Source organism: uncultured Clostridium sp. (assembly GCF_900547735.1).
Taxonomy (GTDB): domain Bacteria; phylum Bacillota; class Clostridia; order Lachnospirales; family Lachnospiraceae; genus Otoolea.
The window spans coordinates 1-43,198 of record NZ_URHZ01000045.1; the positions used below are offsets into that span (position 1 = coordinate 1).

General features: G+C 49.2%; 33 protein-coding genes. 20 read left to right on the top strand and 13 right to left on the bottom strand.

From position 1 onward, the window contains the following. Window positions 1-500 precede the first annotated feature (500 nt). Window positions 501-965: a VOC family protein gene (locus QZT18_RS14420; protein ID WP_294148695.1), complete on the top strand. Its 465-nt coding sequence runs from the start codon at window positions 501-503 to the stop codon at window positions 963-965. 168 nt (window positions 966-1,133) lie between these two features. Here QZT18_RS14420 and aroD read toward each other — a convergent pair whose 3' ends face one another. Further along, the gene (gene aroD, locus QZT18_RS14425) at window positions 1,134-1,886 is read right to left on the bottom strand and encodes a type I 3-dehydroquinate dehydratase (RefSeq protein ID WP_294148696.1); all 753 of its coding nucleotides are present in this window, start codon (window positions 1,884-1,886) and stop codon (window positions 1,134-1,136) included. A 270-nt stretch (window positions 1,887-2,156) separates the two neighbouring features. On the opposite strand from aroD, the gene QZT18_RS14430 reads away from it, so the two are divergent. The 3 genes from QZT18_RS14430 (at window position 2,157) to QZT18_RS14440 (ending at window position 5,910) form a co-directional block, all read left to right on the top strand. After that, window positions 2,157-3,338 carry a Gfo/Idh/MocA family protein gene (locus tag QZT18_RS14430; RefSeq protein ID WP_125141341.1) on the top strand — a complete coding sequence of 394 codons (1,182 nt, stop codon included), beginning with the start codon at window positions 2,157-2,159 and terminating at the stop codon, window positions 3,336-3,338. A gap of 310 nt (window positions 3,339-3,648) precedes the next feature. Beyond that, window positions 3,649-4,596 (top strand): LysR family transcriptional regulator, encoded by a 948-nt coding sequence (locus tag QZT18_RS14435; protein WP_294148697.1) that lies wholly within the window; start codon window positions 3,649-3,651, stop codon window positions 4,594-4,596. Between the two features lie 132 nt (window positions 4,597-4,728). Then, the gene (locus tag QZT18_RS14440) at window positions 4,729-5,910 is read left to right on the top strand and encodes a MalY/PatB family protein (protein ID WP_294148698.1); all 1,182 of its coding nucleotides are present in this window, start codon (window positions 4,729-4,731) and stop codon (window positions 5,908-5,910) included. A 93-nt stretch (window positions 5,911-6,003) separates the two neighbouring features. Here QZT18_RS14440 and QZT18_RS14445 read toward each other — a convergent pair whose 3' ends face one another. Genes QZT18_RS14445 through QZT18_RS14455 form a run of 3 tightly spaced genes read right to left on the bottom strand, consistent with a single transcriptional unit; the run spans window position 6,004 to window position 9,317 of the window. After that, a complete protein-coding gene (locus tag QZT18_RS14445) occupies window positions 6,004-7,188 on the bottom strand; it encodes a M20 family metallopeptidase (protein WP_294148699.1) in 1,185 nt (394 codons plus the stop codon). Window positions 7,189-7,206: 18 nt separating this feature from the next. After that, on the bottom strand, window positions 7,207-8,568 hold the full coding sequence (locus QZT18_RS14450; RefSeq protein ID WP_294148700.1) for a sodium:glutamate symporter: 1,362 nt from the start codon (window positions 8,566-8,568) through the stop codon (window positions 7,207-7,209). Next, window positions 8,547-9,317 (bottom strand): creatininase family protein, encoded by a 771-nt coding sequence (locus QZT18_RS14455; RefSeq protein ID WP_294148701.1) that lies wholly within the window; start codon window positions 9,315-9,317, stop codon window positions 8,547-8,549. Before QZT18_RS14455 ends, QZT18_RS14450 begins: the two co-directional genes overlap by 22 nt. Window positions 9,318-9,440: 123 nt before the next feature. Between QZT18_RS14455 and QZT18_RS14460 the strand changes: the two genes are divergently transcribed. Beyond that, window positions 9,441-10,334: a LysR family transcriptional regulator gene (locus QZT18_RS14460; RefSeq protein WP_294148702.1), complete on the top strand. Its 894-nt coding sequence runs from the start codon at window positions 9,441-9,443 to the stop codon at window positions 10,332-10,334. A gap of 153 nt (window positions 10,335-10,487) precedes the next feature. Here QZT18_RS14460 and QZT18_RS14465 read toward each other — a convergent pair whose 3' ends face one another. Further along, window positions 10,488-11,375, bottom strand: coding sequence for a LysR family transcriptional regulator (locus tag QZT18_RS14465; RefSeq protein ID WP_294148703.1), 888 nt, complete (start codon window positions 11,373-11,375; stop codon window positions 10,488-10,490). Between the two features lie 232 nt (window positions 11,376-11,607). On the opposite strand from QZT18_RS14465, the gene QZT18_RS14470 reads away from it, so the two are divergent. From QZT18_RS14470 to QZT18_RS14480, 3 genes are all read left to right on the top strand, one after another. Next, window positions 11,608-12,849, top strand: coding sequence for an NAD/NADP-dependent octopine/nopaline dehydrogenase family protein (locus QZT18_RS14470; RefSeq protein ID WP_294148704.1), 1,242 nt, complete (start codon window positions 11,608-11,610; stop codon window positions 12,847-12,849). A 166-nt stretch (window positions 12,850-13,015) separates the two neighbouring features. Further along, complete coding sequence (locus tag QZT18_RS14475) at window positions 13,016-14,350, top strand: MmgE/PrpD family protein (RefSeq protein ID WP_294148705.1); 1,335 nt, start codon at window positions 13,016-13,018, stop codon at window positions 14,348-14,350. Between the two features lie 136 nt (window positions 14,351-14,486). Continuing rightward, complete coding sequence (locus QZT18_RS14480) at window positions 14,487-15,875, top strand: sodium/glutamate symporter (RefSeq protein ID WP_294148706.1); 1,389 nt, start codon at window positions 14,487-14,489, stop codon at window positions 15,873-15,875. Window positions 15,876-15,961: 86 nt separating this feature from the next. On the opposite strand, the gene QZT18_RS14485 is transcribed toward QZT18_RS14480, so the two are convergent. Then, a complete protein-coding gene (locus QZT18_RS14485) occupies window positions 15,962-16,861 on the bottom strand; it encodes a LysR family transcriptional regulator (protein ID WP_294148707.1) in 900 nt (299 codons plus the stop codon). 134 nt (window positions 16,862-16,995) lie between these two features. On the opposite strand from QZT18_RS14485, the gene QZT18_RS14490 reads away from it, so the two are divergent. Both QZT18_RS14490 and gltS read left to right on the top strand, forming a co-directional pair. Further along, window positions 16,996-18,240: an NAD/NADP octopine/nopaline dehydrogenase family protein gene (locus QZT18_RS14490; protein ID WP_366925890.1), complete on the top strand. Its 1,245-nt coding sequence runs from the start codon at window positions 16,996-16,998 to the stop codon at window positions 18,238-18,240. 46 nt (window positions 18,241-18,286) lie between these two features. After that, a complete protein-coding gene (gene gltS / locus QZT18_RS14495; protein ID WP_294148708.1) occupies window positions 18,287-19,489 on the top strand; it encodes a sodium/glutamate symporter in 1,203 nt (400 codons plus the stop codon). Window positions 19,490-19,584: 95 nt separating this feature from the next. Here gltS and QZT18_RS14500 read toward each other — a convergent pair whose 3' ends face one another. From QZT18_RS14500 to QZT18_RS14515, 4 genes are read right to left on the bottom strand one after another with little or no spacing between them, the layout of a single operon-like run. Further along, on the bottom strand, window positions 19,585-20,919 hold the full coding sequence (locus tag QZT18_RS14500; RefSeq protein ID WP_294148709.1) for an MATE family efflux transporter: 1,335 nt from the start codon (window positions 20,917-20,919) through the stop codon (window positions 19,585-19,587). 23 nt (window positions 20,920-20,942) lie between these two features. Next, the gene (locus tag QZT18_RS14505; RefSeq protein WP_294148710.1) at window positions 20,943-22,343 is read right to left on the bottom strand and encodes an MFS transporter; all 1,401 of its coding nucleotides are present in this window, start codon (window positions 22,341-22,343) and stop codon (window positions 20,943-20,945) included. 17 nt (window positions 22,344-22,360) lie between these two features. Next, entirely contained in the window at window positions 22,361-24,013 is a 1,653-nt protein-coding gene (locus QZT18_RS14510) for an amidohydrolase (protein WP_294148711.1), read from the bottom strand. Between the two features lie 56 nt (window positions 24,014-24,069). Next, complete coding sequence (locus QZT18_RS14515; RefSeq protein ID WP_294148712.1) at window positions 24,070-24,741, bottom strand: flavin reductase family protein; 672 nt, start codon at window positions 24,739-24,741, stop codon at window positions 24,070-24,072. A 293-nt stretch (window positions 24,742-25,034) separates the two neighbouring features. Between QZT18_RS14515 and QZT18_RS14520 the strand changes: the two genes are divergently transcribed. The 7 genes from QZT18_RS14520 to QZT18_RS14550 all read left to right on the top strand — a co-directional run bounded on the left by QZT18_RS14520 (window position 25,035) and on the right by QZT18_RS14550 (window position 34,494). Then, a complete protein-coding gene (locus QZT18_RS14520) occupies window positions 25,035-26,564 on the top strand; it encodes a helix-turn-helix transcriptional regulator (protein ID WP_294148713.1) in 1,530 nt (509 codons plus the stop codon). 127 nt (window positions 26,565-26,691) lie between these two features. After that, window positions 26,692-27,210, top strand: a complete 519-nt coding sequence (locus tag QZT18_RS14525; protein WP_125141302.1) for a QueT transporter family protein — start codon at window positions 26,692-26,694, stop codon at window positions 27,208-27,210. Window positions 27,211-27,464: 254 nt separating this feature from the next. Further along, window positions 27,465-28,844 carry a UDP-N-acetylmuramate--L-alanine ligase gene (gene murC, locus QZT18_RS14530; RefSeq protein ID WP_294148714.1) on the top strand — a complete coding sequence of 460 codons (1,380 nt, stop codon included), beginning with the start codon at window positions 27,465-27,467 and terminating at the stop codon, window positions 28,842-28,844. A 303-nt stretch (window positions 28,845-29,147) separates the two neighbouring features. After that, window positions 29,148-30,275, top strand: a complete 1,128-nt coding sequence (locus QZT18_RS14535) for a DnaD domain protein (protein ID WP_294148715.1) — start codon at window positions 29,148-29,150, stop codon at window positions 30,273-30,275. Window positions 30,276-30,288: 13 nt separating this feature from the next. Beyond that, on the top strand, window positions 30,289-31,290 hold the full coding sequence (locus QZT18_RS14540; protein ID WP_294148716.1) for an ATP-binding protein: 1,002 nt from the start codon (window positions 30,289-30,291) through the stop codon (window positions 31,288-31,290). 758 nt (window positions 31,291-32,048) lie between these two features. Beyond that, a complete protein-coding gene (locus QZT18_RS14545; RefSeq protein ID WP_294148717.1) occupies window positions 32,049-33,230 on the top strand; it encodes a ribose-phosphate pyrophosphokinase in 1,182 nt (393 codons plus the stop codon). Between the two features lie 184 nt (window positions 33,231-33,414). Continuing rightward, window positions 33,415-34,494: an alcohol dehydrogenase gene (locus QZT18_RS14550; RefSeq protein WP_294148718.1), complete on the top strand. Its 1,080-nt coding sequence runs from the start codon at window positions 33,415-33,417 to the stop codon at window positions 34,492-34,494. 49 nt (window positions 34,495-34,543) lie between these two features. On the opposite strand, the gene QZT18_RS14555 is transcribed toward QZT18_RS14550, so the two are convergent. Next, complete coding sequence (locus QZT18_RS14555) at window positions 34,544-35,512, bottom strand: LysR family transcriptional regulator (RefSeq protein WP_294148719.1); 969 nt, start codon at window positions 35,510-35,512, stop codon at window positions 34,544-34,546. Window positions 35,513-35,764: 252 nt separating this feature from the next. On the opposite strand from QZT18_RS14555, the gene ilvD reads away from it, so the two are divergent. Continuing rightward, the gene (gene ilvD, locus QZT18_RS14560) at window positions 35,765-37,423 is read left to right on the top strand and encodes a dihydroxy-acid dehydratase (RefSeq protein WP_294148720.1); all 1,659 of its coding nucleotides are present in this window, start codon (window positions 35,765-35,767) and stop codon (window positions 37,421-37,423) included. An 88-nt stretch (window positions 37,424-37,511) separates the two neighbouring features. Beyond that, window positions 37,512-38,873, top strand: a complete 1,362-nt coding sequence (locus tag QZT18_RS14565; RefSeq protein WP_294148721.1) for a GntP family permease — start codon at window positions 37,512-37,514, stop codon at window positions 38,871-38,873. A 378-nt stretch (window positions 38,874-39,251) separates the two neighbouring features. Here the strand turns inward: QZT18_RS14565 and QZT18_RS14570 are convergent, their stop codons facing one another. Next, the gene (locus QZT18_RS14570) at window positions 39,252-40,334 is read right to left on the bottom strand and encodes an NAD(P)-dependent oxidoreductase (RefSeq protein WP_294148722.1); all 1,083 of its coding nucleotides are present in this window, start codon (window positions 40,332-40,334) and stop codon (window positions 39,252-39,254) included. A gap of 56 nt (window positions 40,335-40,390) precedes the next feature. Further along, on the bottom strand, window positions 40,391-41,794 hold the full coding sequence (locus QZT18_RS14575) for a sodium/glutamate symporter (protein WP_294148723.1): 1,404 nt from the start codon (window positions 41,792-41,794) through the stop codon (window positions 40,391-40,393). Between the two features lie 470 nt (window positions 41,795-42,264). Here QZT18_RS14575 and QZT18_RS14580 point away from each other — a divergent pair, with 470 nt between their 5' ends. Further along, the gene (locus tag QZT18_RS14580; protein WP_294148724.1) at window positions 42,265-43,143 is read left to right on the top strand and encodes an AraC family transcriptional regulator; all 879 of its coding nucleotides are present in this window, start codon (window positions 42,265-42,267) and stop codon (window positions 43,141-43,143) included. Window positions 43,144-43,198: the final 55 nt, after the last annotated feature.

A 43,198-nucleotide genomic window follows, 5' to 3' on the forward strand; every position in this document is an offset into this window, starting at 1 on the left:
GGGTAGCACGTCCTCTTCCGGAAGATATGCCGTCCAACGAAGAACTGTTCGGTGACTTCTTCAAACCGGGTATGGACGAAGAATAAGAGCCTGGAAAGCAGGAGTCTGCAGTAAAATAAGATTGATAGTGAAAAGTGATAGTAAAGCATTAAGACTCAGATCGTGAATGAATAAAAACGCCTTCCCACCTGGAAAGGGCAGGGCGTACGGGACTGAAGCACCCCCTCACGTGTTTCAGGCCGTTAACAACAAAGACAGGTTGCAGAGCAGCGGACAGCTCTGCAGCCTGTTTTCGTTGTTAACGGCACTCCGGCGGGAAGATACCGTGCCCGTTACTGTTCACACCGCATTGCGCTGTGAACAGTAACTGTGCTCCGCCGCAATGACCGCCATAATTGACAGATACCGGAAACTGCAATATACTTTAACAAAAACAGAACAATCCGCGCCGCACCGCCGGGACGCCCTGCAAAAGAGCGGATTCTGAAAGGAAAATTCACATGAAACATACCTGTATCGTCATATCGGTGGCGGATGTCAACGCCGCGAGGAAGTTTTACGAAGATTTATTCGGACTGGAGGTTTATCAGGATTACGGCATCAATATTTCGTTTACCTGCGGTTTAGCCCTTCAGCAGGATTTTGACTGGCTTGTGAATCTGCCGAAAGAGAAAGTGATGAAGAATTCCAATAATATGGAAATCTGCTTTGAAGAAACGGACTTTGACGGCTTTATGGAGAAACTCAAAGCGTATCCCGACATTGAATATCTGGGAGATGTGATTGAGCACGGCTGGGGCCAGCGCGTCGTCAGATTCTATGATTTGGACAGCCATATAATTGAAGTGGGCGAGGATATGAAAATGGTAATTAACCGTTTTCTGGATTCCGGCATGACGATGGAGGAGGTGTCGGTGAGAATGGACGCTTCGGTTGAAGACTTGACAAAGCTTCTTAAAGCATAAATAAAAAACAGAGCGCTTTGCCTTACCGGATGCCGGTAACGGAGCGCTCTGTTTTTTTCTATTGGTAATTAATTAATCGAAATGATTCATATAAAATTTCCGGTTTTTCCTTATACATACTTTATTCCCGACTTTGGCTGCTGACCGGGAACCCGTTCTGAATCCCGCCTACATATGGTGGATAAAGGTGGAGAGAAGGTCGGCCGGAAGCTGTCCCGGAGCCGATGATTTACCTGCGGTTCCGAAGGTGATGCAGGAGCCGAAGACGCTGCCGCATACACGGCTTACCGCGCCCTGTCCGCCCATGGACATGGTGACAACCGGAGTCTCTTTGTGCTCCTCGTGCATGGTCAGGGTGGCGTCGAGCAGAGTCAGGACATCCCTTGCGCTCTGCGGCGTAACTGCAAATTTAACAATGTCTGCGCCAAGCTGCTGCATCTGGCAGAGATGGTGTACAATCCTGTCTTTGGAAGGCGTGGAAGAGAAGTCATGAAGGGAGCCTACAATCTTTGCCCCGGATTCATGGGCGGCATCCCGGATGACGGCCATCGTATCGTCGCCTCTGGACAGTTCCACGTCGATCAGATCCACAAGGCCGCTGCGGCTCGCGGAAGTGAGAACGCTTATGTAGTCCTCGGTGGAAATCTCCAGCTTGCCTCCTTCCACACTCGTTCTAATGGTAAAGAGGATTGGAGCGTCGCCTAACTGTTCGCGGAGATATGTCATGGCCTTAAATCGGAATTCATAATCTTCAATATCTTTATAAAAATCGGCACGCCATTCAACAAGGTCAAAGGGAGCGCTTTTCATTTTTTCAACGGATTCTTTCAGTTCTTCAAAGTTTGTATCCGTAAGCGGGATACAGATTTTCGGGATTCCTTCTCCGAATACGACATTTCTGATTTTTACGGTTTCTGACATGGCAATTTTCTCCTAAATAAATTAAAACAAAGGGTTCTGTTAAATGTTGGTTACAGTATAAATGCAGAACCGATTTAAGTCAAGAGTTTTTTGCGTTAAACTATTAAAAATTAATGCGTTAAAGTGGAAACTGATCTATGAATAAAACAGATAGGTTGGTGAAAACGTTCAATTGGATATTTTACTCATTATTCGGTATGATATTTCTATAAGAAAAAGCCTGATGGGGCGACGAATTTAAGGCAATTATGCCAAAAAGGAGAGGTAAAGATGACAAAGAATGTAAAGCCGGTTGTAATCGGAACAATAGGGGCAGGTTACGCTGCGTACCTGCACGGCAACGGATATGAGAAAGTAAGCGGCGTCCCGGTACGTCTGAAAACCATCTGCGACGTGAAACTGGAACTGGCTGAAAAGGTGAAAGAGCGCTACGGCTACGAGCAGGCAGTCACCAGCTACGAGGAGATGTTAAAGGATCCCGAGATCGATGTGATCGATATCGTGACGCCTCCATTCCTTCACTGCTCCATGGCTATCCAGGCTTTAAAGGCCGGAAAGCACGTCATCTGTGAAAAACCTCTGACCGGATATTTTGGACAGCGCGGTGAAGAGAACGTGGGCAAGAGCACACCAAAGTCCAAGATGTTTGAGGAAGTTATGAACACGATGGACGAGCTTAAGAAGGTCGTGGACGAATGCGGTAAAAAGTTTCTCTATGCGGAGAACTTCGTATATGCAACTCCGGTACAGAAAGCGGCAGAGATTCTGCGCGCCAAGAAGAGCAAAGTGCTTTTCATGAAGGGTGAGGAGAGCCTGAAAGGTTCCAGTTCCCCACTTGCCGGCAAATGGAACGGAACAGGCGGCGGCACATTAATCCGTACGGGCTGCCATCCGCTGTCCGGTATGCTGTGGTTAAAACAGCAGGAGGCCGAGGCGCGCGGCGAGAAGATTACCGTTAAGAGCGTAACGGCGGACTGCGGCGTTGCTACCGCATGCCTGACGGAAGACGAACACCGCCACATTTCCGCACGTCCCGAGGACGTTGAGGATTTCGGCACCGTAACCGTAACATTTTCCGACGGAACAAAGTGCATGACAATCGCCAGCGATACCGTGCTCGGCGGCACCAAGAATTACATAGAAGTATACAGCAATGACAATGCCCTAATGTGCAACATCACTCCTACCGACATCCTGAACACCTATTTCCTGGATGAGGACGGTCTGGAGGATGTAACCATCTCCGAGATGCTCCCGGCAAAACTCGGATGGAACAAGGCCTTTGTATCCGACGAGATTATCCGCGGCTACATGGGAGAGCTGCAGGATTTCGTGGAGACCATTGCCTATGACAGGGCTCCATCCTCCGATTTTGCACTGGCTTATGAGACGATGAAAGTTGTTTATGCCGCTTATCAGTCCGCTGAAGAAGGACGCAGGATTGATTTCTAATATTTGTTTACGTTGAGATGAGGTCCAGCCCTCATCAAAAGAGAGAAGCTTCGCTCCGGTTCATACCCGGTGTGTGGGCTTCTCTTTTTTTGATAACACCTCCGGGCGCTGCGGCCGGAAATGTGAAAATCGTGTCATGAAACGGAAGGGATAAATAGTGATTGAGTTACAGGGCCGGATTGTCTATAATAATCAACAGGAAGGTTTTTATTATTTTGACGGTATTTTGCGCGGCCGGCTTTATTGCGGCTGTTCAGATTGGAATAATGCCTGCAAAAACGGAAATCGAATAGAATTGGGGGAATGATAATTGAATTTTGTAGATTTACAGTGTTTTCTGGCTGCGGCAGAGGAAATGAGTTTTACGAGGGCAGCCGTCCGGCTCTATATGAGCCAGCAGGCGCTGAGCAGCCATATTGCGAAGCTGGAGACATATTATGAGACAAAGCTGTTTGACAGGCAGCCTCCGCTGACTCTAACGGAAACCGGAAAGGCACTTCTCCCTTATGCAGAAAAAATTTTAAACCAAGGGGAGGAGGCCGGCAAGGTAATACAGGATATCAGAGATTTTAGGCAGAGTGGCCTGATAATCGGAATTCCGAATTATACAGAAGATTTAATCCTGCCGGCGCTGCTTCCCGCATATTATAAAAAATTCCCGGGTGTTCATGTTCAAGTTGTAGAACAGAAAATGAGTACACTGAAAGACATGCTGTACAAGGGAAAGATAGACCTGCTTTTCGATCATGGAATTCAGGATGAAGAACTGGTAAAGCGGAAACAGTTGTTTCGTGACAGTTGGATGATTGTTGTGCCTAAAACAATTTTCACGGAATATTTTTCTGCTGAAGAACAGAGGGAGTTATTAAAAAGCGATACACAGCCGTTGAGTAAGTTTAAAAAATGTCCATTTATCAGGATGTCCGGCGGAACTACAGGAGGAGATTTGGAAGAGAGGTACTTCCAGGAGAGAGAATTAGAACTTCCTGTAGTGATGGAACTCAGTAATATCCAGGCTAAGGTTTCTTTAAGCATGGCGGGGTTGGGCGTGACGATGTGTCCGGAGGTGTATCTTCAGGAACCAAGGATGGATAGAAAGAGCAGAAAACAGTTGGTTTGTTTTTATCTGGATTATCCGGAAGCCAATAATTATCTGGCGGTCAGTTATTTAAAAAATAAATATTTATCCAGGGCATCCAGGGAGCTGATTGCAATGGCAACGGAATTGTTTTCCGAAAGAAAGGGCGAAGTACTGTAAGTAAACGGTAATTCGCTCTTTTTTACAGCCGTTTCTTGTGAGTAGACAAGAGAAAGCTGTTGGAAAAGGAAGAAAACAACCGTTATAATCAGGTTAAAGAATTAAAAATCAGGAAGAAGAACAGGAGAGATTATGAAGTATAATTTTGATGAAATCATAGACCGCAGCGGCACACAGTCGGTAAAGTTTGACTTTCGCCCTGCAGGAGCGTCCATGGATACGGTTCCAATGTGGATTGCCGATATGGACTTTCCGTGCGCAGAACCGGTTATCAGGGCTCTTCACGGCCGGGTAGACCGGAAAATATTCGGGTACAGCAGCAATGATGTGCCGGAATACAAAGAAGCAGTGGCTGGATGGTACAATAAGCGTTTTGGATGGACGGTTGACGGGAAGAATATTTTTTACAGTCCAGGTGTTATGCCGGCATTCAGCGCACTTGTCAATGTTCTGACGGAAGAGGGAAACGGAATTGTCATTCAGAATCCGGTGTACAATCCCTTTGCAAGCACCGTTGAGTTAAATAACAGAATTGTGGTAGATGTTCCGTTAAAGAATACGAACTGTGATTATGAGATGGACTATGAGAATCTGGATAAAACGCTTGCAAATCCAAATAACCGTATTCTGGTAGTCTGCAGCCCTCATAACCCGGTAGGGCGCGTATGGACGGTGGAAGAACTGAGGAGGGTAACAGAAATCGCAAAGAAGTATGGAACTTGGATTGTCTGCGATGAAATCCACAGTGATATTGTGAGAAAAGGGGTTGTCCATACTCCGCTTGCAAAGGCCTGCCCGGATTATTCAGAGCATATTATCGTATGTACCGCACCGAGTAAAACGTTCAACCTTGCAGGAATTCATGCATCCAATATTGTAATATACAATGAAGAACTTCAGAAGAAATTCAGCAGTTATCTTTATTTACGTGTCGGTCTCTGGAAACCCAATGCGTTTGTTGTGTCGTCCACAATCTCTGCCTATACAGAGGGAGAGGAATGGCTGTCTCAGGTGCTGGAATATATTGATGGAAACATTGATTATGCATGTGAATATATTCAGAAGCACCTTCCAAGGGCCAAAGTAAGACGTCCGGAAGGAACTTACCTTCTCTGGGTAGACCTGCGCGGTTACATTGCAGATGGAAAAGCTCTGGAGGATGTGATGCAGAATAAGGCAAAACTTGCTCTTGATGAAGGCTATGTATTCGGAAAAGCCGGAGAAGGATTTGAGCGGCTGAATCTGGCGTGTCCGCGTTCCGTAGTACAGGAATGTTTAAAAAGAATGCGGTTTGTATTAGAAGGAGAGGCATAATAAAATGGCGGCGGTTCCACGGATATAAAATCTATGGAGCCGCCGCCTTTGCACTCGGGACAAACAAAGGCCGGACAGCAATATACTTCTGATTTATAAGCGCTGGAGATAATTGAAAGCAATTCTGCTTAAAACTCGCCCACCGACCGTAATTGCACGTTCATCAAAGATTGTAGAGCCGTTGTGCAGTGGAAACCGGGTCTGCGGCAGTTCGTTGGCTGTTCCCAGCCGGAACATAGCACCTGGAATCAGATCCAGATATCGGGCAAAATCTTCGGATCCCATGGATGGCGTTTCCAGATAAGTGACGTTACCGGCGCCTAACTCATCAATACCTGCCTGTTCAATCATGGAGAATACGTGATCGTCGCAGATAACGGGCTGTCCGCCTCTCTGGTAATCAACCGTACAGGAGGCACCCATAGATGCGGCGATATGAGTGGCGGTATCGGTAATTCGTTTTTCGATCATATCACGGATTTCCGGAAGGAAAGTCCGTACCGTGCCTTCCATAGATGCTTCATCAGGAATGACATTGGGCGCAGGGCCGCCGTTGAATTTACCGATAGTAATAACTGCAGATTCCAGCGGGGGTACATTTCTCGATACGATTGACTGAAGCTGGGTCAGAATATAGGCGGCAGTGAGAACGGGATCTACACTTTTATGGGGATGGGCTCCATGTCCGCCTTTTCCGTTGACCGTGATGCGTATACGGTCGGCGGAGGCCATAAGCGGGCCTTTACGGATTCCGATGTTTCCACCCGGAACCTCCGGCCAGGTATGAATGCCGACAATCATCTGAGAGGGATATTTTTCAAAGAGACCCGATTCGATAATCTCCTTTGAACCTCTGCCGATTTCTTCGGCAGGCTGGAAGATGAAAATGACTCTTCCATCCAGCCTGCCACGGATCTCACTTAAAATTCTTGCGCAGAACAGCAGCGCGGTTGTGTGAATATCGTGACCGCAGCTATGACAGACTCCCTCGACCTCGGAAGAAAAAGGAAGTCCTGTATTTTCTGCCACCGGCAGTGCGTCAATATCAGCGCGGAACATGATACTTTTTTCTGCTTTTTCCGGATTCAGAATGAAAACAGCGCCGGATGCAAGCGATATATCAGCTTCTGTTAGTCCATATTCAAGACATTTTTTCCGAATGAGTGCGGTGGTGTTTTTCTCCTCCATAGATAATTCGGGATGTTTATGGATATACCTGCGAAGTTCTAGCATTTCCTCCCGATGCAGGGAGGAAAGCTGCTCAATTTGATTTTCCATAGTTTTGTCTGCTCCTTTTTATGCTGTTTCTTTTTTGGGGGCGGTACGTCCGAAGAGAATGAAACCGGCCACAATAAGGACAATAAAAATAACGGATGTTATGCCAAGTACCAGGAATGGCGCCGACATGACAGCGATAACTCCGATGGTGTTGTAGGGCTGCTGCCAGAAGGAGCCGATGGTGCTGGAGCCGGAAACACCCTCAGTTGCCAGTGTGTCGCCTTCCGGATCCATGATATTGATCAGGATAAGCCCTGTAGTCAGGGAACCTGTACACTGACCGAAGATACCGGCGGCAAATTCAAACCAGTTTTCTTTATACCATTTCTTTGCAAGAAAAATGGTAAGGAATGCAGTAAGAGCGCATACAACAACCGTAGAAAGGAGGATCGGAATAAGGAAATCTGCAAAAACACTGAGGCGTAATCTGACAATAGACTGTACGACAATAAAATCTCTGCAAAGGCCGGAGATCATACGTATGGTTCCACGGTCAATATTTTCGTTGTATTTTGTTTTGGAAAGTCCAATGCCGATTACAGCGCCTACGACAAGGCAGGTTGTGTGAAGCGGAATTTTAGACCAGAATGGGAATACCGCAATCATAAATTCATGGAATAGATCGGAGATTCCAATCACAAGACCAATAGCCATAACCTGGAAAGCCAGCGGACTCATAACGCCGGGATTTGTGACAGCTTTGGCGATTGGCCGTCTCTCCTCCGGGGCCAGAAGACCTGTAATTTCACTTGCCGCACGTTCGCCTTCATTATGGGCTTTTCGGATGGAATATCCTCTTTTGATTCCCCAGTTGACAAACCACATTCCGCAGATGAGTGCAATATACATACCAATAGTGGCATACACCAGGGCGATCGCTGTAGCGTCTGCCCAGCCTTCAGTTTCAAATACGCCTCCCATGATTGCAGCGGAGGATGGTCCGCCGTAGAAACCGGCAACCGGAAGCAGACCGGAGGCGATTGGAAGATCTGTCATAAATGTGGCGAGTCCCAGGGCAATCAGGATTCCGACGATAACCTGCATCATAAAAACAGATCCGGTCAGGCAGGTGGTACACAGAATGTCACGTCCAAAGCTTCCGGCATTTGTTGATCCGAGGAAGGTGCTGGCGAAAATGATAACCAGAAGAAAATTGGACCACTGTCCGAAACCGGTAGAAAACGTCAGACATATGGGAGAAAATTTCCCGAGAACCTGCGGCCCAATAAGAAGACCGATGACACCTGCAATTAGTCCAATATTGATGTAATACTTATGTGCAAACTTTAAATGCGGACGTATCAGGAAGGCCAGCATACAGAGAAAGCTGACTTTGCTGATATCCAGTAAGAAATCGGTTAGCGTAAATACTTCTGACATGGTAACTCCTCCTGATTAAAGCATTGTTTTTTATAATATTCTACGATTCGGTTTACGCAGCGTGTGAAGATTTCTTCCCCCTTTGCAGCGGTAGCGGTTGTGGAATCTCCAATAGTTCCATTTGGTGTCCGGTCTGTGAATTTACCGTACTGTAAGATATCGCGGTCTTCGCTCATACCTGTCGGTTCTACACGGGATAATTCATTCATGTCTACTAATTCCGGATATAAATACATAAATACGGATGTTCCGCATTCGCTGGCATGGCCGTGGCACATCGGGCCGGAGTAATCAAAAATACCTTCGCAGTGCGCCTGTGTAAATCTCCACCAGTCTATCTGAAATGCTTTTAATCCCTCAAGATGAGCGATATTCTTCTTGATGACATAACTGGCGGTATCGGCATTGCCGGCATGGCCTGTGAGAAAGATGAAGTTTTTCATACCGTCGGAAATTAATTTTTTTACAAGCCAGTCCATGTAATCTTCCAGGATTTTGCGCGGCATTGCAAAAGTGCAGGAGAAGGCGCTTAGAGCGGCTGACTCTCCACACTCAACGGTAGGAGCGATAACAGCGCCAATTTGATCGGCGACGCGTTCGGCGCAGGCCTGCACGGCTAAAAGGTCACTGCCCATGGGAAGCTGCGGTCCGTAAATTTCACAGGCGCCGGTTGTAATGATTACCGTAGGATTTTTTTCAATCCTGGCACAATATTGTTTTCCGGTTAGTTTTTTGATATAATTTGTCATATATATATATCCCTTTCGAAGATTTATTGTTGAGGTAATGATAACATAGCCAAATCAGAATGGGAAATGCAACAAAAACATGGCGTAATGCATAAAACGAATGCTATCATTGAGGGATTATTTATGGATATTAATTCACTGCAATGTTTTTTAAGCCTTGCACAGTATTTGAATTTTACAAAAACCGCTGAAAAAGAGCATCTGACCCAGTCATCACTCAGCCGCAAAATTTCTGTTCTTGAAAATGAACTGGGAATTCGGCTGTTTGAACGGGACAGCCATCAGGTTACACTGACAGAGGCGGGGAAAGAGTTTTATTATGATACGTCAAAATATATGGAATCCTACTATGCCGCAGTAACCCGGGCTCAAAATATCCAGAATGGATTTAAACGTTCGTTAAATATTGGAATCGGTTTGTATGAACAGGATCTTTTGTCCGGATTTCTTCCGGGCTTTATGAAGAGACACCCGGAGATTGCACTGGGGTGTTACCAGTATTCCTATCTGGAATTAATGGAACGTTTTGAAGAGGGGCTTGTAGATGTCATTCTTACTGAGGATAAGTATTTCAATAAATTTAACCTTTCTAAAGCCGATGTCCGCCTGATTAACGATGCTCCCTGGATGTTGGCGGTAAGTGAACGCGACCCGATATCCGATATTCCGGTGCTTGGCCGTGAAGAGCTGGAAGGAAAAACGATTGTTACGATGTCTGAGGAACCGGCACAGGAGCTTTTAGAAGGTTACAGACTATTGGGTAATTTTAAAAATATCATTTATGTAAATTCATTTGCATCCAAGATGCTGATGGTGAATTCGGGACTGGGGATCAGCATAATTCCATCCTTTGTTAATACCGGAGCGTTTGCCGGAATCCGAAAAAAGATGGTCAAAGAATCCTATTGCCCTAAGACGTTTTATCTGGTGCTACGCAGACAGCCGGAAAAGAACGATGCCTATGTTTTTGCTGAGGAGTATATGGCTGCTGCGGTCTCGATTTCAGATAAAAAGTAGGCACTGAAGAAGACCGCGGGATTGATTTCCAGTAACTGTTTGTTTGCGCTTTGATGAGGTCCGGCCCACGTTAGAAAAAAGAGAAGCTTCGCTCCGGTTCATACCCGGTATGGAGGCTTCTCTTTTTTTGAGCTGCAATAGAAAATCCGTGCATCATCCGTCGGCCTGGGAGGCGATCAGGGAGATCAGTCCCTGAAGCTGAGGTGAAATCCATTTATTCTTGTAGTAAAAGAGCTGGCTTAAAAACCGTACGGGCGGAACGTCGGCCTGAATGACCGCGAGCTTTCCCGAATCAACGAAAGAGCGGACCGCATATTCGGGGAGATAGGAAATCCCAAGGCCCTGTTTTACCAGGGTTATGATAAAACCGGTGTTGTCGATGGCCATATAGGGCTGCACCAGCAGATTTTGCGATGCCGCCAGTTCCTCCAGGGCGTGCCTGTAAAGGCCGATCTTTTCGGTCAGTATCAGGGGCTGTTCCAGAACCGCGCTCAAAGGAACATTCTGCCGTCCGGCCAGCGGATGCCCGGCGGTGCAGACGAACACCAGGTTTTCCAGATTGGCATAGGCCCTGATACAGTCGCGCTCCACGATTTTGCGATCCAGCACAAAGATAATATCCAGTTCATTTCTCTTCAGCATGGCAAAAAGCTCCTGGGACGGCGCCGTCTTGAAATCCAGGGTAACGTTGGGGAATTCACCGGAATATTTGGGCAGCAGGGGAAGAAGTACGGCGGAAAAGAGGGATTCCAGGGTTCCGATGCGCAGGTTTCCCCTGATGTTATGCGGCTCTACACCCAGTAACTTTGATTTTTCCGACAGGCTGTCCATCTCATTTGCATAGGCCAGAAACTGCTGTCCCAGGGAGGTCAGGGAAACGCGTTTCCCGATGCGGTCAAAGAGAGGAAACCCTAGTTCCTCCTCAAGCTGCCGGATCTGAGTGGTTACTGTGGAGGGTGCATACCCCAGTTCCTCTGCGGTCCGAGCAAAATTCCCCAGGGCGGCAGCCCGGATAAAAGTCGAGATATTTCTTAATTCCATATTGGATCCCCCCCTATAATTCGAAAATATCGAACGATATATTCTAAACCGTTCGTTTTACAAAATGATATACCCGTACTATAATCAGAATCATCAAAGATGTTTACAAATTCAGCGCTGAGACGGTAACCATCGGCTGCTCCAATTATATCATATTCACTGCGGATTATAACAGGAGCAGACAGTTTATTCAATTGTAGTTTTAACAACACGGTGAAAGAAGGATTGGATTATGGGAAGAATGGAATATTTAAAAGATATGCCAATCGCCGTTCTCGGCGGGGGTGCGGTAGGTAAAACATGTGCGGCCGATATGAAGCTGGCCGGACGCGAGGTAAGACTTTACGACATGATGCCGTTTGCGGAGAATACTCTGGCAAACCTGGATAAGACGGGAATTCTCCTGGACGGCGTGCAGAGAAACCTGTACTGCTTCGAGCGTTCCGGAAGAGCTTTTCTGGACATGGTAAGCAGTGACATGGGAGAAGTGGTAAAAGGCGCGGGACTCATAGTTGTTGCGGCTCCGGCATTTGCACATGAACCGTTTTTCCGCGAGCTGATTCCTCATCTGGAGGACGGGCAGGTGATACATATCTTTACGGATAACTATGCCTCATTAATCCTCCGCAGAATGATGCGTGAGATGGGCTGTACGAAGAAGGTTATTATCGGAGGCTGGTCTTCGGCGCCTTACGGCACGCGTATTGAATCCATTGGAAAATTCGTATTTCCCCATGTCGGCGTAAAATACCGTGCAATCACACTGCGCGGGGCAGCTCTCCCGATGTCGGACATCGATGATTTTATGGAGTCATCCAAATACCTTCCATGTATCGATGCCGTTACGCAGGGCAACGGCCCGGAGGCCGGAAATACGGTGCTTGATATCGGATTCTCCAATATCAACCCGGTTATCCACGTACCGGCAACGGTTCTCGGCGTATCGACGATGGAGAACTGGGGCGTGATATTCGGCGGGTATGATAAGACCAAATATTCCATGTACTGCCATGGCCTCTGCCCGTCCATCTGTGAAGTCCAGTACCAGTTCTTTGAGGAAGAGAAAGCGCTGGCAAAGGAAATCGGCGTAGGAACGCCTACTTACGCATATGACTCCTTCTTCTCACGCCGCAGCGTGCTGACCCAGGAATATATGGGACTTGACAAAGACGGCAAGGATAATGTGGTATTCCCGCTTGATCAGCCGTCCGATGAGGGCAACACAGGCCCTAACAACATCAATCACCGCTATCTGACGGAGGATGTGCCGGTGGGCTGTAAGATTTACCATGATTTAGGCGTTCAGTACGGAGTTCCTACCCCGGTCATCGATTCCATGATTGTTCTGGCAGGCGCAATGCACAAGAAGAGTTTCTTTGCAACAAGCAAATATAATCTGGCTTACCTGGGCATTGACAATATGCCGAAGGAAGAGCTGCTGGCATATCTCAACCAGGGCGTTTACAGCCGCTAGGACGGCATTGCAGTACAGAGTCGGAATTTTATGCAATGACGTACCGGGAAGAGATACGGAAAAACGGCCGCTGTCCATGGCCCTTGGCCCTGCGGTTACAGGGGTGTTACACGCAGGAGGTTATCAGGAATAAGCCGTGGACGGCAGCATATTGAGAGGAATTTTTATGGAGTTTACTGTTGATTATCGAGTCGAGGATTATATATTAAACACAAAATGGGATTCATTTCCCGATAATATCAGGGAGCGGGCCGTCGTGTGCGGAATCGATCTGATGACGGCTCTCATTATAGGGAGCCGGGGCGGGCAGTTTGCCGCCGGAACCCGTCTGGCAAAGAAGATAGGGGCATTGGGAGAGACCGCAGCGGTTGGGACAGCGGAAAAGTATAACCTTCTGGGTGCAACGATTGCCATGTCACACGCGTCGAATTCCTTTGATATTGACGACGGACATAATATGATAAAAGGCCATCCGGGAACCTCTTTTGTGGCCGGAATCCTCGCAGCCGGACTGGAAAAGGACATTTCTTACAGAGAGTATCTCACGGTGCTTGTGACGGCCTATGAGACGTCAATCCGCTGGGCGAAGGCCATGCAGAACCACTACGGTTATCTGCACAGCACAGGCGCTTACGGCGCCTACGGGACTGCGGCCGGAGCGGGAAGAATCCTGGGACTGGACAGAGCGCAGCTTAACAATGCCCTGTCCATTGCGGATTTCCACGCGCCGATGACGCCGGTGATGCGTTCGGTCGAATATCCTTCCATGAATAAAGACGGTGTCCCTTTCGGTTCACTTGTCGGAATGACGGCCGTGCTTGAAACACTTGCCGGGAGCAGCGGCGTGGGAAATATCCTGGAAATGCCGGAATACCGCGGCCTGACGGAGACCCTGGGTTCAGACTATGAAATCATGAATCTGTATTTTAAACCATACACGTGCTGCCGCTGGGCCCACCAGCCGATTGCGGCCTGCGTGGATTTGATGGAAGAACATGGTTTTGATGGTGAGGACGTAGAGCTGGTGGAGGTGCATACGTTTGACTCGGCAGCGAGACTGAGCAAGAAGATTCCGGAGTCTGCGGATGAGGCCCAGTATAATATCGCATGGCCGGTGGCATCCGCGCTTGTATTCGGCGACGTCGGTTTCAAACAGGTGCACGAAAGCGCGCTGGGCAATCCGAAAGTTCTGGATATGATGAAACGCCTGAAGTTCAGCGTAGATGAGGAAATAGACAGACAGTTTCCGGCAAAACGCCTTGCCTGGGTGAGTATGAAACTGAAGGATGGACGCGAATACCGTTCCAGGGTGTATGAGGCTCCCGGAGAGCATACGGATCATGTGGATCTGAAATGGATCACGGATAAATTTATACGGATTACAAAACCGATGCTGAAACCGGAAGATCAGACGGAAATCATCAGCCGGCTGTCCAACGATTTGGATGTGCCGCTGCGCAGCCAGGTTGCAGGGATCAATCAAATGCTTGGAGTGCAGTAGAAGGTAAATAACAGAAATACGCTGTGCGGCAGGAGAAAAACTGCCGCACGGCCATAAAAGATTCCCCTCGTGTCAATATTGAAACGGTTCACAGAAAAGGTGAGCCGATATCATTCATAATGTGAGGAGAAGCGCTATGAGTTTAAGTCCCTATGATGTATTGATGGATTTTGCCATTATGTCGATTTTATTGTTTGTCGCCCAGTTTTTAAGGGCGAAAGTCACTATTTTCCAGAAGCTTCTGCTTCCGTCATCCCTTGTGGCCGGATTCTTCGGCCTGTTTCTCGGACCCCAGTTTTTAAATGTTCTGCCGTTTTCTTCCGCCATCAGTTCTTATGCCTATCTCCTGGTTGTATTTTTGTTTGCGTCTCTCTTTATCGGAAATGAGGGAGGCGGCTCCTTTAAACAGACCATGGATGAGGTGGGGGATACGTTTCTGCTGAATTCAGGCGTGTACTTTGGACAGTATGCCGCTGCGCTGCTGCTTGGAGGAGGGCTTCTGATGGTGTTGTTCCCTCAGGTTCCCGAGGCATTTGCGATTCTGATGCCGGGAGGATTTATGGGAGGCCACGGAACGGCGGCGGCATTCGGCGGTTCGTTTAAGGAACTGCTAAACTGGGACGAGGCACTCCCAATCGGACAGACGTTTGCCACCATCGGACTGCTGATCGGGGTAATCGGCGGAGTTATTGCAATTAACATCGGCACCAGAATAAAGGCCACCCGCTTTATCAAGACCATGGCGGAGCTTCCGGAAGGCATGAGAACCGGTATGATGCCGCCGAAGGAGCAGGAGTCCATGGGCCGCAATACGGTCAGCCCGATGACGTTAGATCCTCTGACCTGGCACCTGATGCTGGTTCTGATTGCCACCTGCGCCGGTTATTATCTCACGAACTGGCTTCAGGGCCTGTTCCCGTCACTCAGCGTCCCGATGTTTTCGGTCTCCATGATCTGCGGAGTAATCCTCCAAATGATTCTGAAGGCATTAAAACTTACAAAATATGTAGATAAGAACGTGGTAACCCGTATCGGAAGCTCGGCTACCGATTATCTGGTCGCATTCGGCATTGCCTCAATTAAGATTTCCGTTGTGGTCAAATACCTTTACCCGATCCTGCTTATGACGGTGGTGGGAATTGCTTCCGTGGTATTCTACCTTGTGGTAATATCACGCAAACTGTTTCATAATTACTGGTTTGAGAGAGGGATTTTTATATTCGGATGGTCCACGGGCGTTGTTGCCATCGGCGTTACGCTGCTCCGAATTGTGGATCCGGAGTTCAAGAGCAAAACACTGGAAGATTACGGCATGGCCTATGTATTTATGTCCTTTATTGAAATCGGCCTGATTGCCGTCCTGCCGACGATTATTGTCAAAGGCTATGGAATGCTGGCAGGAGGAGCCTGCTTTATCGTATTTCTGATTCTGATGGGTATCTGTGTGAAAAAGTACGGAATCTTTAAAGGAAAAGCAGGAGACTTAAGGCCCGGAGAAGCGGAAACGCTTGGGATAAAGGCGTAAGGCCGGGAAGACTGCGAATCCGGAAAAGGCTGTAAAACGAACCGTGCACGCTTAGAAAAAGGCGCATGCACGGTTCGTTTTGCCTGTTATACCTCCAGGCGTTCGGGGCGGAACTCCCTGATCAGGGTAATCCACTCCTCCATAAAGGGAGGGAGCCATTTATCCCTGCAGTAAAGCACCTGGCTGTAATAGGTCTGTGGCGGGACATCCGCGTTCACTTTCGCCAGACGGTTCTGCTGGAGCATTTCCATCACCGAATACTCGGGCAGGAAGGCGGCTCCGATTCCCGTGCCGATCAGTTCCCCGATTGCGGCTGTGCTGTCCACAATCAACGTGTGTTTCAGCATCAGACCGTGGGAAAAGGCCAGACGGCTCAGTTTTCCGTAGCAGGTGCCCGACAGTTCGGTCACGACAAAGGGATAGGTCAGCAGTTCTTCCAGAGTGACGCCGGTTTTTTTGGCTAGTTCGTGATCGGGGGCCGTGACAAAAACCAGGTTTTCCTTCCGTTTATAACCGCAGTGCAGATCGGGATCCGTATTAAGCTCCCCGGAAATGTAAATCATATCCAGCTGTCCCTGTTTAAGCAGAGTCCGGAGATCGGACAACTGCCCTATTTTTAATTGAATCTCGATATTCTTATAGCGTTCTTGAAAGCGCGGAAAAATATGAAGCGTAGCGGCGGAAAGCAGGGATTCCAGGATTCCGATTCGCAGGCTGCCGCTCATTTCTTCCGGCTTTTTTCCCAGATTATTGACCTGCATTATCGTCTGCAGGATATTATTGGCATAGGCATAAAAGTTTTCACCGTAGGCAGTCAGGGATATCTTTTTACCGATTCGGTCAAAGAGAGGAAACCCCAGTTCCTTTTCCAATTGCTGGATCTGCATGGTAACGGTGGACTGCACATAATTCAGTTCGCAGGCGGCTCTTGTAAAGCTTTTCAGCTCAACCACCCGGATAAAGGTCTGTAAGACTCGTATATTCATAAGACTCCTATATCAAATTATTTGATAATTGACATCAAAAACCATCGTTGGACAAATATATACTACCATATTAGAATTAGCGTGTAAACAGATTACAGTTTATACACTATTTAGAACTCAGGAGGGTATTTAAGATGATGGGAGACATGGAGTATTTAAAGGATATGCCGATTGCCGTTTTGGGAGGCGGAGCCGTAGGCAAGACTTGTGCCGCCGATATGAAGCTGGCCGGGCGGGAGGTCCGTCTCTTCGACATGATGCCGTTTGCCGAAAACACACTGGCGAATCTGGACAAAACAGGAATTCTGCTGGACGGCGTGCAGCGTAACCTGTACTGCTTTGAGCGTTCGGGAAGGGCTTATCTGGATCTGGTGAGCAGCGATATGGAGAAGGTGGTAAGGGGAGCCGGCCTGATTGTGGTCGCGGTTCCGGCCTTTGCCCATGAGCCGTTTTTCCGTGAACTCGTTCCTCTTCTCGAGGACGGCCAGGTGGTACATATATTCACCGACAATTACGGCACTTTGATACTACGGCGCCTGATGCGTGAGATGGGCTGCACAAAGAAGGTAATTATCGGCGGATGGTCCTCCGCCCCCTACGGAACACGTATTGAGACGGTCGGCAAATTTGTTTTTCCGCATGTGGGCGTAAAATACCGTGCGATTACACTGCGCGGAGCCTCTCTTCCAATGTCCGATATCGACGCTTTTATGGAATCATCCAGGTACCTGCCCTGTATTGACGCCGTGACGTACGGCAACGGACCGGAGGCCGGCATTACCGTACTGGATACCGGATTCGCCAATATCAATCCCGTTATCCATGTTCCGGCAACGGTTCTGGGCGTATCGACGATGGAAAACTGGGGTGTCATCTTCGGGGGATATGATAAGAACAGTTATTCCATGTACTGCCACGGACTGTGTCCGTCCATCTGCGAGGTACAGTATCAGTTTTTTGAAGAGGAGAAAGCGCTGGCAAAGGCCATTGGAGTCGGGACGCCGGAATATGCGTATGAGTCCTTCTTCTCCCGCCGCAGCGTACTGACGCAGGAATACATGGGACTTGATAAAGACGGGAAAGATAATGTCGTATTTCCGTTAGATAAACCTTCCGACGAAGGAAATACAGGACCTAACAGCATCAATCACAGGTATCTGACGGAAGATGTGCCGGTCGGCTGCAAGATTTACCATGATTTGGGAGTCCAGTACGGCGTGTCCACTCCGGTGATTGATTCCATGATTACTCTGGCGGGTGCGATGCATAAGAAGAATTTCTTTGAGACAAGCAGGTATAATCTTGCATATCTTGGAATCGATCATATGTCCAGGACAGAGCTTTTAAATTATTTGAACGAGGGGATTTATGAACGCTGATTAAGAGAAATCGGCACAGATGAAAATGGGGCAGGGGGAAAATATTATGGTAATTGAACTGGATATCATTCAAACGCTGGCGGTTGCGGTAGTTGTCCTTTTTATAGGAAGATTTGTAAAAAAATATGTTAAATGTCTGGAGCGGCTGTGCATTCCCGATCCGGTGGTCGGCGGCATTATCTTTTCGCTTCTGATGCTGGCGGGGTATAGTTCCGGAGTGTGTGTCCTCGAACTGGACACGACGCTGCAAAATGTTTTTATGACCGTATTTTTCACCGCGGTCGGCTTTACATGTGATCTGAAGGTGCTGAAGAAGTATGGAAAAAGGGGAATTCAATTTACAATCATCGTTTTCCTGCTCGTTATATTCCAGAATATCATCGGCGTCGGATATGCGAAGCTGTTCGGGCTTCACCCGCTGCTGGGACTGTGTACAGGTTCCGCCGCCATGACGGGCGGCCACGGAACCGCCGGTTCCTTTGCACCGCTGTTTGAAGAGCTTTACGGCTGTGACGGAGCGATGACGGTGGGCATGGCGGCCGCAACCTTCGGGCTTGTGTCAGGCGGTTTAATCGGAGGGCCGGTGGGCAACATCCTTGTGAAAAAGCACCGTCTGGAGGCCGTAGCATCGGCCCGGAAAGGGGAACAGAGCAGTGTAGCGGCGGAGACAAAGCAGGAGGCGCCGTTAAGCGCCGAAAACATGTTTCATGCCACGAATCAGATTGTCATCTCAATGGGAATCGGTACAATTATTTATATCCTGCTTAAAATGGTAGGCATTACCTTCCCGTCCTATGTGGGCGGTATGCTGATGGGAGTCGTGCTCCGCAATATCAGCGCTTATACGGGTAAATTTGAAACGCCCCTTGCGGAGATTGACTGTATCGGCAATATCAGCCTTACCATATTTGTGTCTATGGCGCTGATGTCCTTAAAACTCTGGCAGTTGGCATCTCTGGCGCTTCCGATGATTGTGACCCTGGCGACCCAGGTGGCGTTTATCGCACTGTTTATGGTATTTGCCGGTTACTATATTCTGGGCAGGGATTACGATGCCGCCGTGATGGTAACGGGATGCTGCGGCTTCGGCCTTGGCGCCATGCCCAACGGAGTTTCCAACATGCAGGCATTTACAAAACGGTGGGGACCCTCGGATACGGCATTCTTCGTAGTCCCGGGAGTGGGTTCCGTAATTATCGACGTGGTTAACGGGCTTCTGCTCACTACGTTTATGAATTTTCTGGCATAGAGATTTCTATGAGATCTCTATAAGATTTCCATAAGATCTCTACAAGAAAAAGCACAGTCCCCATCCCGGAGCTGTGCCTTTTTTTAAAAATGTTTTCACGGAACCGCCGCCAGTCCGCACCCCGGAACGGCCTTTTTCTTGTACTTTGCCGCCAGCAACAGTGTGACCAGAAGGCAGACGCCCTCCGAGACAGCGGCCGCCAGCCAGACGCCGGTTTCCCCCACAAGCCATGGAAGAAGCACAAGGCAGACGGTAATCAGGACTAATCCCCTGCCCAGTGAGATGGTCATGGCGAAGACCGGCCGTTCGACGGCCGCGAAAAAACCGGCCGCGACGACATTGAAGCCGATGAGGAGAAAGGCGGGCGAGTACATCCGCATTGCCCGGACTGTATAGTTGTAAAGGTTCAAATCCCGGTCTTCATTAATAAAGAAGCCGGCGATTCCCGGCGCAGTCACCGAAATAACGGTAAATGCGGCGACGCCGCAGATCAGCGCGGTACAAATTCCGTATTTTAGCAGAGAGCGGCAGATGCCGTTTTCTCCCCGCCCGTGATGAAAGCCCAAAAGCGGCTGGATTCCCTGGCTGGTTCCGGTCATGGTCATCAGCACGAGAGTGTTTAGGTAGGAAATGACCGTATAACTGACCAGAGCAAACTCCCCTATTGCAGAGAGAATAACCTGGTTAAAAAGAAAAACCACGATGCCGCTGGACAAGTCGGAAATCCCTTCCCCGATTCCCAGCGGCAGAAGTTTTTTATAGACGGAAAGCCGGAACCGGAATTTTGTAAAGTGCAGGTGACGTGATTTTTTCAGAAAGTACAGTAGAAAGATGGAGGTACTCGTCACCTGTGCGAGGCCCGTGGCAAGAGCCGCTCCCCACACGCCCCAGTGAAAGTGCATGACGAAAACATAGTCCAGAATCATATTCATCAGGGCGCAGCTCATTACGCCTATTGTGGAGAGCTGCGGAGCGCCGTCTGCTTTTACAAGCACTTCCAGATTGTAGGAAACCATAAAAAAGACGGCAAACAGCGCAATAACCCCGGTATATTCCTTGACGTAACCGAGCGTGTCCGGCGTCGCGCCGAGAAACAGCGCTATGGATTCCAGATTCATCCGTATCAGGACGGTGAGCGCAATCCCAAGAACCGCCATTGTTACAATGTTCTGGCTGAACAGACCGTTGGCCCGGCCTATATCGCCCTTCCCCATGCAGATGGAGACCAGAACCGAGGTTCCGGTGGCAAAGGTCAGCCCCAGGGCAAAGATCACGCTGGTCAGGGGCATGGACAGGTTGACGGCCGCCAGGGCCGTCTCACCCACCCCTTTTGCTACAAACACCCCGTCGGCCATTGTGTAGAGGGAGAACACCCACATCGACACAATGGACGGAATGACAAATTTGAGGTACTGCTTTAATAAATTCAATGAATGACTCCCTTTTTACCGAATCAGACAATCTGCTCCAGTCCGTCGAGAGAGTATTGTCCGGTCTGATTTTTTTCTTCAATTGCTTTCTGAACCAGTTCATACCGTTTTTTCGTGAGAGGGAACAGAAACATCATTGCCGCAGCGATCAGATAGCCCACGGCCGGAACGATGGTCAGTAAAAACTGCACGCCCGAGAGGGCCCCGGCGGACTGTGCGGCCATTCCCTCCTGGAAACCGGAGAACTTGAGGATCCATCCCATGATGAGCATTCCGAAGGAGGTGCCCACCTGCTGGCAGATGGACTGGAGAGAGGAAAGCGTTCCCTCGCTCCTCTTGTTGAATTTGAGTTCAATTACTTCCGTCAGGTCATAGAGGATGGCAGAAGCAAGCTGCCAGTATACGGAAGCTCCCAAAGTATGGACTGCGGCAAAAATCAGCAGCATAATGTGGCTCCGGATCCCGATGAAATTCATGACGATCATCAGCACGGAAGTGATTGCCATGCAGAGGATAAAGGACTGCTTTTTGCCCCATGCGGTCGCCACCTTGTCGATAAACGGCGCATAAATGACAATGAAAATGCAGGCCACTAAAAAAATAGTGGAAGAGTAGCTTTCCGGCAGGTTCAGGTTATAGGTGATGAAAAATGCGACGCTGCTTAAGTAGATCGTGTATGCGGCCAGGGTGAATATGATGGACAAAATCAGGTACTTCATCGGTTTAATCTGAAACGCGTTCAGGTAATCCTTGAAGATACCGGGTTTCTGAGCGCCGGCCGCCGGTTCCGTGACACGTTCTTTCCCCCTCGTTGCCCGCAGCATGGTAAGAATCATAATGGCTGCAAAGAGGACGATAATCACGGCTGTCATGCTCCAGCTCGTCTCGGTGGTTTTTCCCAGTCTTCCGAACAGGCTTACCAGGAGAAGCGGAAATACCATGCCGAAGTAGTTGCCCGCGGAGCTCCCCACCGCCGCGAAGGTCCGAAGACGCGTCCTGTCGTCGTAATCATCGGTGATTTCGGCCCCGAGCGCGGTATAAGGCACATAGAAAATAGCATAGGCGGACCAGAACAGCGTGGCGAAGATGCCGTAATAAAGGATACTGCCTCCTGCCATTTTAGAGTGCATCAGTACAAAGGAAACGGCAAACAGCGGAAGGCCGATCCGGATAAAGGGGCGGCGTCTGCCGTGCGGGTTTGAGCTGTTGTCGGACAGGTATCCGACAAATATGGTGGCAACGGCCCCGATTAAGAGTGACAGTGACGACAGGGTTCCGGCTTTGGCCGGATCGATCCCTGCAACCGTTGTGAGATAGAATAAAAAGTAAATGCTGACAAAATTATAGATTGCCGCGTCCCCTGCGGCGGCTACCCCGTAGCTTAATTTAGTGCGGAAACTGAGCTTTCCGTTTTTCTCCTCCATAGTAATTTCCCCCTCTTTTAGCAAACGCCGTTTTTCTCCTTGTCAAATATAACAGCGCCGTCAAATACCGTCAGTTCCACCCGGCACTCCTGTATCTCTTTCTGCGGAATTTCAAACATATTCCGATCTATGACAATAATATCTGCAAATTTTCCTTTTTCCAGAGTGCCCAGCTCATCCTCTCTTCCGTAGGCGCAGGCGGCCCACCGGGTGTAACCCTGAAGCGCCTCCGCAAGCGTGATTGCCTCCTGCGGATTGACGGATGTAGGATTTCCCTCATCGTCGCACCTGGATACGGCGGCATAAATATTCTTAAACGGGTTAAGGCCTACCACCGGATAGTCGGTTCCCAGGGCCAGCTTGGCGCCGTTGTCAATCAGACTTCTGAACGGCCATTCATAGCGGCAGCGTTCCATGCCGATGCGGCTGACCTTTTCATTGCTGTCGAAGGTCACATGATAGGGCTGCACGGATGCAATAACGCCCAGCTCCTTAAATCTGCCGATATCGTCCGTATGGATATTTTCAATGTGCTCGATTGCATTTGGAAGATGCTTTTTATTTCCTTCATTGTCCGCATAAAGATTGGCCTCCTCGAAACAGTCCAGCGCCCACTGCACGGCTTTGTCCCCGATACAGTGATAACGGACGCCGAGCCCCTGGAGGTTGGCCGACTTTGTGCATTTTAAGAAGGTTTCCTTCGGGTAATTTGCCTCACACGTCATCTCCGGACGGTCGGAATAAGGTTCTAAAAGAAGTCCGGTATAGGTGGAGGTGACACCGTCTATTACCTGCTTCAAACCGGCGTACCGGATTTTTTCCGTATGGTACTTCGAATACATCGCAAGCTCTTTTTCATAATTTCCCGTAACACCCAGATTGGTGTATGTATGGAGTCTGGCGGTAAAGGTGTTGTTTTCCTCCATCTGAATCAGCTTATCCATATAGGTGATAAATTCCTGGTTCAGTTTGGCCGCGGTGATATCGCTTAAGCAGGTAATTCCATACTCATTGGCCTCCTTCAAAAATGCTCCGAACAGTTCGGTCAGAACCTCCAGCGGATAATCCACCAGTTTAGCAAAGATGGGGAGCATCAGGTCAATTTCAAAAAGAATGCCGTCCGGCTTTCCGTTTTCTCCGAGACGCACTTCCCCGTACTCCGGTTTCGTGTTTTCATTAATTCCCAGTTCCTGTAAAGCCAGCGTGTTCACCCAGGCCGTGTGAAGATCCGCGCACAGAAGATAGACGGGTTTATCCGGAAATGCCTCGTCAAGCAAAGTCTTGTCAGGCAGCGGGATATCACCCCACCATGCGGTGTACCAGCCGATTCCCATGATCCGCTTTTCCTCCGGATGAGTCCGTTCGAATTCCTTCGCAATTCTTACGCATTCTTCCGGTGATGAGGAATTCTCCAGTTCCATGCACACATGGCTGCTGGATGCGGCGGCGCCCATGGAAAAGTGGGTATGGGCGTCGATAAAGGACGGCATAATCAGCTTGTCCCCATATTCCCGGATTTCGGTGTGCTCATCCGCCAGCCCGTCCGGAATTTCCCCCTGGAAAACCCGGGCGATCCGGTTTCCCTTTATTGCAACTCCTCCCTTAAAAGGCACCTCGTCCAATGCCGTAAAAACTGAATTACCTGTTATAATTAAGTCTGCCCCATTCATTTGTATTCTCCTTCTTTAAACCCCGGTTCATCTGTTACCAATATTCTATCTGTCCGTTACACTTTTCCTTCCAGTCCCTTGTCCACTAATTTCTGTTTCTCCGGGCTCACCTTCGGCGGAGCCATCTCAAAGGAATTATTGACTACGGTAAAATCAAAATATCCCAGGCGGGCAACGGGTTTGATGCTGCAGATATCAATCTTGCCGTTGGGAAGTAAAAATTCGTCCGCAATGTGGATTCCGATTACCTCCGCAATGATGCAGTCCACCGTGGCCAGCGTGTCGCTGCCCGGAATCCGTATGGTCTGCATGTAGCGGCACTCATACTGGACCGGTGATTCCGCCACCCGCATAACGTCGATCAGGTTGGAGGGAACCTTCGAAACTCCTGCATATTCAAATTTATCTTTTACCCCTTCCGGAACTTCAAAGATGGAAGAGAGGTTCATTGCTTCCCTCAAGTCCCAGGACACCATGTTGTAGACAAACTCCCCGGTTCTTTCAATGTTTTTGACGGTATTTTTGCGGTCGCCGATCACGTTCTGGTTGGATGAAAAAAGTACAATCGGCGGATCAAAGGTCAGGTTGGTGAACTGGCTGTAAGGCGCGAGATTGTCGCTGCCGTCCTCATTTTTCGTGGAAATCCATCCGATCACACGCGGAACGGAACAGGATTTAAATGGATTTCTCTGCAATCCATGGTTGTTTTTTGATGGTTCGTAAAACATCTGATATCCTCCTCTGGTTATGAAACACGATTTAATCAAAATTCCACCGGCGAAATGTACTAGTGGAAATGTACTAGTGGAAATGTACTGGTGGAAACATATTGATCAAAGTGTACTAATAAATATGTGCTGTATGGCGGCCGCCTAACTTAAATTCATTATAGTAAAGCGGTGAAAAAGTTGAAATTCAATTTTTTGCGGTGCTATTGTGTTTTTTTGACATTTGTGCTAATTTGGTTTGAAAGGGTAATGAAACGAAAACGGCCGGAATACAGGGAGACAGGGGGATTTTTATGAACGTGATATGCGCGGTCAAAAAAGAGTCAATGTCGTTTTTTTTACATTTCAATCCATATTTTGCCGAGAGCGCCGGGGAGATCGGAGAACTCCTTTCCGGTTCTGAACCGTGTCTGTTATTTATCGACGCCCTCCATATTACGCCGGGCATTTTGAAAGCGGTTCGGGAGAAGAGAGATATCTGCCTCGCGAGCCTCATTGCGGAGTCGCCGGAGCAGATCGGGATGATGAAAACGCTGTATCCGGAGTTCAGGCTGATCAGCCTGGCTAATGTAGCGGACGGACGGGAAGTCTTTTCGGCGGAGATGTTTAAGGATATATTGGCTTCGGAGTATGTGAACGACATGATATACGGCCATCCGGAGCGTATCCTGGAGCTGGATTTCCTGTTTCGGACCATGCATATCAAGATAAATCCGCAGATTGTCTTTACCATTGTGTTTGATGATTTTTGGACGGTCTGCGAAAAGAGGGATAACGTTTACCGGTACCGGCTTAAGAGAACCCTGCTCAACAGCACCAGAAAGGTACTGGAGAGGGGGTACAGCGCCGTATCTGCCACGCTGATGGGGACGGACAAGGTGGTGGTGCTGCTCAACTGCCGTGATTTAACCGGGGAGGATGCGGAAGATTATGCCGCCCGGTGCGCCGAACTGCTCCTGTCGGAGATTAAAAAGGTGACGGGATATTCCGTTTCAATCGGAATGAGCTGCTTTTGTGCGGCTCCGGCTTTGCTCTGCCGCGCCTATGAGCAGTCCTTCCGGGCGCTGGAGCAGTCGTTTATGGCCGGGCCGGGACAGCTTCTGCGCTATCACAGCCCTTCCTCCGAGCGGGGGAAAACATCGAAGGCAGGCGGCTCGCCCGCCCTCCGGGAGCAGGGGAAAAAGGATTTGATCGTTGCGGTCACAACACAGGACGATTCTCTCTGTGCGGAAACACTCAACCATATCTTTGCCGGGCTTGCCATGCAGAATGCGGATTCTTCCTATATAAAGTCGTTGTCGGTCTCCATTCTTTCCGAGCTGGCCGGGTACGGCGTCGGCATGGGACTGGATGCGGTGGATATTTCATCAAAAGTCTTGTCCGTCACCGGCGCGATCTTTAAAGCCAACACGATGAACGACGTCAAGGCCGAGACCTACCAGTTCCTTCAGAGCCTGTCGAGGAGCCTAAAGTCCGAGGTTCCGAAAAGCACGCCCCTCGATATGGCGGCCGCCTATCTGGAACAGTATTATATGAATAATCCGGGATTAAACGAGGTGGCGGATTTATGCGGTTACAGTCCGGCCTACTTCAGCCGCGCCTTTAAAGCGCGTTTCGGAGTGAACTTTGTCCGCTACAGCCGGGAGATTCAGCTTAAAAATGCCAAAAAGCTGTTGCGGGGCAGCGATTTAAGCCTTGCTCAGATTGCGGAGAAGACGGGGTTCCAGACCACCAGCTATCTGGGAGCCGTTTTTAAGAAGGAGGCAGGGATATCTCCTGGAAACTACCGGCTTTTGTCGGAGAGCGGGTTGCATTCTGATTAAAACTATGCTAAACTAACCTACGCAATAAGGCCGTGAAACTTCTGTACCTGAAAGAAATTTCACAATTAAAGACCGGTGTGTTCGAGACCTTCCACACCTAAAACAAAACTAAAGGAGACAACTGAATATGAGAGAGAGAAACAACAAAACCGTTTACTTTTTAGCCTATGGAGCGGTGATCGCGGCCATTTATACCGCACTTACCGTGCCGTTTGCCCCGATTTCCTTCGGACCGGTGCAGTTCCGGATTTCCGAGGCGCTGTGCATCCTGCCGTTTTTCACGCCGGCGGCGGTACCGGGAGTCTTTATCGGCTGCCTGTTATCGAACCTGCTCAGCGGGGCGGCGCCGCTTGACGTCGTGTTCGGAAGCCTGGCAACGCTGATTGGCGCATTAGGCTCCTACGGGCTTCGCAGGAACAGGAATCTGGTATGCATTCCCCCGATCCTGTCCAACGTGATCATTATCCCCTGGGTTCTCCGCTTTGCCTACGGCTCCGCGGATTTAATCCCATTTGCCATGGTCACAGTGGGAATCGGAGAGATTCTGGCAATCGGAGTTCTGGGCAATATGCTCCTGCGCGTACTGGAACGGTATAAAAATACTATTTTTGGCAGATGCCTGGCAGAGAATACGGCTGCCAGATAACCGGAAAGAACGGGAAAAAGCCGGCCGGAACCGGTATCTGGTAAAAATACAGGAATTTAAGTAATGAAAAGCCTCGGAAAGGAGATAATTCTTTTCCGGGGCTTTTAAAATTATTGACATTTTCCAGCAAAAGAAGTTAAATTAGAGTGGTGCCGTACCGCGCATGGAAAACAGGGTACGGCAAAGGACATCAAAACGGCATATACATTATATATAGAGGCTGCAGAATATAGAAAATAAAGGTGGAAAACAGTATGTATCAGATTGATTTTGGAAAACCACAGTCGGTTCACTTTATCGGTATCGGCGGAATCAGCATGAGCGGGTTGGCAGAGATTCTGATGGACGAGGGATTTAAGATATCCGGGTCCGATGCCCGCAGTTCAGAGCTGACGGAGCATCTTGAGGCCAGAGGGGCCGCGGTTTACTATGGTCAGAAGGCTGAAAATATAAAGGATGGAATTGATGTGGTTGTCTATACGGCAGCCATCCACGAGGATAATCCGGAGTTTATGGAAGTGAAGAGGAGAGGGATTCCTCTGATGAGCCGCGCGGATCTTCTCGGGCAGATGATGAAGAATTATAAGGAGGCAATTGCAATTGCCGGAACCCACGGAAAGACGACGACCACATCCATGGTGACGGAGATTTTCCTGGAGGCGGACAATAACCCCACGATATCAGTGGGCGGAATCCTGAATTCCATAGGCGGCAACATCCGTGTGGGCGGTCCCGAATTCTTTGTGACCGAGGCCTGTGAATATACGAACAGCTTTCTGTCGTTTTATCCGACCATGGCGGTTGTACTTAATATAGAAGAAGACCATCTCGATTTCTTCAAGGATATCGACGATATCCGCCGCTCTTTCAGGCTTTTCATGGAGAAAGTCCCGGAGAACGGAACCGTGATTATAAACGGTGACATAGAGAACTGGCAGGAACTGACGAAAGACGTGAGCGGACGGGTCATTACATTTGGCAGCTCCAGGGAAAACGACTACAGCGCGGATGCCATTGTGTATGATGAGTACGCAAGGCCGTCCTTTGATCTCTATATTAAGGGAGAGAAGAGGGAGCGTCTCAGCCTGGGCGTGCAGGGAGAGCACAATGTTTACAATGCGCTCGGCGCTATCGCCGTGTCACTGGAAGCGGGGGCCGGTATGGATGCGATCAGCCGGGGACTTATAAGGTTCACGGGAACCAACCGGAGATTTGAGAAGAAGGGTGAACTGAAGGGAATCACAATCATTGACGACTATGCGCACCATCCGCAGGAGATAGAGGCCACACTGAAGGCCGCAAAGAATTATCCCCATAAGCGCATCTGCTGTGCATTCCAGCCGCATACTTATACGAGAACCAGGGCATTTTTAAACCAGTTTGCAGAGGCTCTTTCCCTGGCCGACTGCGTCATGCTGACCGACATCTATCCGGCCAGGGAAACTGACACTCTTGGAGTCAGTTCTGCGGATATTGTCGCTCTTTTAAAGGAAAAAGGAGTCGATGCCTGGTATCTTCCGACCTTCGCCGATGTGGAAAAATTTATTTTGGAAAATTGTACACAAGGCGATTTGTTGATAACTATGGGGGCCGGAGACATTGTAAAGGTTGGAGAAGAGCTGTTGGGACACTAGTTATCCACATTATCCACATAGTTGTCAACATTTTATGTAAAGAAGCTATGTGGATTTTTTCTGCCCACAGTGCAAAATGGGTGAAATTCCAGGAACGTTGATAAATCAAGGCTTTCGACAAAAATGTGTATATATCGCAGAGGCGGTACACAATTTTGTCCACATTATCCACATTATCCACACCAATATCTGTGGATAAGTGGGCCTATTTTCTTTTACAGGGACCTGTGTTATTATGTAAGGACAGTGGTATCCGGGTACATACCGGATCATGATCGAACCGAAGCGAGGAATGGTGAGGGGATGGAACTTAAGTTTACAAACCGGTTTTCTGCAAGATTTACCGTGGTAGCAAATGAATTTATAGATGAATATATGGCCGACGCCAACGGAGAGTATGTGAAGGTGTACCTCTACCTGCTCCGCCACGAGGGGGAGGCAATCACGGTGGAGGCGGTGGCCGATGCGCTGAACCATACGGAAGCCGACGTGCGCCGCGCATTTGCCTACTGGCAGAAAGCCGGAGTGCTTGAACCATCCGGCGGGGACCGCGAAGCGGGAGCGTCCGGCACGTCATACCGCGGTGAGGCCGCAGTACCGGACAGGAAGAAAACAGTCTGTCGGGCGGCGGAACTTGGAGCCGCCGCAAATCAGCCCGTCGGAAACCAGGCGGCACGTGAGACCAGCGCTGCCTGTGCCTGCGATATGGAGGCGCTGTCGGATGATGAGACCTTTACCCAGCTCGTATACATATCCCAGAAATATCTGAATAAAACATTTACGCCCGTGGACTGCCAGGTGTTTGTAAATCTGTATAAGAACCTGAACATGGCGCCGGAACTCATCGAGTTCCTGGTGGAGTACTGTGCACAGAACGGCCACACCAGCCTGCGCTATGTGGAAAAAGTAGCCCTTAACTGGCATGAGAAGAAGATCATGACGGTAGAGGAGGCCAGGGCCTACTCCAGAAGTTTTTCCAAAGAATCATTTGCCGTTATGAAGGCCATGGGTCTCACCGGCAGGAACCCTGCGGATTCCGAATTCGAACTGATGGAGAAGTGGTTCAGGAGCTACGGCTTTACGCGTGAGATTGTCGTGGAGGCGTGCGACAGGACAATCCGTACAATTCATAACCCCAGTTTCCAGTATGCCGACCGGATCCTTTCAGACTGGAAGGACGCCGGAGTGAGGACGAAAAGCGATATCGACGCTCTCGACAAGATACGCAGGGAACAGGAAAAGACAAAAGAGAATAAGGGCGGCCGCGGCCAGGCTGGCAGTTCCGGGCGTTCCGGAAAAGGCGGCCAGGGCCGGTCTTCCAACCGTTTCCATAATCTGGAGGAACATGGATACGATTATGATGAGATGGTCTGGGACATGATCAATGCAGGACAGAAGAGCGGGGAACCGGGAACGGGCCACGCAGAGTGAGCAGGAGGTGGAGATGGCACTCAGTAACTCACAGTATGATTCCATCATGCGGATCTACAATCAAAAACAACTGAACAATAAACATGAGCTGGATCGGCGGACCAGCGAGGTATACCGGAGGATTCCGGCCGTCAGGGAGATGAATGACGAGATCAGCTCTGCTGCGGTACGGAGTGCAAAGCAGCTTCTGGCAGGCGACCAGGGAGCGGTTGAGAAGCTCAGGAAGACCATTGCCGAACTCCGGGAGGAGCGCCAGGTTCTGCTTGCCTCCTACGGATATCCGGACGATTACCTTGAGATGCAGTATGAATGCCCCGACTGCAGGGACACCGGTTACTGCAACGGTAAAAAATGCCACTGCTTCCGTCAGCGGGAGATTAACCTGCTGTACGCCCAGTCCAATATCAGGGAGATATTAAAAAGGGAGAACTTCGACCATTTTTCCTATGAATATTTCGACGATACAAAGATTGGAGAGCGGAGCAAAAAGACGGCGAGAGAATACATGCGGCAGGTTGTGGACACCTGCAAACAGTATGTGGACAGTTTCGGACAGAAGAAGGATAATATACTGTTTACCGGAAAGACGGGCCTCGGCAAAACATTCCTAAGCAACTGCATTGCCAGGGAACTGATAGAACTCAGCTATTCCGTCGTCTATCTGCCGGCGGTAGAGATGTTTGAGATATTTTCCAAAGAGCGCTTTTCCTATGACTCCACCGATGAGGACCGGGACCGTTCCCGCTACCTCCTGGAGTGTGACCTCCTGATCATCGATGATCTGGGAACAGAGCTGGTCAATACATTCACCACATCCCAGCTATTCTATGTGATCAATGAGCGGATGAACCGGAAGCTGGGCACGATTATTTCCACCAATCTGCCGGTCAACGAGATGAGGGACGAGTTTACCGATCGAATTATGTCCAGAATCGTGAGTCAGTACAAGGTGATACCTCTCTATGGGGAAGATATCCGTATCAGGAAGAAACTAAGAGAAGCAAGGGGAAATTAGGTCTAAAAATGAGAACGCCGCCGGTGACGGTCGGGGTTCGGGATGGTGAGAGTGAGATTATGAGTCCTCAGTCCCGGGCTGCAGGTTGCCGCGGGTGGGGAATCAATGCCGGGGGAGTGTCTGATGTCCGGTCTGAGATTGTATAGTTTCAACCCGTATAATCTTAGACTGTATAATTTCAGCCTGCATAATCTCAAATTGAATATTTCAGGTTTCTCTATTCCGATTTTTATTATATTTAGTCAGGGATACCGACGGAATGTAAAAGTGTCAAATTTGCGTGGTGGCAGCGACAATACCCGTTACGCACTTGACGAAAGGGACAATGAGTCTCTGAACATGACGAACGGGGCCGATCCCTGCCCTGCCTTCAGTCCCGGCCATAATCTGCCCGGGGAAGGAGGGGAAAAACTTTCCGCAGGGGACCTTGGAGCCCGCCGGTGCTTAGCGAGGTTTCTTACGAGCTTAGCATCCGCTGCGCGCTCCACAAGCGAAAGCGAGTCCCCGTAGGAATTTTTTTCCCCGGATTCCCCCTCACGACATCATACCCCCCGGGACTGAAGATTCACCACCCCCACCACCCCCGTCCGCCATTATCCAGAGCCGTCCCGCATCTCAACTAAAATAACAAACCCCTTGATTTACTTGACTTATCTGGTGCATAATGATATAAATGAAACGTTGATTGGGAACAATACGGCCGGAGGCAGCAAAGGCCGATTATATTAAAATATATATAGACATACTGGAGGAAAGAGATGTTGTACGAAGAAAAGATCATTGAGACGATTCCGGTGGGCCCGCTTGGCCTGATCCCGCTCAAAGGATGCGCTGAACTTGGAAAGAAAGTGGATGACTATCTTGTATCATGGAGAAGGGAGAGGGAGAGCGAGCATAAGACAACCATCGCATTCTCCGGTTATCAGAGAGACTCCTATATTATCGGCGCCAGCACGCCGAGATTTGGTTCCGGTGAAGGAAAGGGAACCATCTCCGCATCGGTGCGCGGTGATGACGTATACATCCTGGTGGATATCTGTAATTACAGCCTTACCTATTCCCTGTGCGGAATGGTAAACCATATGTCTCCGGACGACCATTTCCAGGATTTAAAGAGAATTATTGCGGCTGTGGGCGGTAAAGCGAGAAGGATCAATGTCATTATGCCGTTCCTCTATGAGAGCCGTCAGCATAAGAGATCGGGACGTGAGTCCCTGGACTGTGCCCTGGCCCTGGAAGAGCTGGTGGAGATGGGAGTGGAGAATATCATTACCTTCGATGCCCACGACCCTCGTGTCCAGAACGCGATCCCGTTAAAAGGATTTGAGACCGTACAGCCGATTTACCAGTTTATTAAATATCTTCTCAAGTATGAGACGGAACTTCAGATTGACAGCGACCATATGATGGTGATCAGCCCGGATGAGGGCGGCATGTCACGCGCCGTATTCTTTGCAAACGTGCTGGGACTGGATATGGGTATGTTCTACAAGCGCCGCGATTACACAAAGATTGTCGGCGGCCGCAACCCGATCGTGGCTCATGAATTCCTGGGCGCCAGTGTGGAAGGAAAAGATGTCATCATCGTGGACGATATGATTTCTTCAGGAGAGAGCATGCTGGACGTAGCCAAAGAATTAAAGGCCAGAAAAGCCAGGAAGGTATTTATCTGTTCCACCTTCGGCCTTTTCACCAACGGGCTGCAGAAATTCGACGAGTACTACGGCAACGGCCTGATTGACAGGATTCTGACTACGAACCTGATTTATCAGACTCCGGAGCTGCTTTCAAGACCATATTATATCAATGTGGATATGAGTAAATATATTGCGCTTATCATCGACAACCTGAACCATGACGCATCCCTGAGCGAGCTTCTGAACCCGACCGGCAGAATTAACAGGCTGCTTGTAAAGTACAGGGCAGGAATCAGAGATTAATTGTAAAAATGTGCACAGCCGTTTTGGCCTCAACCCAGTTTTATTTCATTATGCGGATGCGGACAGGCCGGTGTGAATTTTAAAAGGTATCAGACAGGAAGACAGGACAGAGGGATTCTCATTCAGGGGAGTCTTTCTGTCCTTTATATTGAGAAAAAGTGGAATCACAGGAAGGAGTAAGAAGATGGAACAGAAACAGGGAAGGCAAAACAGGCCGCAGACCATGAAAGCCGTAGTGTTTCACGGTATAAACGATATCCGCATGGAGGAGAGGCCTGTTCCGGTTATACAGGAACCGAAGGATGCCATTGTCAGAGTGGTCCGCTCTACAATCTGCACCAGCGATCTGCATATCAGAAACGGAGCCGTTCCAAGAGCGGCGCCGGGTATTATATTGGGGCATGAATTTGCGGGCGAGGTGGTTGAGACGGGCTCCGGGGTTACAAAGCTGAAAGCCGGAATGCGTGTGGCGGCCAACTGTGAAACGTTCTGCGGAACCTGCTATTACTGTAAAAGAGGATTTGTCAACAACTGCGAGCATGGAGGCTGGGAACTGGGATGCCGGATCGACGGCTGTCAGGCCGAGTATGTCAGGGTTCCCTATGCCGACATGGGACTTACTCCGATTCCGGATACGGTTTCCTATGAGGAGGCGCTGTTTACGGGGGATATTCTCTCCAGCGGCTTCTGGGGAGCCGATATTGCGGAGATTCAGAAAGGAGACTGCGTGGCCGTTATAGGGGCTGGACCCGTAGGGCTGTGTGCGGCCGAATCGGCAAAATACCTGGGCGCCGGTACGGTGGTTCTGATTGACCGCGATGCATACCGCCTGAACCTGGCTATGCAGAATGGACTGGCGGATGTGACGGTCAATACCGGAGAGCAGGACGCGGCAGACGAAGTCAGGAAACTGACGGAGGGAAGGGGAGCCGATGCGGTCATTGAGGCGGCGGGCGGCAAGGATACATTTGAACTGGCCTGGAAACTGGCAAGGCCGAACGCAGTCGTGTCCGTGGTCGCCATGTACGAGGAGAATCAGATTCTCCCGCTGCCGTCCATGTACGGGAAAAACCTGACATTTAAGACGGGAGGCGTGGACGCGAACCGCTGTCCGGAACTTCTTTCCCTGATAGAAAAAGGAGACTTAAGGACGGATTTCCTGATTACCCACCGCTCCTCCCTTGAGGAGATCATGGAGGGATACCGGGTATTTGAGGCCAAGGACGATAACTGCATTAAATGGGTGGTTACGGCCGGCGAATAGAGAGAATAAGCGGCATGGGTCATTACTTCGGGGCTTATCGCTTCATAAGTTATTGCTTCAAGCAGGAGACGGCCTTATCCGTCAGTTCCCCATAAAACCGTTCAAACAGGGAAATGAATTCCCGCATATAGAGCGGCTGATGAGCCTGTGCGTGAGTGACCAGTTCTATTTTCAGAAAGTCATTTAAATCATCCAGGCAGAAGACCTGGATCTGATCCGCAGCCTCCTGGTTCTGGTTGAAGGCAGCGACTTTTTCAAGCACAATTTCCGGGCAGAACGCCGCAGCCAGATGTCTGGCGCAGAATTGAATCTGCGTCTCATAGTCGCTGATAAAGAAAATCATATTCAACTGGACATTCCAGTTGTTCAGGTACCGTTCGATCAACTGGTTAAATGTGCTGTTGCTGTTGTTGCCGACGAACGGGAGGCCGGGAAAATCACCGAGCTTTATACTGTGTTCCCCGGCACTTCCGCCGGTATCCGGCAATTCACCGTACTGCGCCAGCAGGCGCCTGGTTGCTATCATATAAATCCGTTCATTTTTAAGAATTTTGCGCGCCAGCAGTTCATGGCTGGGGCAGTTTACACCAACAAACATATCTATCTTTCCGTTCAGAAGGAGGGGCAGAAGCTGTTTAGCATCGTCCAGCACGACCGACAGGCGGACATGGGGAAATTTCTCATGGTAACCGCAAAACACGTCGGGCAGCAGAATCCGCGCCCTCGTCGCATTGATTCCCAGAGTCAGAGACCCCTGTTTCCCTTCTTTTGTATTGATTAATTCATTCTGTATGCCTTTCTCGATCACCTCGATCTGGCGCAGCGACTGCAGGAGCAGTTCGCCCGCCGGCGTCAGCGTCAGCTTCGGCGTTCTGTTAAAGAGGCTCACCCCATAATAATCTTCCAGCCGCTTGATGTGGCTGCTCAGGCACTGCTGCGTAATATAGGCTTTGTTTGCCGCTTTCGTAAAACTCGTCTCCTCGGCTGCCAGCAGAAACATTTCATGGCTTGTCTGCATAGGGATTCTCCTTTCCGTATCTACTCCATAAAGCTTAACACAACAGAAGACAAGGCACAATATTTTATTTGTGATGAGTGCTGTCTTTCATTGTTTTTCATGGTGGAAATTTACTGGTATAATCATCTCAACAGATGATAAATCAATCGGAAGACAGGATAACGGTAAATCTGCCAAATGACGGCTCAGGATAAAAATAATTTGAATAGACATTCTGAAAAATAGGCCAGTAACATGAAAGAAGGAGAGAATATGGAAGAGATTCGGGACAATATTGCCGACGGATATTATGAAGGGCTGATGAGCGCGGTCGGATTCCGGGAGCAGGATTTGAAGAAGCCTGTAATCGGTGTAGTGAATTCCTGGAATGACGTGAACCCGGGACACAAACCGTTTAAGGAGCTTGTAAATTATGTAAAGGAAGGAATCTGGGCAGCGGGCGGCGTCCCGGCCGAGTTCGGGGTGCCGGCCCCCTGTGACGGAATGGCCCAGCTTCGGGGAATGCAGTACGTGCTCCCTCAGAGAGACCTTATTGCCGCGTCGATCGAGGCCATGGCCGAAGCACATTCCTTTGACGGCATGGTGTTCTTATGTTCCTGCGATAAAATTATTCCGGGAATGCTGATGGCGGCCGCGTCCTTAAATCTGCCGTCCCTGTTTTTGACGGCCGGTTCGATGGTTCCCTACGAGACGGGGGAGAATACCTTTGTGACATCGGATTTAAAAGAGTCCATCGGAGCCAGGAACAGCGGGAAAATCTCGGAGGAGACATTCCGGGATTACAAGGAAAACATGTGCTATTCCTGCGGAACCTGTTCCATGTACGGAACCGCCAACACGATGGGGGTGTTCGCCGAGGTGGTGGGGCTGTGCCCTGTTGATTCCACAACAATGCTGTTCTGTTCTTCGGCAAAACAGAAGCAGGCAAGGAATGTGGGAGAGCGGATCGTCGGCCTGACAAAAGAGGGAATCCGCGCCAGAACCTTTCTGACCAGGGAGTCTCTCAGCAACGGCATCATGCATATTTCGGCGACAGGCGGTTCCACCAATGCCGTAATGCATGTGACGGCGCTGGCGCGGGTGCTGGGCCTTGATATGGACCTGAGGGAATTTGACAGAGTTCAGGAGAGCGTTCCGGTCGTTGCCAAGTTTAAACCCTCGTCGAAGTATAATCTCTATGATTATCACAAGGCGGGCGGAGTCAGGGGATCCCTGACGGCGATCCGGGAGCACCTCCATCTGCAGGTTCCCATGGCCTTCGGGGGAACGCTCGGAGACATGCTTGATCGGTTTTCCGGTAAAATCAACCCGGAAGTCATTCACAGCCCGGAGCAGGCGCTGCATGAGGACGGATGTTTTGCCATTCTGCACGGCAATCTGGCGCCAAAGGGCGCCGTGGTGAAAAAGAGCGGAGTGGAACCGTCCATGTTTTACCACAAAGGCCCCGCCGTGGTCTTTGACTCCGAGGAGGAACTGATGGAGCGTATGCTCAATTCCGACATTACGCCGGGATGCGTCCTCGTCATCCGCTATGAGGGACCGAAGGGAGGCCCGGGAATGCGGGAAATGTCGATTCCGGCCGCCATGCTCATCGGCATGGGACTTCATACATCGGTGGCAATGATCACGGACGGACGGTTTTCGGGCGCGTCCAGGGGACCGTGTGTGGGCCATATTTCTCCCGAGGCATGGGATGAAGGGCCGATTGCCTGCATAAAGAACGGCGACATTATCACAATCGACTTGAATAAAAAGCGGATTGAGGTGGAACTATCTGAGGAAGAGCTGGAACAAAGGAGAAAGGAGATTGTAAAACCGGATCATAAGGCAGGAGGGATCCTGAATGCATACCGGAAAAGCGTATGCGGCGCAGAGGACGGCGCTTTGTGGCTTTATTCAGAAAACAAATGAGATTACACATTTACTGTTCACACGGATCTATCCCGCGAGGCGCCGGGCCGGAGCGGACAGTAACATTACACAGGAGGAATGGTAGGTTATGGGGACATTGGTTGCATTTTTAATTGGTTTGGCAGTAATGTTTTTTCTGATGCTGAAGACAAAGGTAGGACCTTTTATGTCGATGCTCTTCGGCTCTCTGGTGATTGGACTGGGCTGTGGAGTCAGTTCCGCGGACACGATCGGAGCCATCGCGGGAGGATTTGGAAACACTTGTAAAAGTATTGGTATTGTTATCATTTTTGGAACGATTCTGGGAGAGTACCTGGAAAAGTCAAATGCTACACAAAAAATAGCCACGACGCTTCTGCGTCTGACGGGAGACAAGAATGCGGATGTGGCGCTGGCAGCCACCGGATTCGTGGTATCAATTCCCGTTTTCTGTGATGTGGCGCTCATCATGCTGGCGCCGATTGCAAAGGCCGTAGCAAAAAAGAGCCGCTTAAAGCTGGGCGCTCTGGCGACGGTTCTGGCTCTTGGTCTGCTTATCACAAATACTTATGTGGCACCGACGCCTGCTCCGCTGTCCATTGCGTCCATACTCGGCATCGATGTAGGGCAGTCCATTCTCTGGGGACTGGCAGCCTCCCTGTTTGTAGTTGTGGTTGTCTGGGCATACTGCCGTTTTTTCCTTCAGAAAAAGCCGGATGACTGGTATGTGCGTTCAGACAGCGCTATCGCTCTGGAAGACAGTGAAAACGGAAACGAAGAGGAAACTGAACTGAGTAATGCGGCTCCGGCCGTTATGCCGTCGTTTTTGGCATCAATACTTCCGATCCTGGTGCCTATTGTTTTAATCCTTTTTAATACGACATGCAGCATGCTTCTTCCGGAGGGTGCGGCTCTTCTTACCGTCAGCTCCTTTTTAGGAGATAAAAACATTGCTTTAGCCCTTGGTATTGTGACGGCTATCCTGCTTTTGAAAAAATGTATTCCTCAGAACGAGGTGTATGATGCGATGACAAATGCCCTTTCCACAGCCGGACCGGTTATTTTTATTACGGCTGCGGGCGGCGCTCTTTCAAAGATTATCGACGCGACGGGAGTCGGTGTGCTCTTTGCGGATTCCCTGGCAGCCAGCGCCCTGCCGGTTATCATTATCCCGTTTTTAATCTGCGGCTTTTCAAAATTTGTCCAGGGTTCCTCCTCGGTTGCCGTTATCATGGCTTCAACCCTGACACTGCCGCTTTGCAATGCGGGACTGATTCACCCAATCGTTGCCTTTATCGCAATTTGTGCTGGTTCCGGCTTCGGTTCCCATGTAAACAACAGCTTTTTCTGGGTCTTTGCAAACCTCTTCGGGTATGACACTAAGACCACGTTGAAATCGCTCTGCGTTGGGCAGCATGTGATGGCGTTCGCCGGGTTGGCTGCGGCATGTATTGTCAGTATGATTCTTTAAATATAACGGGTAAAAGAACTGTAAGGAGCCTTTTACCATCGTCAGTCCAAGACGGGTACCGGTATATACCGGATACCCGTCTCAGAGTGTCGACAAAGTCGCCACTCTGTAGAATTCATGGCATACGCCATAAATTCTAGTCATCGAATGAAGAACTGCCGATTTCCTCGCGCAAGGGCTTAAGCCCCTAGAAATCGGCAGTTCAGCACTACGACGGAACTGAATTCCGCCTACGTGATTTGAAATGAGGGTTATACCCTCAAACTCCCATACAAGGAAAACACAGTTTGTCGACAGCCCAAGACGGACACCGGTATGTGCCGGATACCCGTCTTGGGCTGTTGATAAACTATACGGTGTTATGCAAGAAACCTCTGATCAGCCTGCCTTGCCGTAATAAGGAAGCTGTTCTTCAAACCCCTTTTTGCCGCATTTGAACCACTCGATCATGTGCTTGACGGTGTCGGACGCTTTGGCAGCAGCGGCGAGGTCGGAGTTGAATGCCTGATGGGGCTGTACATAGATGTTGGCCGTCCTGTCTTCCGCCATTTCCAGAAGCCTTCTGGCTGACTGAAGGTTAATGTCCCCGGCCGGCTTCTGGCACTTTAAGGACTGGGAAAAATCATTCTCCGCGGTGAAGACATCCAGGCCGATTCCGCCGATAATTCCTTCCTGGTAGAGGTGGAGAAGACCTGCCTCGGGAGCGATTTCACCGCGTGTGATGTTGATGAAAATCAGCCCCTTCTTACCCTGCCTGAGAACGTCTTCGGAGAAGTAATTCTCATTGTAAAAGATACTGTCGGGAATCCTCGTAAGATTCATTGCATTAATAATAATGTCACTGTTCTTTATGGCTTCCTCTTTCGATACAAAGTTTACGCTGTCGCCGTAAACTTTTTTCAGCTCCTCCTCACGGATATCAACTGCCTGGGCGGTGAGGCCGTTTGCCTTTACAAGGTCATAGGCCCGCTTTCCTATTTTGCCGACGCCAAAGACGGTTGCCACCCTGTCGGGGGTGAGTTCCATAAAAGAGGCGGTCATGTTCCGCTCAAATGTGGCGGCATTTACCGTATACTGGTTGAGCAGTCCTGCCGCCGCGTACATAAACTTGATGGCGGTCTGGGCGACGGAGTTGACGCAGTAATTTCTAAGTGATGTAATGTTGGCCTTGTCACTCAGCGTTTCCAGATGGTCATACCCGGCGCTTCTGGTAATAATGCTCTTTTTTGTCCCCGTCAGATAAGAGGACGGGATAATGGAATGTGTTTTAATACTGATAATATCGGGCAGCTCCTCATCCGGATTCTGATTCAGAAATTCCTGGAGGTTCTGAGGGGTTACCAGATAGCGTAAGTCTGCCGGAATCAGTCCGCATTCCTGCGCTGCCTTTGTTTCGTCTACAAGATGTCTGGCCTCTTCGCCGAGTGCTTCAAAATGGATCATATCATAATTTCTGCTCATAATTTAACTCCCTTCAATTTGTGCTGACTCATTTACAGATAGCAGACAATCAGCTTTTATTCAAAGACCTCTTCTCCAACGTAGAGAGGGGTTGAATTGGAACTCGTTCCGGAATCATTTTTACGGGCTCCAAATGGCGGCCGCCACCATTTAAATACATAGGCGATGACACCCATAACACCTACGATACCAAAGCAGCCCCAGGTTACAAGATGAGGACCGAATACAGGCACTGCGGACATCAGTAACGGAGGGATAATCTGCAGTCCGATGATAATCGGCCGGTTGAGCAGGTCGGAAATACCGGAATCCTCGATACCTCTTGACTTCAGCTCCGGATCCACAATTCTCTGAAGCATTACCCCTGTGGCTGCGACGCCGCAGGCGTGTCCCCATACCATCATGTTACGTTCGAACCAGTCTTTAACGGAAGAATACCTTCCGATTACCAGGAACCAGATCCAGTTTGTGATTAAGCCGGCCACGCATATGACAAGGAGCGGAACCGCGTATTTGATGACAACGCCAGTTTTTAAAGCTCCGATTCCTGAAATCATCAGGAAGTCGGTAGAAGTGCCGCTGATACGGTTTATGCTGGCTCTGTCCACATATTTATCTCCGCCGGTCTTATTCAGACAGAAGTTCATGATAAAACCAAATAACAACGCGGTGCAGAATGCCGGAATCTCAACACCGATGATCGGCGCAAGATATTTTGACAATGCATATCCCAGTATGGACGGAACCAGGACAAGCGCCAGATGGAAAGCCATCGGATCGGCACATATGGTTGAGATAGTCCCCTTTGTGCTGGCAGTCTGTTCTGCTCTCGGAATCAGGCCTGTTTTCATAGAAGCAGGAAGATCCTTGGGAGAGCGGACATAATTGGTATAATTTTTTCTTGCCCCCCAGTTGATTATGATAATTCCCAGAATAATGCCTCCGACAATACCAACAGTTGCCGTAGTATACGCCAAATCGGTCGCTTCCGACCATCCCAGCGCCTCATACGCCTGGCCGACTGCCGCCGCTGTTCCATGGCCGCCGTAATATCCGGTTGCCATCATAAGACCAAAACCAGGATTCAGGCTGTAAAAATGATTCAGTACATAGATGGTCAAGAACATTCCCACCGCATACTGGAGAACCGCAATGCCGGTAATGTTAAAGAACATTCCGCCGATAGCGGGACCGGACAAGGCGCCCTTAGCCGGTTTATCTCCAATTGCCATAGCTGCAAATATAACGACGATTAAAACACTGGCGTAAGTGCCGAGGCTGCTGGAGAAAGGAATAATCCCCAATCCGTTGGGCCCGAAAATCAGAGCCAGAAACCCTGCAATCAGTGCAGGCGGTATTAAAAACTTTTGAAAGAATTTTACCTTCGCTCTAAGTATCTGGCCTGCCAAAAATACCATTCCCATAAGGCAGACGTCTGTAAAGACTGTCCATAGTGTCATAGTGTTACCTCCCGTTTGATTAAACTCCCCTGTGTGTATCAAGTTTCTGCGCATCAACTTTATGATTTATTTATATCACCTTTTATCTGCAAATACCTGCATTTGCTTAGGATAAAACTGATGTATCTTGCTGTTGGGATTTGCCATAAAAATTATATAATATTAAGGTAAAAAAGAGAAAAATGCGCGTGAGATAAAAGAGAACAGTGTGAAAAATCATCGTTTGTTCTAACTAATAGTGCAATATTAATAAAAGAGCCCATAGAAAAAGTGGAATACAGGGAATTATTAATGGCAGAAAAACGCAGCAAAATAATAAGATAGTGCAGTTATTGCGTTTAAAATCTATCATTTTTGTAAAAAAATTGCCTTTTTAATGATGAATCTTGCGCTGGGAAAGAAAAGTACTTGTAACGGGGGAGAGAAATGGATAGACTGTAAGAAATAGAAATGAGAGGGGAGAAGACGGAATGATACAATGTCAATATGAGGTACATATCAGTAAGAACGACACCTATTCCATGGATCGCCCCCATTTCCATGAGGACATTGAAATTGTACTCTGTATTGCCGGAGAAGGTGTATTTTTTCTGGAGCCGGAGGTATTTCCACTGTACAGGGGACAGTTGTTCCTGATTGATTCGTCGATTCTTCACCGAAGTGTGGCGAATGAAGAGTACCGCTGTATGGTTTTTCATATTTCATCGGAAATGCTTCACGAATTTTCATCCCTTCAGAGCAATTTCCAGGCGAGAAGCAAGCGATCCGGTCTGGTTGCAACGCTGACGGAAGAGAATACAAAATATCTGGAAACGCTCTATGGCAAGCTCGCCGAAGATTTCGGCCATGAATTCGGCGGGGATATCAGGCAGACGATCACATTGCTGACCTTTTTACTCACCTGTTTTTCTCATTTCAACGAGGCTGAGGATGGGGAGGTCCACACAAATCCGAGTCTTGATAAAGTGGCTCCGATTCTGACTTTCATTCAGGAACATCTGGGAGAAGCCATGACCACGCAGTCTATTGCCGATACTTTTTATATGAGCAAATACCATCTGTGCCATATTTTTAAAGAAGGCACTGGATTCAGCCTGATGGATTACGTCATCAACTGCCGCATACTGAAAGCCAGATCACTTCTCAGAAATGGGATGCGGGTCCAGGAAGTTGGAGAAAATGTAGGTTTCCGAAATAATGAGCATTTTATCAGAACCTTCAAAAAGCTGACGGGAATGCCGCCGAAACGGTATGCGATGATGTACAAGGACAGCGATCAGAATGCCAAAAGGGAACTTGTGGTGGTAGAAGGAAAGGATGGGAAAATCATAGAGGGAATAAAGGCATGAGGATTTAGTTGAGGAATGAGAACGCCGCCGGGACGGTCGGGGTTCGGGATGGTGA

Bases quoted from the DNA above. Each gene is read 5' to 3' on its own strand.
- QZT18_RS14480 (WP_294148706.1), top strand. From the start codon at position 14,487: ATGAGTTTAAGTCCCTATGATGTATTGATGGATTTTGCCATTATGTCG.
- QZT18_RS14455 (WP_294148701.1), bottom strand. From the start codon at position 9,317: ATGACAAATTATATCAAAAAACTAACCGGAAAACAATATTGTGCCAGG.
- QZT18_RS14545 (WP_294148717.1), top strand. From the start codon at position 32,049: ATGTTGTACGAAGAAAAGATCATTGAGACGATTCCGGTGGGCCCGCTT.
- QZT18_RS14535 (WP_294148715.1), top strand. From the start codon at position 29,148: ATGGAACTTAAGTTTACAAACCGGTTTTCTGCAAGATTTACCGTGGTA.
- QZT18_RS14450 (WP_294148700.1), bottom strand. From the start codon at position 8,568: ATGTCAGAAGTATTTACGCTAACCGATTTCTTACTGGATATCAGCAAA.
- QZT18_RS14465 (WP_294148703.1), bottom strand. From the start codon at position 11,375: ATGGAATTAAGAAATATCTCGACTTTTATCCGGGCTGCCGCCCTGGGG.
- QZT18_RS14475 (WP_294148705.1), top strand. From the start codon at position 13,016: ATGGAGTTTACTGTTGATTATCGAGTCGAGGATTATATATTAAACACA.
- QZT18_RS14510 (WP_294148711.1), bottom strand. From the start codon at position 24,013: ATGAATGGGGCAGACTTAATTATAACAGGTAATTCAGTTTTTACGGCA.
- QZT18_RS14540 (WP_294148716.1), top strand. From the start codon at position 30,289: ATGGCACTCAGTAACTCACAGTATGATTCCATCATGCGGATCTACAAT.
- QZT18_RS14555 (WP_294148719.1), bottom strand. From the start codon at position 35,512: ATGCAGACAAGCCATGAAATGTTTCTGCTGGCAGCCGAGGAGACGAGT.
- ilvD (WP_294148720.1), top strand. From the start codon at position 35,765: ATGGAAGAGATTCGGGACAATATTGCCGACGGATATTATGAAGGGCTG.
- QZT18_RS14460 (WP_294148702.1), top strand. From the start codon at position 9,441: ATGGATATTAATTCACTGCAATGTTTTTTAAGCCTTGCACAGTATTTG.
- QZT18_RS14485 (WP_294148707.1), bottom strand. From the start codon at position 16,861: ATGAATATACGAGTCTTACAGACCTTTATCCGGGTGGTTGAGCTGAAA.
- QZT18_RS14430 (WP_125141341.1), top strand. From the start codon at position 2,157: ATGACAAAGAATGTAAAGCCGGTTGTAATCGGAACAATAGGGGCAGGT.
- QZT18_RS14440 (WP_294148698.1), top strand. From the start codon at position 4,729: ATGAAGTATAATTTTGATGAAATCATAGACCGCAGCGGCACACAGTCG.
- QZT18_RS14550 (WP_294148718.1), top strand. From the start codon at position 33,415: ATGGAACAGAAACAGGGAAGGCAAAACAGGCCGCAGACCATGAAAGCC.
- QZT18_RS14520 (WP_294148713.1), top strand. From the start codon at position 25,035: ATGAACGTGATATGCGCGGTCAAAAAAGAGTCAATGTCGTTTTTTTTA.
- QZT18_RS14470 (WP_294148704.1), top strand. From the start codon at position 11,608: ATGGGAAGAATGGAATATTTAAAAGATATGCCAATCGCCGTTCTCGGC.
- gltS (WP_294148708.1), top strand. From the start codon at position 18,287: ATGGTAATTGAACTGGATATCATTCAAACGCTGGCGGTTGCGGTAGTT.
- QZT18_RS14490 (WP_366925890.1), top strand. From the start codon at position 16,996: ATGATGGGAGACATGGAGTATTTAAAGGATATGCCGATTGCCGTTTTG.
- QZT18_RS14420 (WP_294148695.1), top strand. From the start codon at position 501: ATGAAACATACCTGTATCGTCATATCGGTGGCGGATGTCAACGCCGCG.
- QZT18_RS14515 (WP_294148712.1), bottom strand. From the start codon at position 24,741: ATGTTTTACGAACCATCAAAAAACAACCATGGATTGCAGAGAAATCCA.
- QZT18_RS14575 (WP_294148723.1), bottom strand. From the start codon at position 41,794: ATGACACTATGGACAGTCTTTACAGACGTCTGCCTTATGGGAATGGTA.
- QZT18_RS14580 (WP_294148724.1), top strand. From the start codon at position 42,265: ATGATACAATGTCAATATGAGGTACATATCAGTAAGAACGACACCTAT.
- QZT18_RS14565 (WP_294148721.1), top strand. From the start codon at position 37,512: ATGGGGACATTGGTTGCATTTTTAATTGGTTTGGCAGTAATGTTTTTT.
- QZT18_RS14445 (WP_294148699.1), bottom strand. From the start codon at position 7,188: ATGGAAAATCAAATTGAGCAGCTTTCCTCCCTGCATCGGGAGGAAATG.
- QZT18_RS14505 (WP_294148710.1), bottom strand. From the start codon at position 22,343: ATGGAGGAGAAAAACGGAAAGCTCAGTTTCCGCACTAAATTAAGCTAC.
- QZT18_RS14570 (WP_294148722.1), bottom strand. From the start codon at position 40,334: ATGAGCAGAAATTATGATATGATCCATTTTGAAGCACTCGGCGAAGAG.
- murC (WP_294148714.1), top strand. From the start codon at position 27,465: ATGTATCAGATTGATTTTGGAAAACCACAGTCGGTTCACTTTATCGGT.
- QZT18_RS14525 (WP_125141302.1), top strand. From the start codon at position 26,692: ATGAGAGAGAGAAACAACAAAACCGTTTACTTTTTAGCCTATGGAGCG.
- aroD (WP_294148696.1), bottom strand. From the start codon at position 1,886: ATGTCAGAAACCGTAAAAATCAGAAATGTCGTATTCGGAGAAGGAATC.